Source organism: Brevundimonas sp. (assembly GCF_046295775.1).
Lineage (GTDB): Bacteria > Pseudomonadota > Alphaproteobacteria > Caulobacterales > Caulobacteraceae > Brevundimonas.
In genome coordinates this window covers 111110-167595 of the sequence record NZ_JBKBML010000005.1, presented here as the reverse complement: position 1 = coordinate 167595, position 56486 = coordinate 111110, and the positions used below count along the sequence as shown (strand labels likewise).

52 protein-coding genes (2 of these 52 running past the window's edge) are annotated in these 56486 nt (G+C 67.9%); 37 read left to right on the top strand and 15 right to left on the bottom strand.

All coding sequences use genetic code 11. From position 1 onward, the window contains the following. The 5 genes in view from mgtE to ACK4I0_RS05350 are tightly spaced (at most 53 nt apart) and all read left to right on the top strand, a layout consistent with a single transcriptional unit that may run on beyond the window. Window positions 1-767, top strand: the 3' portion of a protein-coding gene (gene mgtE, locus ACK4I0_RS05370; RefSeq protein WP_409608742.1) for a magnesium transporter. It extends 646 nt beyond the left edge of the window; only the last 767 of its 1413 coding nucleotides appear in the window; the start codon falls outside the window, past its left edge; it ends in the stop codon at window positions 765-767. A gap of 43 nt (window positions 768-810) precedes the next feature. Next, complete coding sequence (locus ACK4I0_RS05365) at window positions 811-1626, top strand: lysozyme (RefSeq protein WP_409608740.1); 816 nt, start codon at window positions 811-813, stop codon at window positions 1624-1626. Between the two features lie 46 nt (window positions 1627-1672). Then, on the top strand, window positions 1673-2833 hold the full coding sequence (locus ACK4I0_RS05360) for an isovaleryl-CoA dehydrogenase (protein ID WP_409608738.1): 1161 nt from the start codon (window positions 1673-1675) through the stop codon (window positions 2831-2833). A 50-nt stretch (window positions 2834-2883) separates the two neighbouring features. After that, window positions 2884-3069, top strand: coding sequence for a DUF3008 family protein (locus tag ACK4I0_RS05355; protein ID WP_409608736.1), 186 nt, complete (start codon window positions 2884-2886; stop codon window positions 3067-3069). Between the two features lie 53 nt (window positions 3070-3122). Then, a complete protein-coding gene (locus ACK4I0_RS05350) occupies window positions 3123-3788 on the top strand; it encodes a hypothetical protein (protein WP_409608734.1) in 666 nt (221 codons plus the stop codon). A gap of 9 nt (window positions 3789-3797) precedes the next feature. On the opposite strand, the gene ACK4I0_RS05345 is transcribed toward ACK4I0_RS05350, so the two are convergent. The 3 genes from ACK4I0_RS05345 to ACK4I0_RS05335 all read right to left on the bottom strand — a co-directional run bounded on the left by ACK4I0_RS05345 (window position 3798) and on the right by ACK4I0_RS05335 (window position 6905). Next, window positions 3798-5066, bottom strand: coding sequence for a DUF6395 domain-containing protein (locus ACK4I0_RS05345; RefSeq protein WP_409608732.1), 1269 nt, complete (start codon window positions 5064-5066; stop codon window positions 3798-3800). Between the two features lie 67 nt (window positions 5067-5133). Continuing rightward, window positions 5134-5973 (bottom strand): ribokinase, encoded by an 840-nt coding sequence (locus ACK4I0_RS05340; RefSeq protein ID WP_409608730.1) that lies wholly within the window; start codon window positions 5971-5973, stop codon window positions 5134-5136. Continuing rightward, on the bottom strand, window positions 5973-6905 hold the full coding sequence (locus ACK4I0_RS05335) for a nucleoside hydrolase (protein WP_409608728.1): 933 nt from the start codon (window positions 6903-6905) through the stop codon (window positions 5973-5975). Before ACK4I0_RS05335 ends, ACK4I0_RS05340 begins: the two co-directional genes overlap by 1 nt. 117 nt (window positions 6906-7022) lie before the next feature. Here ACK4I0_RS05335 and ACK4I0_RS05330 point away from each other — a divergent pair, with 117 nt between their 5' ends. From ACK4I0_RS05330 to ACK4I0_RS05315, 4 genes are all read left to right on the top strand, one after another. Beyond that, window positions 7023-9098 carry a S46 family peptidase gene (locus tag ACK4I0_RS05330; protein ID WP_409608726.1) on the top strand — a complete coding sequence of 692 codons (2076 nt, stop codon included), beginning with the start codon at window positions 7023-7025 and terminating at the stop codon, window positions 9096-9098. Between the two features lie 75 nt (window positions 9099-9173). Beyond that, window positions 9174-9587, top strand: coding sequence for a CBS domain-containing protein (locus ACK4I0_RS05325; RefSeq protein ID WP_409608724.1), 414 nt, complete (start codon window positions 9174-9176; stop codon window positions 9585-9587). A 75-nt stretch (window positions 9588-9662) separates the two neighbouring features. Then, on the top strand, window positions 9663-10229 hold the full coding sequence (locus tag ACK4I0_RS05320) for a hypothetical protein (protein ID WP_409608722.1): 567 nt from the start codon (window positions 9663-9665) through the stop codon (window positions 10227-10229). Between the two features lie 78 nt (window positions 10230-10307). Then, window positions 10308-12788, top strand: a complete 2481-nt coding sequence (locus ACK4I0_RS05315; protein ID WP_409608720.1) for an ATP-binding protein — start codon at window positions 10308-10310, stop codon at window positions 12786-12788. Window positions 12789-12802: 14 nt separating this feature from the next. Here ACK4I0_RS05315 and ACK4I0_RS05310 read toward each other — a convergent pair whose 3' ends face one another. Next, complete coding sequence (locus ACK4I0_RS05310; RefSeq protein ID WP_409608718.1) at window positions 12803-13543, bottom strand: NYN domain-containing protein; 741 nt, start codon at window positions 13541-13543, stop codon at window positions 12803-12805. Between the two features lie 111 nt (window positions 13544-13654). Here ACK4I0_RS05310 and putP point away from each other — a divergent pair, with 111 nt between their 5' ends. After that, a complete protein-coding gene (gene putP, locus ACK4I0_RS05305) occupies window positions 13655-15157 on the top strand; it encodes a sodium/proline symporter PutP (RefSeq protein ID WP_409608716.1) in 1503 nt (500 codons plus the stop codon). 65 nt (window positions 15158-15222) lie between these two features. On the opposite strand, the gene ACK4I0_RS05300 is transcribed toward putP, so the two are convergent. Continuing rightward, the gene (locus ACK4I0_RS05300; RefSeq protein ID WP_409608714.1) at window positions 15223-15795 is read right to left on the bottom strand and encodes an OmpA family protein; all 573 of its coding nucleotides are present in this window, start codon (window positions 15793-15795) and stop codon (window positions 15223-15225) included. Between the two features lie 290 nt (window positions 15796-16085). Between ACK4I0_RS05300 and ACK4I0_RS05295 the strand changes: the two genes are divergently transcribed. Next, a complete protein-coding gene (locus ACK4I0_RS05295; protein WP_409608712.1) occupies window positions 16086-16826 on the top strand; it encodes a hypothetical protein in 741 nt (246 codons plus the stop codon). Here the strand turns inward: ACK4I0_RS05295 and ACK4I0_RS05290 are convergent. From ACK4I0_RS05290 to lepA, 3 genes are all read right to left on the bottom strand, one after another. Then, window positions 16823-18373, bottom strand: a complete 1551-nt coding sequence (locus ACK4I0_RS05290; RefSeq protein ID WP_409608710.1) for a cryptochrome/photolyase family protein — start codon at window positions 18371-18373, stop codon at window positions 16823-16825. The genes ACK4I0_RS05295 and ACK4I0_RS05290 overlap by 4 nt on opposite strands. Next, entirely contained in the window at window positions 18370-19671 is a 1302-nt protein-coding gene (locus ACK4I0_RS05285) for a sensor histidine kinase (protein ID WP_409608708.1), read from the bottom strand. The genes ACK4I0_RS05290 and ACK4I0_RS05285 overlap by 4 nt, the downstream gene beginning before the upstream one ends. A gap of 121 nt (window positions 19672-19792) precedes the next feature. Then, window positions 19793-21601 (bottom strand): translation elongation factor 4, encoded by a 1809-nt coding sequence (gene lepA / locus ACK4I0_RS05280; protein WP_409608706.1) that lies wholly within the window; start codon window positions 21599-21601, stop codon window positions 19793-19795. A gap of 154 nt (window positions 21602-21755) precedes the next feature. On the opposite strand from lepA, the gene ACK4I0_RS05275 reads away from it, so the two are divergent. Continuing rightward, window positions 21756-22895, top strand: a complete 1140-nt coding sequence (locus ACK4I0_RS05275; protein WP_409608704.1) for an efflux RND transporter periplasmic adaptor subunit — start codon at window positions 21756-21758, stop codon at window positions 22893-22895. Then, window positions 22892-26113, top strand: coding sequence for an efflux RND transporter permease subunit (locus ACK4I0_RS05270; protein WP_409608702.1), 3222 nt, complete (start codon window positions 22892-22894; stop codon window positions 26111-26113). The genes ACK4I0_RS05275 and ACK4I0_RS05270 overlap by 4 nt, the downstream gene beginning before the upstream one ends. A gap of 255 nt (window positions 26114-26368) precedes the next feature. Here the strand turns inward: ACK4I0_RS05270 and ACK4I0_RS05265 are convergent, their stop codons facing one another. Both ACK4I0_RS05265 and nhaA read right to left on the bottom strand, forming a co-directional pair. Then, window positions 26369-28960 carry a TonB-dependent receptor gene (locus ACK4I0_RS05265; protein ID WP_409608700.1) on the bottom strand — a complete coding sequence of 864 codons (2592 nt, stop codon included), beginning with the start codon at window positions 28958-28960 and terminating at the stop codon, window positions 26369-26371. Window positions 28961-29174: 214 nt separating this feature from the next. Beyond that, a complete protein-coding gene (gene nhaA / locus ACK4I0_RS05260) occupies window positions 29175-30407 on the bottom strand; it encodes a Na+/H+ antiporter NhaA (RefSeq protein ID WP_409608698.1) in 1233 nt (410 codons plus the stop codon). Window positions 30408-30599: 192 nt separating this feature from the next. Between nhaA and ACK4I0_RS05255 the strand changes: the two genes are divergently transcribed. Both ACK4I0_RS05255 and ACK4I0_RS05250 read left to right on the top strand, forming a co-directional pair. Continuing rightward, complete coding sequence (locus ACK4I0_RS05255; protein ID WP_409608696.1) at window positions 30600-32060, top strand: protein adenylyltransferase SelO; 1461 nt, start codon at window positions 30600-30602, stop codon at window positions 32058-32060. A gap of 114 nt (window positions 32061-32174) precedes the next feature. Further along, window positions 32175-32603 (top strand): DoxX family protein, encoded by a 429-nt coding sequence (locus ACK4I0_RS05250; RefSeq protein WP_409608694.1) that lies wholly within the window; start codon window positions 32175-32177, stop codon window positions 32601-32603. Here the strand turns inward: ACK4I0_RS05250 and ACK4I0_RS05245 are convergent. Next, a complete protein-coding gene (locus tag ACK4I0_RS05245; RefSeq protein WP_409608692.1) occupies window positions 32548-32757 on the bottom strand; it encodes a DUF2256 domain-containing protein in 210 nt (69 codons plus the stop codon). The genes ACK4I0_RS05250 and ACK4I0_RS05245 overlap by 56 nt on opposite strands. 48 nt (window positions 32758-32805) lie before the next feature. Between ACK4I0_RS05245 and ACK4I0_RS05240 the strand changes: the two genes are divergently transcribed. From ACK4I0_RS05240 to ACK4I0_RS05190, 11 genes are all read left to right on the top strand, one after another. Further along, on the top strand, window positions 32806-33291 hold the full coding sequence (locus ACK4I0_RS05240) for a MerR family transcriptional regulator (RefSeq protein WP_409608690.1): 486 nt from the start codon (window positions 32806-32808) through the stop codon (window positions 33289-33291). A gap of 3 nt (window positions 33292-33294) precedes the next feature. Continuing rightward, entirely contained in the window at window positions 33295-35076 is a 1782-nt protein-coding gene (locus ACK4I0_RS05235; RefSeq protein ID WP_409608688.1) for an acyl-CoA dehydrogenase C-terminal domain-containing protein, read from the top strand. A gap of 163 nt (window positions 35077-35239) precedes the next feature. Next, window positions 35240-36403: an acyl-CoA dehydrogenase family protein gene (locus tag ACK4I0_RS05230; protein WP_409608686.1), complete on the top strand. Its 1164-nt coding sequence runs from the start codon at window positions 35240-35242 to the stop codon at window positions 36401-36403. A gap of 20 nt (window positions 36404-36423) precedes the next feature. Continuing rightward, the gene (locus ACK4I0_RS05225) at window positions 36424-37143 is read left to right on the top strand and encodes a 16S rRNA (uracil(1498)-N(3))-methyltransferase (RefSeq protein ID WP_409608684.1); all 720 of its coding nucleotides are present in this window, start codon (window positions 36424-36426) and stop codon (window positions 37141-37143) included. A gap of 106 nt (window positions 37144-37249) precedes the next feature. Further along, entirely contained in the window at window positions 37250-37687 is a 438-nt protein-coding gene (locus ACK4I0_RS05220; RefSeq protein WP_409608682.1) for a DUF2231 domain-containing protein, read from the top strand. Then, window positions 37687-39015, top strand: a complete 1329-nt coding sequence (locus ACK4I0_RS05215) for a PQQ-dependent sugar dehydrogenase (RefSeq protein WP_409608680.1) — start codon at window positions 37687-37689, stop codon at window positions 39013-39015. Before ACK4I0_RS05220 ends, ACK4I0_RS05215 begins: the two co-directional genes overlap by 1 nt. Before the next feature lie 57 nt (window positions 39016-39072). After that, the gene (locus ACK4I0_RS05210) at window positions 39073-39525 is read left to right on the top strand and encodes a potassium channel family protein (RefSeq protein ID WP_409608678.1); all 453 of its coding nucleotides are present in this window, start codon (window positions 39073-39075) and stop codon (window positions 39523-39525) included. Between the two features lie 64 nt (window positions 39526-39589). Further along, window positions 39590-40945: a glutamate--cysteine ligase gene (locus ACK4I0_RS05205; protein WP_409608676.1), complete on the top strand. Its 1356-nt coding sequence runs from the start codon at window positions 39590-39592 to the stop codon at window positions 40943-40945. A 66-nt stretch (window positions 40946-41011) separates the two neighbouring features. Then, window positions 41012-41572 (top strand): hypothetical protein, encoded by a 561-nt coding sequence (locus ACK4I0_RS05200; RefSeq protein ID WP_409608674.1) that lies wholly within the window; start codon window positions 41012-41014, stop codon window positions 41570-41572. Then, on the top strand, window positions 41569-42624 hold the full coding sequence (locus tag ACK4I0_RS05195; protein WP_409608672.1) for an OmpA family protein: 1056 nt from the start codon (window positions 41569-41571) through the stop codon (window positions 42622-42624). Before ACK4I0_RS05200 ends, ACK4I0_RS05195 begins: the two co-directional genes overlap by 4 nt. A gap of 73 nt (window positions 42625-42697) precedes the next feature. Continuing rightward, window positions 42698-44230 (top strand): ATP-binding protein, encoded by a 1533-nt coding sequence (locus tag ACK4I0_RS05190; protein ID WP_409608670.1) that lies wholly within the window; start codon window positions 42698-42700, stop codon window positions 44228-44230. A 6-nt stretch (window positions 44231-44236) separates the two neighbouring features. On the opposite strand, the gene ACK4I0_RS05185 is transcribed toward ACK4I0_RS05190, so the two are convergent. After that, a complete protein-coding gene (locus ACK4I0_RS05185) occupies window positions 44237-45022 on the bottom strand; it encodes a hypothetical protein (RefSeq protein ID WP_409608668.1) in 786 nt (261 codons plus the stop codon). A gap of 177 nt (window positions 45023-45199) precedes the next feature. On the opposite strand from ACK4I0_RS05185, the gene ACK4I0_RS05180 reads away from it, so the two are divergent. The 4 genes from ACK4I0_RS05180 to ACK4I0_RS05165 all read left to right on the top strand — a co-directional run bounded on the left by ACK4I0_RS05180 (window position 45200) and on the right by ACK4I0_RS05165 (window position 48981). Next, a complete protein-coding gene (locus ACK4I0_RS05180) occupies window positions 45200-45952 on the top strand; it encodes a DUF72 domain-containing protein (RefSeq protein ID WP_409608666.1) in 753 nt (250 codons plus the stop codon). A gap of 328 nt (window positions 45953-46280) precedes the next feature. Continuing rightward, complete coding sequence (locus ACK4I0_RS05175) at window positions 46281-47345, top strand: NAD(P)-dependent alcohol dehydrogenase (RefSeq protein ID WP_409608664.1); 1065 nt, start codon at window positions 46281-46283, stop codon at window positions 47343-47345. A gap of 78 nt (window positions 47346-47423) precedes the next feature. Next, window positions 47424-48149 (top strand): acetoacetyl-CoA reductase, encoded by a 726-nt coding sequence (phbB, locus tag ACK4I0_RS05170; protein ID WP_409608662.1) that lies wholly within the window; start codon window positions 47424-47426, stop codon window positions 48147-48149. A gap of 100 nt (window positions 48150-48249) precedes the next feature. Beyond that, window positions 48250-48981 carry a DUF4908 domain-containing protein gene (locus ACK4I0_RS05165; protein WP_409608660.1) on the top strand — a complete coding sequence of 244 codons (732 nt, stop codon included), beginning with the start codon at window positions 48250-48252 and terminating at the stop codon, window positions 48979-48981. On the opposite strand, the gene gloB is transcribed toward ACK4I0_RS05165, so the two are convergent. Further along, window positions 48982-49710, bottom strand: coding sequence for a hydroxyacylglutathione hydrolase (gene gloB / locus ACK4I0_RS05160; protein WP_409608658.1), 729 nt, complete (start codon window positions 49708-49710; stop codon window positions 48982-48984). A 47-nt stretch (window positions 49711-49757) separates the two neighbouring features. On the opposite strand from gloB, the gene ACK4I0_RS05155 reads away from it, so the two are divergent. The 5 genes from ACK4I0_RS05155 (at window position 49758) to ACK4I0_RS05135 (ending at window position 54439) form a co-directional block, all read left to right on the top strand. After that, window positions 49758-50522 (top strand): class I SAM-dependent methyltransferase, encoded by a 765-nt coding sequence (locus tag ACK4I0_RS05155; RefSeq protein WP_409608656.1) that lies wholly within the window; start codon window positions 49758-49760, stop codon window positions 50520-50522. Window positions 50523-50623: 101 nt separating this feature from the next. Continuing rightward, window positions 50624-51130 (top strand): SixA phosphatase family protein, encoded by a 507-nt coding sequence (locus ACK4I0_RS05150; RefSeq protein WP_409608654.1) that lies wholly within the window; start codon window positions 50624-50626, stop codon window positions 51128-51130. Then, on the top strand, window positions 51127-51471 hold the full coding sequence (locus tag ACK4I0_RS05145; protein WP_409608652.1) for a DUF952 domain-containing protein: 345 nt from the start codon (window positions 51127-51129) through the stop codon (window positions 51469-51471). The genes ACK4I0_RS05150 and ACK4I0_RS05145 overlap by 4 nt, the downstream gene beginning before the upstream one ends. After that, window positions 51468-52499 carry a quinone-dependent dihydroorotate dehydrogenase gene (locus tag ACK4I0_RS05140; RefSeq protein ID WP_409608650.1) on the top strand — a complete coding sequence of 344 codons (1032 nt, stop codon included), beginning with the start codon at window positions 51468-51470 and terminating at the stop codon, window positions 52497-52499. Before ACK4I0_RS05145 ends, ACK4I0_RS05140 begins: the two co-directional genes overlap by 4 nt. Before the next feature lie 62 nt (window positions 52500-52561). After that, window positions 52562-54439, top strand: a complete 1878-nt coding sequence (locus ACK4I0_RS05135) for an ATP-binding protein (RefSeq protein WP_409608648.1) — start codon at window positions 52562-52564, stop codon at window positions 54437-54439. Here ACK4I0_RS05135 and ACK4I0_RS05130 read toward each other — a convergent pair. Together ACK4I0_RS05130 and ACK4I0_RS05125 are read right to left on the bottom strand one after the other, a co-directional pair. Continuing rightward, complete coding sequence (locus tag ACK4I0_RS05130) at window positions 54349-54846, bottom strand: very short patch repair endonuclease (protein WP_409608646.1); 498 nt, start codon at window positions 54844-54846, stop codon at window positions 54349-54351. The genes ACK4I0_RS05135 and ACK4I0_RS05130 overlap by 91 nt on opposite strands. 96 nt (window positions 54847-54942) lie before the next feature. After that, the gene (locus ACK4I0_RS05125) at window positions 54943-55431 is read right to left on the bottom strand and encodes a peroxiredoxin (protein WP_135064220.1); all 489 of its coding nucleotides are present in this window, start codon (window positions 55429-55431) and stop codon (window positions 54943-54945) included. A gap of 116 nt (window positions 55432-55547) precedes the next feature. Here ACK4I0_RS05125 and ACK4I0_RS05120 point away from each other — a divergent pair, with 116 nt between their 5' ends. Together ACK4I0_RS05120 and ACK4I0_RS05115 are read left to right on the top strand one after the other, a co-directional pair. Then, window positions 55548-56117 (top strand): YqgE/AlgH family protein, encoded by a 570-nt coding sequence (locus tag ACK4I0_RS05120; protein WP_409608644.1) that lies wholly within the window; start codon window positions 55548-55550, stop codon window positions 56115-56117. A gap of 180 nt (window positions 56118-56297) precedes the next feature. Continuing rightward, a protein-coding gene (locus ACK4I0_RS05115) for a capsular polysaccharide biosynthesis protein (RefSeq protein ID WP_409608642.1) crosses the window boundary here: on the top strand, window positions 56298-56486 show its 5' end (the start). 1881 nt of this gene lie beyond the right edge of the window; the window shows 189 of its 2070 coding nt (coding positions 1-189); the start codon lies at window positions 56298-56300; its stop codon lies beyond the right edge, outside the window.

Below are 56486 nucleotides of genomic sequence, written 5' to 3'. Positions count from 1 at the left end.
GCAGCGCGCGGGCTGTGCCCCTGTCGGAGCTGATGGAGCCGGTCAACGAGATCACCGTCGACCAGGATCAGGAAGAAGTCGCCTACATCTTCGAAAAGTATCACCTGATCTCGGCCCCGGTCGTGGACGCCGCCGGTCGCCTGGTCGGTCAGGTGACCGTCGACGACATCGTCAACATCATCCAGGAAGAGAACCGCGAGGACATCCTGCGTCTGGCCGGCGTCGCCGACGAGGATCGCGGCTCGAGCGTGGTCGAAATCGTGCGCGGCCGCGTGCCTTGGCTGGCGATCAACCTGGGCACGGCGGTGCTGGGCGCGGCGGTCATCTCCTTCTTCGAGGCGACGATCGAGCAGATCGTGGCCTTGGCCGTGCTCATGCCCATCGTCTCGGCGATCGGCGGCAACGCCGGCACCCAGGCCCTGACCGTGACCGTCCGCGCGCTGGCGACGCGCGAGCTGAACAGCTCCAACGCCGTGCGCACCTTCTGGCGCGAACTGATCGTCGGCCTGGCGAACGGCCTGATCCTGGCGCCCCTGATCGGGGTGGCGGCGGGCCTGTGGGCTCAGGATGTCGCCATCGGCCTGGTTATCGGCACGGCCATGGTGCTGAACCTGCTGATCGCGGCGACTGTAGGCGTGCTGACACCCATCACCCTGTCCAAGCTGAAGTTCGACCCGGCTGTGTCGTCCGCCGTGTTCGTGACGGCGACGACGGATTTCTTCGGTTTTCTGATCTTCCTTGGTCTGGCCACGATAGTCCTCCTTTGATCGGTACGCGCCTTGCTGGTTCGCTTGTCAGGCGAGCCCGCCCGTGTCGTTTTGGGTCAATGACGTGTCCGAAGCCGATCAGAACCGTATGAAGGTGTCCCGCGAGGGCCTGTTGCTCATCAAGAGCTTCGAAGGCTTCCGGCCGCGCGCCGTCGCGCGCGCCGCAGGCGGCTTCACCGTCGGTTACGGCCATGTCCGCTCCGCCCGAGCCGATTCGGCCGTGACTGAGCAGGAAGCCGAACTGCTGCTGCAATACGATCTGATCCCCGTCGTGACAGCGATCCGCGAGGCGGTGACCGCGCCGCTGAACCAGCATCAGTTCGACGCCTTGGCCAGCTTTGGCTTTTCGGTCGGCCCCGAGGCCTTCAAGACGTCCGAGGTGATCCGCGAGCTGAACGCCGGCCATGCGACGCAGGCCGCCGAGGCCCTGGCCGCCGCGCCCGAGCCCTCCGCTCCCGACGCCCTGTCGCGCCGCCGCGCCGCCGAGCGTGCCCTGTTCATCGCCGAGCCGGCCCGCGCGCCTGCCCTATCAAACCTGATGACCGCCCCGATCCAGGCCCGCGCCTCGGTCGCCGAGCTGCGCGCCGCGGTCCAGCCGGCCGTCACCGCGCCCGAAGTCAAACCCGCCAAGGCGCCGGCGCCCACGGGCGCTTCGTCCTGGCCCTATCTGGTGATCGGAGCGGTGGGGATGGTCGCTTTCGGCGCCGCCGTCGCCGCCTTTCGCCGGGCGGCGATCCAGGGCGACGCTGGACAGATCGGACTGATCGGCTGGGGCCTGGCGGTGGTCGCCGCCGCCTGCCTGGGCGTAGCCGCCCTGCGGCTGTTCCGCACCGCGCCCGAGGGCGACAAGACCGTCTGACGACTGCCTTTTGCACGGGTCGTGCGGGGATGCTACGCCCGGCGACATGAGCATTCCCAACGCCCCCCAATCCATGGAATTCGGCCTCGGCGAGAGCGCGGACATGATCCGCGAAACCACCGCCCGCTGGGCCGCCGACCGGCTGGCGCCGCGCGCCGCCGAGATCGACGAAAGGAACGAATTCGCCCGCGACCTGTGGCCCGAAATGGGCGAGCTGGGTCTGCACGGAATCACCGTCGAGGAAGAGTTCGGCGGCCTGGGCCTGGGCTACCTCGAACACGTCGTGGCGATGGAAGAGGTGTCGCGCGCCTCCGCTTCGATCGGCCTGTCCTACGGCGCCCACTCCAACCTGTGCGTCAACCAGATCCGCCGCTGGGGCACCGAAGAGCAGAAGCGCAAGTATCTGCCCGGCCTGATCTCGGGCGAGCATGTCGGCTCCCTGGCCATGTCCGAAGCCGGCTCGGGCTCCGACGTCATGTCGATGCGCACCCGCGCCGAGAAGAAGGGCGACCGCTACGTCCTGAACGGCACGAAGTTCTGGATCACCAACGCTCCCTCGGCCGAGACCCTGGTGGTCTATGCCCGCACTGGCGACGGCAACGGCGGCGTCACCGCCTTCCTGGTCGAGCGCGGCATGAAGGGCTTCAGCGTCTCCAAGAAGCTGGACAAGATGGGCATGCGCGGCTCCGACACCGCCGAACTGGTGTTCGAGGACTGCGAGATTCCGGAAGAGAACGTCATGGGCGGCGAAGGCCGCGGCGCGGCCGTGCTGATGAGCGGCCTGGACTATGAGCGGGCCGTCCTGGCCGCCGGTCCGCTGGGCATCATGCAGGCGGCGCTTGACGTGGTCCTGCCCTATGTCCGCGAGCGCAAGCAGTTCGGCAAGGCCATCGGCAGCTTCCAGCTGATGCAGGCCAAGGTCGCGGACATGTACGTCGCCCTGAACAGCGCCCGCACCTATGTCTACGCCGTCGCCAAGGCCTGCGATCAGGGCAAGACCACGCGCTACGACGCCGCCGGCGCCATCCTGCTGGCGTCCGAGAATGCGGTGAAGGTCACGTTGGAAGCCGTCCAGGCTCTGGGCGGCGCCGGTTACACCAAGGAATGGCCCGTCGAGCGGCTGGTCCGCGACGCCAAGCTCTACGACATCGGCGCCGGCACCAATGAAATCCGCCGCTTCCTGATCGGACGCGAGCTGCTGGGCTGACGGAACCGGCCGGCGGGCGCGCCGGTTTTCCGCTCAGTCAGGAGACCGCCATGCCCGCCAAATCCGCCGCTCAGCAAAAAGCCGCTGGCGCTGCGCTCAGCGCCAAACGCGGCGAGACGCCCAAGAGCAGGCTCAAGGGCGCCTCGAAGCAGATGGTCGAGTCGATGAGCGAAAAGCAACTCGAGGACTTTGCCGCGACCAAGCGCAAGGGCAAGCCCGAGCACGTGGACGACTGACGGCGCAATCGCCCCTCTTCTCGCCATGCGCATGCTGGTTCTAGAGTGCCCGCATGAACGCGATGAAGATCCTGCAGTCGGTGGAGGAACTGCTCTACGAGGTCATGTCGTGGCTGCTGTTCTATCCGCGCACCCTGCTGATGACCCTGCGCCATCCGCTCAGGACGATGCGCTATTCGGATCGTGAACAGCAGGACAAGCCCGAGAAGCAGTATCTGGAGACCCTCAGCCCGCCGCTGTTCCTGGTGCTCAGCATCCTGGCGGCGCATGGGCTGGAGCTGCTGTTCGGGATCCCGCTGACCGACGAACCCAACCCCGTCAGCCGCTTCGTCACCGCCAACGATCAGAACCTGCTGGCGTTTCGCGCCCTGATGTTCAGCCTGCACCCCCTGGTGTTCGCCTGGGCGTTTCTGAGGCTGTCGGGCCGCAAGATCGACCGTGAGAGCCTGCGCACGCCCTTCTTCGCCCAGTGCTACCTGGCGGGCGCGACCTCGATCCTGATCAGCCTGGGCTCGCTGGGCGCTCAGGACCCCGCCACCTGGACGACCCTGGCCGGCGTGGCCATCGTGCTCGTCACCACCGTCTGGTACGTGGCCGTCCAGCGGCTTTGGCTGATGGCCGCGCCCGGCATGACAACCCTGCGGGCCTGGGGTTGGGCCATCGTCCTCTATCTGGTGACGACCGGCCTGGTCGTAGCCGCCAACGCCTTGGTGGAATGAGTTCGAGCCTCAGGCCTCCAGCAGCGCCTGCACCTTTTGACCCGCTGTCTGATAAGGCGCTTCGGCCAGGATGCCGTCGAGCGACCAATCGGCCAGACCTTGAGCTTCGGATAGACTCATCGGAGCGGCGAAACGGCTCAGGTTTCGGGCGACTTCATCCCGATGCGAGGCGTGAACATAGTCGAGCCCTCGCGTGTAGAGCCGGTCCAGGTAGTCTAGCCCGTAGGCATCGGCCAGCGGCCGGGTCAGGTCAAACAGGGCGCGATAAAGCGGATGGTCGACCGGGGGCATTCGATGGATCGAGTAGGCCAGCACCGCCTCGTGGTGGATGGGCCGCTCGCCCAACCGGCGCACCACTTCCGGATTGAGGTTGTCGAAATGCGAGGGTGCGACCTTGCGGCCGGTCACCGCGGCGTCCAGCAGCGTCTTGCGAAAGCACTTGAAACAGCGACCGCAGGGGGTGTCGCCCGTTCCGCGAACACAGGACTGGGCCAGCATCTCAGGATAGGCGGCGGCGATGCGGGAAGTCACGACCTCGCTTACGCCGGCGGTCGGCAGCGAGATCGACACGCCCACGGCGTCGAAAACCGGCGCCCAGGACCGGTAGATCGCCCGGGACGCCAGATCCGAATAGTGATGATGGCCCAAATGGAAGGCTGACTCGGCGATCATGCCGAACGATACCGAACGCAGCCCCAGCTCATCCGCCAGAGCCACGGCCGGGGCCGCGTTCGACCAGTCGATGGGGAAGCCGACAGGCGTCCTGACATGCTCAAGATCGGTGTCCGCGACTATCATCTCGCGGCCGGTCGCACGCACGGCTTCGCACGAACGCAGCGCCGCATCGGCGCGATACATGCTCTTGGTCTCGACGTCCGAAACGCGATGTAGAAAGACGGCCACCGTCTCCTTCGGCATCACGGCGAGCGCCGCGACGCTGTCCACCCCGCCCGAAAAGGCGAGGGCGTCACGGCCGCCTGGCTGGCGCGGCGTCACGGCGTCGTCGATTGGTTCGATCTTGCGCTTGAGGTTCGCCGCCACGGCCTCGGCAAACGCGGGCGACACGCCGCGATCCAGTTCAAACGACTTGGCGGTGAAGGGCGCCGCGATCAAAAGGCCTAGCAAGGCCTGAATGTCGGGATGCAGCGTGCCGCATTTGAGAGTGACGCTCCGTCCGCTGAGCTTGCCCTTGCGGTTTTCGCAATAAGCGACGTCCTCATCGTTCGGAGCAAGATCGAACCGGACTCCGTCGGCCGTGCGGGCAGCATTGATTTTCATGACCCGCTTCTCGCACAGGCCGCCGAAGCGACGCCACCCCCGGACGCGACCTTCTTGGGCGACGAGTTCAAAGCAGCGCCTCGACCTCTTCGCGCGTGCCCAGCGAGGGCTGGGCGCCGGGGCGGGTGGCGGCCAGCGCGCCGGCGGCGCAGGCGAAGCGCAGGGCCTGGTCGGGCGCCATTCCATCCAGCAGGGCCACGGTGATGGCGGCCACGAAGGCGTCGCCGGCGCCGGTGGCGTCCACGGCCTCGACCTGGGGCGGCGTGGCCCACGCCATTTCGACGCCGCGCTGATACATGGCCGCGCCCTTGGCCCCGCGCGTGACCACGACCCGTCCGCCGCCGCGATGCAGGGCGTCGCCGTAGAACTCGGCCTCGGTCTCGTTGACCACGATCAGGTCGGCCCTGCGCAGCAGGTGTTCGGAAACCGGGGCGGCCGGCGCCAGGTTGGCGCAGACGAAGTCGGTCGCGCGGCCCACGGCGGCCTCGACGGTGTCGAGCGGCAGCTCCAGCTGGACGATCAGCGGGCCTTCAATGCGCTGGGGCAGTTGCTCGGGCGTGACCAAGTGGTTGGCGCCGGCCGCGACCGTGATCTGGTTCTCGCCGGTCGGATCCACCGTGATCAGGGCCACGCCGGTGGGGGCCGCCACATCGGTCTCGACCCCCGCCAGATCGACGCCGAATTCCTCCATCAACGCCAAGGCCTCGGCGGCCATGCCGTCGGCGCCGACGCGGCCGATCAGGCAGACCTCGGCCCCCAGCTTCTCGGCCGCCAGGGCCTGATTGGCGCCCTTGCCGCCCGGATGGCGGGCCAGGGTCGCGCCGGTCACGGTCTCGCCCGCCCTCGGCAGGCTGGGCGCGTTGGCGACCAGGTCCAGATTGATCGAGCCGACGACGGTGATGCGCATCAGGCCACCCGCTCGGCCAAGAGGTCGAACAGACCATCGGCGTCGGCCGTCACGGCCCAATGGTGGCGCGCCGTCGCGGGATCGACGCCCCTGAACTCGACCGCCGTATGGCCGCGCGTCAGGTCGGACGCGGTCTCGACCTCGATGCGGCAAGTGCGGACCTCGAAAAGGTCGGGCTTCAGGAACCAGGCCACGGTGACCGGGTCATGGACTGGCGGGGCGTCCCAGCCGACGATCTCGCGCTCGACCCGCTGGGAGAAGCGCATCATGGAGGCCGCGGCCTGGGCCTGGGGCGTGTCGATGGCCTCGATGCGGGCGATGCGGGCGTCGGTGGCTCGCACCTGGTGGGTGGCGTCGAGGCCGAAGACCGTCAGGCTCAGGTCCGAGGCGAAGACCTCGGCCGCCGCGTCGGGGTCGGCCCAGATGTTGAACTCGGCCGAGGCGGTGATGTTGCCACCCTCGCTGCGCGCGCCGCCCATGACCGAAACGGGACCAAGGCGGGCCGCCAGCCGGGGCTCGCGGCGCAGAGCCAGCGCAAGGTTCGTCAGCGGCCCCATCATGGCCAGGGCCACCGAGCCTTCCGGGCGCCCCATGACGATGTCGACAATGGCCTCGGCCGCGTGTCCGGGCGTGGCCGGGAACGGCGGCTCGAAGGGGGGCAGGTCGCCCAGGCCCTCGGCGCCGTGGAACTCCCCTGCCCCGGCGGGCTCGCGCACCAGGGGCCGGTCGGCGCCCAGGAAGACCGGCACATCCTCGCGCCCGGCGATCTGGCGCAGGATGCGGGCGTTTCGGCCCGTGCGTGAGACGGGGACGTTGCCCCCCACGGCGGTGACGGCCAACAGATCCAGCTCAGGAGAGCCGAAGGCCAGGAACAGACCCACGGCGTCGTCCACGCCGGGGTCGCAATCGATGATCAGGCTTTGCTTCTTCACCCCGCCGGTTTGGCGGGCGTCGGGCTTCAGGGCAAGTGCGCGCCATTGCCCCGGCGTCGCAAGCGGGTCAAAACGGCGGCCCGCCGCCTGCGGATCGTCCGTTTTCCAGGAGTGCCCATGCGCCCGCTTCTTCTCGCCGGCTCAATCGCCGCCATCGCTTTCGCAGCCTCCTCCGCCTCGGCCGAAGAGGGCATGTGGACCTTCGACAACTTCCCCATCGCGCGCGCCAATCAGACGCTGGGGACCAACATCGACCAAGCCTTCCTGGATCGCGTGCGCCTGTCGTCGGCCAAGTTCGGCGGCTGTTCGGCTGGGATTGTCTCGGGCGAAGGCCTGGTTCTGACCAACAACCACTGCGTCGCCACCTGCGTGGCCAACCTGTCGACCCAGGCGGTGAACTACGCCGAGACCGGCTTCACCCCGCGCAGCCGCGAGGAAGAGCTGAAATGCCCCGGCGGCTCGGCCGAGATCCTGACCGAAATCGTCGATGTCACCGAGCGGATGCACAAGGCCGGTGAGGGCCTGTCGGGCCAGGCCTTCACCCGCGCCCGTGACGCCGAGGCCGCCCGGATCGAGGCCGAGTGCGGCGACGCCGCCGACGCGCGTTGCCAGGTCGTCAGCCTGTACCGCGGCGGACAGTTCAAGCTCTATCGCTACAAGCGCTACACCGACGTGCGCCTGGCCTGGGCGCCCGAGGATCGCGCCGCGACCTTCGGCGGCGACCTGGACAACTTCTCCTTCCCCCGCTTCGCCATCGATGCAGCGTTCATCCGTTTGTACGAGAACGGCGCCCCGGCTGCGACGCCCACCCATTTCCGCTGGAACGCTGACCAGCCGACCGAGGGCGCGCCGGTGTTTCTGTCGGGCAGCCCCGGCGCCACGCAGCGCCTGCTGACGATGCAGCAGCTGGCTTCCATCCGCGACGTCGTCCTGCCGCTGGACCAGCTGATTGCTTCGGAGCTGCGCGGCCGACTGATCCGCTACTCCCAAGAGGGCGAGCGCCAGGCTTTCGAGGCTATGGACCCGATCGTCGGGCTAGAGAACACCTACAAGCGCGGGCGCGGCCGGATGGCGGCCCTGATCGACGCCAACTTCATGACCATGAAGGCCGCCGCCGAGGTCGACTTCATGCAGCGCTATGCTCAGGCGAATCCAGGCCAGGCGGCGGACCCTTGGGGCCAGCTGGAGGCGGTGCAGCCGACGCTGCGTGAGCTCTACCCCGCCATGGCGCTGCTGGAAGGCGGCACGGGTCTGGGCACCACGCCGGTCGCCGGCGGGTCGCAGCTGTTCTCCTATGCCCGCACCCTGGTTCGGGGCGCGCAGGAGCGGGCCAAGCCTTCGGCCGAGCGCTTGCCCGAGTTCGCCGACAGCCGCCTGGCCGGCGTGCAGTCCGGCCTGTTGGCAGAGCGCCCCATCTATCCGGCGCTGGAGCAGGTGCGGCTGGAATGGTGGCTGTCCAAGACCCGCGAGTGGCTGACGGTCGACGACCCGCGCGTCCGCGCCCTGTTGGGCCGCGAAAGCCCCGAGGGACTGTCGGCCAGCCTGGTCGAGGGCACGCGCCTCGCCGATCCGGCGGTGCGCCGCGCCCTGTGGGAAGGCGGGCTTGAGGCGATCCAGGCGTCCGACGACCCGATGATCCGCTATCTGCTGTCGATCCAAGAGCCGACACGCGCCATCCGCGCGGAGTGGGAGGAGAAGGTTCAGGCCCCGACCGACCGCGCGTCCGAAGCCCTGGCGACCGCGCGCTTCGCCGCCTATGGCGACACCGTCTATCCGGACGCGACCGGCACCCTGCGACTGACCTACGGCCAGATCGAAGGCACGGACGTGCCGGGCCAGCGCTTCGGCGCCTTCACCACCTTCGCCGGCCTGTGGGACCGCGCGACCGGCGCCGCGCCGTTCGACGTTGCGCCCAAGCTGCTGGCGGCGCGCGAGCAGATCGACGGCGACACGGTGCTGAACATGGCGGTGTCGACCGACACCATCGGCGGATCGTCCGGCTCGCCGGTTGTCACCCCGGCGGGCGACATCGTGGGGGCCAACTTCGATTCCACCGTCCTGACCCAGCGCAACGCCTATGGCTATGACCGCAACGTCAATCGCAGCGTGATCGTCACCACCGGCGCGGTGACCACCGCCCTGCGCGACGTCTACGGCATGACCGGCCTGCTGGCCGAGTTGGGCGTGCGCTGAGACGCCCAAACGGAACCTGAGCCGTGCGAGGGGGTTCTGGCGACGGAACCCCCTTTCGTCTGTCAGGAGCCTGCCATGAAAGTCCGTGACCTCATGACCCGCGACGTCCACGTCGCCCGTCCCGAAGACACCCTTCAGGAGGTCGCGCGACGCATGGCCGACGGCGATTTCGGCTTCGTGCCGGTGGCCGACGGCGAGCAGCTGGTCGGCACCCTGACCGATCGCGATATCGCGGTCCGCGCCGTGGCCTCCGGCGCCATGCCCACGGCCACGGTTGGCGAGTTCGTCAGCCGCAACGCCCTGACCGTGCGCGACGACGAGGACCTGAAGGCCGCCCTGGACCTGATGGCCTCGCGCCAGATCCGCCGCGTGCCGGTGATCGACAAGAACGGCCGTCTGGTCGGCGTCGTCTCGCTGGGCGACCTGTCGACCCGCGTGAAGGAGAAGTATGCGGGCGAGGCGCTGGAGGACATTTCGCGCTCGCGTTAAGGCGCGGCTAACCCTCTCGCCACACCGGGCCGTAACGCCCTTCGTTCATCCTGATCGTCTCGAGAAGGATGAACCATGGCGCGCGCGCAGTTTCAGAAGGGCCAGAAGGTCTGGGTCGAGTGCGTGGGCGCCTGGGCCCACATAGAGAAGGTCTGTCCGGTTTGGGCGGCCGGCTTCGAAGAACCCGTGCGCGTGACCTACGACGTCGGCCTGGGCCGCGACTTCCTGGCTCACGAGCTCCTATTGCCTACCGATGATCCAGCCGTGTCGGACATGGGTGACTGGCGCCTGCTGCGCGCCCGCAACAAGTGGCAGCCGCTTGAAGACTGCGCTCACCACCCGCAGCCCGGCTCCTATCCCGTGGTGGTGACCGACACCGCCGACTGGGGCGGCTGGCGCGTGCCTGGCGCCGAATACGACCGTGATCCCGCCCGGATCGAAATGCAGGCCCGTGTCATCGCCATCGCGCCGCGCCTGATGACGCTGGCGGCCCAGATGATCGACTTCGTCTCGGATCATCCTGACGATGCGCCGGCTGAATTGCTTGAGCTGGCGAAACGAGCGCGCGCGACCCTGCGTGAGGCGACCGACGTTCTGGCGCCCGCGCCGGAAAGTCTGCCGAGGCCCGCCGACGCGGCTTGATCCGGTTTCGCCCTCGACACGAATCCGCGACGCAGCCTAGATTCAACCTCGACGTCGAATCGTCGGGAGGAGCGTGTTTTGCGGGCTGAACGCCGCACGAGCGGAGGCCGACGCGGCTCCGATCGCGGGATAAAGGGACCGCCCGCCTGGGCGCGCATCCTGATCCTGGCGATCGCGCTGGCTGTCGCCGCTTACGTGCTGCTGTTCGCGCGAGAGCTGGCCCGTCCGGCCAAGGAGGCGGAGACGCTGGGCGCCGCCGTCCTGCATCAGGACGCGCGCCTGGCCGCCGCCCTCACTACAGCCCGTCTTCAGGCCGCGCGCCCCGCCCTTGAGGCTGCGGCCGAAGCCCTTGCCGCCAGTCCGGGCCAGCCTGTCCAGGCCGTCGAACGCGCGCGCGCCCTGGACGGCGCCGCCGCCTTCGCCGTGGTCTCGTCGCAAGGACAGGTCCAGGCCGTCGTCGGCGCTAGGTCGGACGCCTTTGCCGCCTTGGGCGAAGCGCCCGCTGATTTGAGCCCTTCGGCCGATCGAAACGCTGTGCTCGTGCGGCGCGGGCTCGAGGGCGGCGGGGCCGTCTTGGCCCGACTGCCGGCCCTGCCCGCGCCCAGCCGAACCGATGCGACCATCAGCCTGGTGCGCGACGGCCGCGTTCTGGCCGCAACCGAGACCGCCTGGGTCGGCCAAACCACCGACGCTGTCATGGGCCTGGACGCCGAGAGCGCCTCCCGGCTGGGTTCGCCCCAGCTGCGTGACGGGGACAGCCCGGCCACCGTGGCCGGCGCTCGGAGCGCCGAAGGGGTGAGCGCTGTCTCCACGGCGCCGTTGCGGGCGGGGCCAGCGGCCCTGCTCAACGATGTCTGGGTTCTGGCCGCGCCCCTACTGCTCGGTCTGGCCGTGCTCAGTCTCGTGCTGATCCAGAAGCATCGCCAAGCCCAGGCCAGCCAGATGTGGGCAGACGGCGAGCGACGTTTCCGTGTCGCCGTCGAAGGTGCGAAATGCGGCGTGTGGGAATGGGACCTTGAGAGCGGCGAAGTCACCGTCTCGGACTATATGGCCGGTCTATTGGGCTTGCCGCGCGGTGGGGCCTATCCGGCCGAGACCGTCACCGACCTGATCCATCCGAAATATCGCGAGACCGTCGTCCATGCGCTGGACCAGGCCTCGGCCTATGGCGCCTTCGAGGTCAGTTTTCCCGTCAGGGGCGAGGACGGACAGGCCCGCTGGATTGACGCGCGCGGTCAGTCGCGCGGGCCGCGCGGCGAAGAGGGGTTCGACGCCATCCTGGGCATCGCCCTGGACATCACTGAAGCCCGTCGCGCCAAGGCCCAGGCTCAGGCGGCCGAACTGCGGCTGCGCGACGGCATCGAAAGCGTGTCCGACGCCTTCGTCCTGTTCGACCGCAACGGTCGGCTGGTGCTGTGGAACGACGCCTTCATCGACGCCTTCGGTTTCGGCCCCGACGTGGTGCGCAAAGGCGCCCAGAAAGACGAACTGAACCGCATCGCCGCCTTGGCCATCAAGTCGGACGGCAAGGGGGCCGGGGGGCGCGCCGGCGCGCGCGAGGTCGAACTGAACGATGGGCGCTGGCTGCAGATGGTGGAGCGCTTCACCTCCGACGGCGGCTCGGTCGTCACCGCGGCCGACATCACCGCGGTCAAGCGTCAGGAAGCCGAGCGTCGTCAGGCGGCGGACCATCTGCGGCTGATGGTCGATCGCCTGGAGGCCAGCCAGGAGAAGCTGAGCCAGCTGGCGCGGAAATACGAGGTCGCCATGACGCGCGCCGAGGCGGCCAATCAGGCCAAGTCGGAGTTCCTGGCCAACATGAGCCATGAGTTGCGCACGCCGCTGAACGCCATCAACGGCTTCTCCGAGATCATGCAGGCCGAGATGTTCGGGCCGCTGGGCGACGCCCGCTACAAGGGCTACGCCGCAGACATCCACAAGTCGGGCCAGCATCTGCTCAGCCTGATCAACGACATTCTGGACATGGCCAAGATCGAGGCCGGCAAGCATCGGCTGCACTATGAGCCGGTGTCGCTCAAAGCCGTATGCGAGGACGCTATCCGCCTGATGCGCGGCAAGGTTCAGGAGGCCGGCCTGAAGCTGACCCTGGACCCCGCGCACGGCCACGGCGACCTGCCCGAGATCGAGGCTGATCAGCGCGGATGCAAGCAGGTGATGCTGAACCTGATTTCAAACGCGGTGAAGTTCACGCCCGAGGGCGGCGCCATCGTCGTGCGCCTGTCGCGGCGCGACGGCGACTTCGTGCGCATTCAGGTGATCGACACCGGCATCGGCATCGCGCCTGGCGATCTGGCTAGACTAGCCCGTCCGTTCGAACAGGTCGAGGGCCAGCATTCGAAGACCACCCAGGGCACCGGACTGGGTCTGGCCCTGACGCGATCGCTAATCGAGATGCACGGGGGAGCCTTCGCCATGGCCAGCGAACCGGGCCAAGGCACTGTCGTGACCGTCGACCTGCCGATACGGCGCCCGGTTCAGCAATCAGAACCCGCGGCAGAATCGCCGATCGAGCCTGCCGCCACCGCCCGCGCCGCCTGACGCACCTTGGGCGGTCAGCCCTTGACCCGCACCATGGGCGCGCGGCCTTCGTGGGTGCGTATCTCAAGCGCCCGCGGCACGGCCCGGATCAGGTCTGACAGCTTGGCGCAGCCGTAGGTGCGTGTGTCGAAGTCTGGATAGGCGTTCCTGAGGCGGCTGCCGACGCCGCCCAAAGTGACCCATCCGTCGCCGTCCTCGTCCATGTCGGCGATCGCCGCCGAGATCAACTTGACCGCCTCGGAGGGCTTTCGTCTCTGGTTCTGCGTCGAGGGTTCCGCCCCGGTCTCGGCCGTGGGGGTCATCAGGTTGTCGATGTAGATGAAGCGCGTGCAGGCCTGACGAAAGCTCTCGGGCGTCTTGCGCTCGCCGAAGCCGTAAACCGGCAGACCCTGCTCGCGGATTCGCGCCGCCAGGCGGGTGAAGTCGCTGTCGGAAGACACCAGGCAGAAGCCGTCGAACCGGCCGGAATGCATCAGGTCCATGGCGTCGATCGCCAAGGCTATGTCACCCGAGTTCTTGCCCTTGGTGTTCTGGAAGTTCTGCTGCCACTGGATCGCCCAGCGCGGCAGAACCTCGACCCAGCCCTTCAGCGCCGGGCTGGCCGAGTCGCCGTAGATACGCCTGGCCGAGGCCTCGCCCATAGTGGCGATTTCGGTGAACAGAACCTCGGCGATCCGAGCGGATGCGTTCTCGCCATCGATCAGCACGGCTAGACGCGGCACCCGTGTCGTGGCGGAGGGCAGGTCGGCGGGCATGGGCGTCTCCGAGGCTGATGGGGCAGACTCGCCACCTGGACCAGGCGGGTCAATGGCCGATTGCGGCGAAGGGGTGGCCAGCGCGGCCGCCGTCCTGCTACGCCATGCCGCATGGAAACTGGAACGATCATCTCGCTCGCCCTGTATTTCGCGCTGATGCTCGGCATCGGCGTCTATGCCTGGCGCCAGTCCACCAGCGACGTCTCGGGCTATATGCTCGGCGGCCGCAAGCTGGGGCCGTGGGTCACGTCCCTGTCGGCCGGCGCCTCGGACATGAGCGGCTGGATGCTGCTGGGTCTGCCGGGCGCCATGTTCCTGACCGGCCTGTCGTCGGCCTGGATTGCGGTCGGCCTGGTGATCGGCGCCTTCGCCAACTACCTGATCGTCGCGCCCCGACTGCGCGTCTATACGGCTCGAGCCGACGACGCGATCACCCTGCCAGACTACTTCGACAAGCGGTTCAACGACCGGTCACGGCTGCTGCGGATCATTTCGGCGCTGGTGATCGTGGTCTTCTTCACCCTCTACACCTCGTCCGGCCTGGTGGCGGGCGGCAAGCTGTTCCAGACCTCGTTCGGCCTCGACTACAACCTGGGCCTCTGGATCACCGCCGGCGTCGTCCTGGCCTACACCATGATCGGCGGCTTCATGGCCGTCAGCCTGACCGACTTCGTCCAGGGCTGCATCATGTTTGTGGCTCTGCTGATTGTGCCGATTGTGGCGCTGACCCACGTCGGCGGGGTCGAGGGCATGACCGAGACCGTGCGCTCGGTCGATCCGCAGTTGCTGAACGTGTTCCGCGACTTCACTCTGATCGGCCTGATTTCGGCCCTGGCCTGGGGCCTGGGCTATTTCGGCCAGCCGCACATCATCGTGCGCTTCATGGCCATTCGGTCGGTCAAGGACGTTCCGGCCGCGCGAAACGTCGGCATGAGCTGGATGCTGCTGTGCCTCCTCGGCGCGCTGGGCACCGGCCTGGCCGGTCTGGCCTACGCCACGCGCACGGGCCTGCCGGTTTCGGACCCGGAGACCATCTTCATCATCCTGTCGGACGTGCTGTTCAATCCGCTGGTGACCGGCTTCCTGCTGGCGGCCATCCTGGCGGCGATCATGAGCACCATCTCGTCGCAGCTCCTGGTGTCGTCCAGCTCGCTGGTGGAGGACTTCTACGCCATCTTCCTGCGCCGCGGCGCCAGTCAGACCGAGCTGGTCAATGTCGGGCGCGGCGCGGTGCTGGCCGTGGCGCTGGTGGCGATCCTGATGGCCAACAACCCCGACAGCAATGTGCTGTCGCTGGTGTCCCAAGCCTGGGCCGGGTTCGGCGCGGCGTTCGGTCCGCTGGTCATCCTGTCGCTGACCTGGCGTCGCATGACGCGCAACGGCGCCCTGGCCGGCATGATCGTAGGCGCTGTGACGGTGCTGTTCTGGATCTATGCGCCTGTGCTGCCCGGCGGCGAAACCCTGTCCAGCGTCATCTATGAGATGGTGCCCGGCTTCGTCCTCAGCTTCCTGGCGATCCTGCTGGTCAGCCGCCTGGACGCCGCGCCGGGCGAGGCCGTCGTGCGCACCTTCGACGCGGTCGAGGACGAGCTGAAGGAAGCGCGCGCGAAGTAGGCCCAACCACGAAAAAGGGGCGGTCCTGACAGACCGCCCCTCTTCAACGCTTTACTGACAGTCGATCAGCTCAGGACGACGATCGCCACGCGGCGGTTCTGAGCGCGGCCGTCGCGGGTGTTGTTCGGCGCAACCGGAGCCTCGGCGCCGTACGAGATGGTGGCCATGCGGTTCAGGGCGATGCCCTGCTGGCTCATGAAGCGACGCACCGCTTCGGCGCGTTGCTCGCCGAGCTGACGGTTCACCTGATCCGGGCCGGTCGCATCGGTGTGGCCCTGGATTTCCAGATAGACGTTGCGGTTTTCGCTCTTCAGACGCTGAGCGAATTCCGTCAGGCGCTGCTCGGCTTCCGGCGACAGCGAGTCGCCCGAGACCGGGAACTTGACCGAGTCGTCCGACAGCACGACCTCATAGAGGAACTTGCCCTCGGCCAGCTTGTGGGCGGCGTTGGCGCGTTGCAGCGCCTCGCCGGCCGTGCCTTCGACGCGCGCCACATTGGCGTCCGTCTGGTCGACGCGCGCGTCCACCACGGCGATGTTGTCACGCACGAACCGATGGCTGGCGCAGCCGGACGCGGTCACGCCGAAAGCCAGCACAACACCCGTCAGGGCAGCAGCCCGGATTGTCGATCGCTTCAAGGTAGTCACTCCTTCGTTATCGGGGCGCAAATCCATGTCATCGCGCTTGCATTACAGGTGCCGAGGGACTCGGGGCCGCGTCATGACCGGCTTGTGACCTGATCAGGGCAGCTTGACCGTTAGCTTGACCGCACGGCGTTCTTGCACGCTTCGCCATTTTGCTGACGCGGAGGGCTGGTCCTGCTGTGGGCTGCATGGATGATCTGTCGGACCATTCAAGGACTTCTGTTCGCCGGAGCCGTCGCTCGCGCGCGCTCGCGATCGCGTTCAGCGCGGGTCTGCACCTGGGCGTGGCCGGACTGATCCTGCTGTATCCGCGCCCCGAAGAAATTTCGCCGATCGCGCCCGAACCCATTCTGATTCAGCTGGAGAAGCCGTTTCAGCCGCCCGCGCCGGACCTGGGGGACGGCGGCGGCTCGGAAGCCGGGGCGGTGGAGGCCGAGACGCCCGCACCGGAGCCTCAGCCCGAGCCGGAACCGCCGCCCCAGACGCCGACCCGGCCCGTCCCGGTCACCGCCAGCCTGAACGCCGAGCCATCGCCCCGCCCCTCGCCGCCTGCCTCGGTCAGCGCGGCCGAGCTGGCTGGCGCGGCCGTCGCCGGTTCAGGGTCCGGCATGGGTTCCGGCGGCTCGGGCACGGGATCGGGCGCCGGCGTCGGCTCGGGTTCCGGCGGCGGATCGGGCGGAGGCGGGGAATGCGACATGATCGCCCGTCTGCAGGACAAGATGCGCCAGTCCGCGCGCGTCCGCGCCGAGGTCGCCCGCGTCCAGGCCCAGGTCTCGCCCGGCCGCGCGCCCCTGCTGTGGAATGGCGCCTGGCTGCGCAGCGACGGTCAGGACGGCGAGGGCCTGGCGGCCGTGCGTCAGGCCATAGCGGTCGAGGTCGCCTTCGCTCCGGCCGCCTGCCGCGCCCCGCCCATGCGCGGCCTAGTGGTCCTGACCATGGCCGATCAGCCGGGCAGTCCCCGCATTGCCCTGGGCTCGGCCAACTGGCGCTGGTCCGACCTTCTGGAGGCGCGGCGGCGCAACTAGTCCGCGTCGGTCAGGCGCGTCGCGCCCAGATGCAGACGCGCCGCCTCGGCCTCGTCCATCAAGGCCTGACGCCGCGCCTCGCCGAAGCCATCAAGGGTGCGATACGGCATGGCCAGCCGCGGCAGGCCCGACAGCCGCGCGCGATTGCGCTCCAGGAAGCCCCAGTACAGCCGGTTGAACGGACAGGCCCCGTCACCAGCCTTGGCCTTCACGTCGTAGCGACAGCCGGCGCAATAATCGCTCATCCGGTTGATGTAGGCGCCGGAGGCGGCATAGGGCTTCGACCCGACGACGCCCCCGTCGGCGAAGGTCGCCATGCCGCGCGTATTGGGCATCTCAACCCATTCGTAAGCGTCGGCGTAGACGACCATGTACCACTCGTCGACGGCGTCGGGATGCACGCCCAGCAGCATGGCCAGATTGCCCGTCACCATCAGCCGCTGGATGTGGTGGGCATAGGCGTGGGCGCGGGTCTGTCCCACCGCATCGGCCACGCAGGCCATGTCGGTCTCGCCCGACCAGTAGAACCACGGCAGCGCCCGATCCGCGTCCAGCGCGTTGCGTCGGCCGTACTCCGGCGACTTCAGCCAATAGACGCCGCGCACATACTCTCGCCAGCCCAGGATCTGGCGGATGAACCCTTCGACGGCGTTCAGCGGCGCGCGGCCGTCGCGATAGGCCGCCTCGGCGCGCCGGCAGCCCTCCAGCGGGTCCAGCAGACCCAGGTTGATCGAGGTCGAGATCAGGCCATGCCACATCCAGGGCTCGCCCTGGGCCATCGCGTCCTGCCAGTCCCCGAAGCCGGGCAGGATGTCGGCGATGAAGGCCTCCAGCACGGCCTGCGCCTCGGCCTTGGTGGTCGGCCAGCCGAAGTCGTGCAGATCCCCGAAGTGATCCGGGAACAGGCGCGCCACGTCCTCTATCGCCTGGCGCGTGATGTCGGACGGCGGGGTGCGCAGGCGGTTCGGCGGACGAACGCCGCGCGGCAGTTTCTTGCGGTTCTCGGCGTCGAAGTTCCAGCGCCCGCCCTCGGGCTGGTCACCGTCCATCAGCAGGCCGGTCTCGCGCCGCATCTCGCGATAGAAAAACTCCATCCGCAGTTCGCGCTTGCCCGACGCCCAACGTCGAAAGCGGTCGTGCGAACAGATGAAGCGGTCGTCCTCGCGGATCTCCACCGGCGCCTGCGCGACCCCGGCAAAGGCGCTCAGGGCCTGCGCCAGCCGCCATTCGCCGCATTCGGTGAGAACCACGCGCCCGAAGCCGCCCTCGTCCAGCGCGCGGTGCAACTCGCCGACGATCGAATGGGTGTTGGCTGGATCCTCATAGCCGACGTAGCGCACCGTCACGCCGCGCTGGCGCAGGTTCTCGGCGAAGGCGCGCATGGCGGCGAAGATCAGCGCGATCTTCTGCTTGTGGTGCCGGACATAGGTGGTCTCGTCGCGCACCTCGGCCATCAGCACCACGTCGCCGTCCGCTAGATCGCTCAGCCCCGCCAGATTGGCGGACAACTGGTCGCCCAGGACGAGGCGGAGGGCGGGAGCTGTCACTGCGCCAGGGCGGTCGGCGCTTCCAGCACCAGACGCGCGCCGCGACCTTCGGGCCGGTTGACCAGCGTGCCGCCGATCTGGCGCACCAGGCTGTCGATCACGCGCATGCCCAGGCTGCGGTCGCTGCGCGCGGCTTCCAGATCGAAGCCCCGGCCCTCGTCGGCGACCACCACCGTCAGCCGCCCGGCCTCGACGCGGCCGGAGACGTGAACCAGGCCCCCGTCCGAACCATAGGCGTATTTGATCGCGTTCGTGACCAGCTCGTTGACGATCAGGCCCAGCGGAATGGCGACGTCGGCCGCCACGCCCGCGTGGTCGGCCTCGCAGGTCACCGCGTGCAGGGTGCTGCCGGTGTCGACGGCCTCGCACAGCTGGCACAGGAAGTCCGACAGGATCACGCTCTGCACATCCGTGCCGCGCCACAGCTGGTCGTGCACTTGGCCGATGGCCTGGATGCGGGCGCCGGCGTCGTTCAGGGCCGCCTTGACCTCGTCGCTGGCGGCGCCGCGCGACTGCATGGTCAGAAGGCTCGAGACCAAAGCCAGGCTGTTCTTGACCCGGTGGCTAACCTCGCGCGTCAGCAGCGCCTGATGCTCGATAGCGGCGACCAGGCGAACCTCGGTCTCCTGGCGTGCGATGGCGGCGCCCACGACGGCGGCGAAGGCGTCCAGGAACAGGGCGTCGCGCGTGTCGAACTGCCCCTCTTCGGGGCTGTCGACCTCCAGCACGCCCCAGGGCTCGCCGTCGATCTCGGGGCGGATCAGCACATTGATGGCGCGGCGCACGCCGTGGTCGGCCAGCAGCCGAGGGGTCGAGAACCGCTCTTCATTGTCCAGATGGTTGGACACTAGGGGCTTGCCGGTCTGGAAGGCGTAGCCGGCCGGGGAATCCAGCTCGACGCTCAGCGAAGTCACGCCCTCGACGGCCGTGCGCCAGCCCACGCCGGCCGCCAGCACCAGTCGGTCGCTGACCGCGTCGTGGGTCAGTACCTTGGAATAGGGGGTGGCCAGACCTTCCGAGCAAAAGCGGCAGGCCGCGTCCAACAGGGCCTCGCGGTCGCGCTCTCGCAGCGCCACTTCGCCGAAGCGCGCTAGGAGGGACTGCTGGTTCAGCCGATAGGTCAGCTCTTCGGCCAGGCCGCGATGCGGCGCCGGTTCGGGCGGCGCCTCGACCACGGGCCGGGTTGCCTCATCCATCTGGATTTCGGTGTCGCCGGCCGCATCCTCGCGGACTTCGGCGATCAGTTCGGCGATCTCGGGCGTCAGGCAGACGGTCGAGGGCGAAGGGCGATTGGCCAAGGGCGTCACTGACTGCAAGTTGAGATCGAGGCCGAGCATATAGGACCGACCGGGCCGCGCGACAGTGGCGCGAACGCATCAGCCCCGGATCAGGTTCACAGCGCGCGGCGCCCGCCCCGGATCAGTCGTCGTCCATCTTTAGCGCCGCGATGAACGCCTCCTGCGGGATCTCGACCTTGCCGAACTGGCGCATGCGCTTCTTGCCGGCCTTCTGCTTCTCCAGCAGCTTCTTCTTGCGGGTCGCGTCGCCGCCGTAGCATTTCGACGTCACGTCCTTGCGCAGGGCGCGTACGGTCTCGCGGGCAATGATCTTGCCGCCGATGGCCGCCTGGATCGGGATGACGAACATATGGGGCGGGATCAGCTCCTTCATCTTCTCGACCATGCCGCGCCCGCGCGTCTCGGCGCGGCCGCGGTGGACCAGCATCGACAGGGCGTCCACAGGCTCGGAGTTGACCAGGATGTTCATCTTGACCAGGTCGCCGACCTTGTAGTCCGTCAGCTCGTAGTCGAACGAGGCATAGCCCTTCGAGATCGACTTCAGCCGGTCGTAGAAGTCGAACACCACCTCGTTCAGCGGCAGCTCATACACCACCAGGGCGCGCGCCCCGACGTAGCTCAGCTCGATCTGCGAGCCGCGGCGGTCCTGACACAGCTTGATGACCCCGCCCAGATATTCGTCGGGCGTCAGGATGGTGGCCTTGATCCAGGGTTCGCTGATGGTCTCGATCTGCATCACGTCGGGCAGGTCGGCCGGATTGTGCAGGTCGATCTCGGTCCCGTCGCGCTGCTGGATCTTGTAGACGACCGAGGGGGCCGTCGCGATCAGGTCCAGATTGAACTCGCGGCTCAGGCGCTCCTGGATGATCTCCAGGTGCAGCAGGCCCAGGAAGCCGCAGCGGAAGCCGAAGCCCAGGGCGGCCGAGCTTTCCATCTCGTAGGTGAAGGAGGCGTCGTTTAGGCGCAGCTTGCCAATGGCGGCGCGCAGGTCCTCGAAATCGGCGGCGTCGACCGGGAACAGGCCGCAGAACACCACCGACTGGACTTCCTTGAAGCCCTTCAGCGGCTCGGCGGTCGGCTTCTTCTCGTCGGTGATGGTGTCGCCGACGGCGGCGTGGGCGACTTCCTTGATCTGGGCGGTGATGAAGCCGACCTCGCCCGGCCCCAGCTGATCCACAGGCGTGTTCTTGGGCAGGAAGACGCCCACGCGGTCGACCAGATGGGTCGTGCCGTGCTGCATCATCTTGACCCGCATGCCGGTCTTCAGCACGCCGTCGAACACCCGAACCAGCAGCACCACGCCCAGGTAGGGGTCGTACCAGGCGTCCACCAGCATGGCCTTGAGCGGCGCGGCCGCATCGCCCTGAGGCGCCGGCAGGCGGGTGACGATGGCCTCCAGCACGTCCTCGATGCCGATGCCCGACTTGGCCGAGCACATCACGGCGTCCGAGGCGTCCAGACCGATGACGTCCTCGATCTGGGCCCGCACCCGGTCGGGCTCGGCCGCCGGCAGGTCGATCTTGTTCAGGACCGGGACGATCTCGTGGTTGTTGTCGATGGCTTGATAGACGTTGGCCAGAGTCTGGGCTTCGACGCCCTGCGACGCATCCACGACCAGAAGCGAACCCTCGCAGGCGGCCAGCGAGCGCGAGACCTCATAGGCGAAGTCCACGTGGCCGGGCGTGTCCATCAGGTTCAGGACGTAGTCCTCGCCGTCCTTGGCCTTGTAGTGCAGGCGCACGGTCTGCGCCTTGATGGTGATGCCGCGCTCCTTCTCGATATCCATGTTGTCGAGAACCTGCGCCGACATCTCGCGCGCGGTCAGGCCGCCGGTAACCTGGATCAGGCGATCCGACAGGGTCGACTTGCCGTGGTCGATGTGCGCGACCACGCTGAAATTCCGAATGCGCGAAATGGGGGGAGTAGACATGGGCGGCGGGTAGCATGACGCCCGCTGAACGCCAATGGCGGCGGGAATCCGCGCGGCGCATTACTTCCCGGTAATGGAGCGATCACGCGTTTGAGAGCGTTGCGCGAAAGGCGTAATGAGGCGTCTCCAGCTTGTTCACGACAGGGGATACGGCGTGACGGTGCGAAACGGACTTCTGATCCTGGCGCTCGGCGCTGCGCTCGCGGCCTGCAGCGCGGGCGGCAACGACGCCGAGGCGGAAAAGGCCCAGGCCGGCGCCCCGGCCTCGGTGACGGCGGTGACCGTGGTCGAAATGGCCCTGCCGCGCGTCATCTCCGCCTCGGGCAGCGTGTCCGCCTGGGAGGAAGTGCCGGTTGGCGCCGAGACCGGCGGGCTGACGGCCGTGTCCGTGCTGGCCGACGAAGGCAGCTATGTCCGTCAGGACCAACCGCTGGTGCAGATGAACGACGCCCTGCTGCGCGCCCAGCTGGCCCAGCAGCAAGCCCAGGTGCAGACCGCCGAAGCCAACGCCTCGCGCGATGATGCGGCCCTGGCGCGGGCTCAGGAGCTCAAGGAGCGCGGCTTCCTGTCCCAGGCGGCTCTGGACACGGCCCTGGCCAACCAACGCTCGTCCCAGGCGGGACTGGCGGCGGCCCGTGCGTCCCTGTCCGAAACCCGCACCCGCCTGTCGCAGGCCACCATCCGCGCGCCCGTCGCCGGCCTGGTCATTCGCCGCAGCGTGACGCGCGGCCAGATTATCCAGCCGGGCGCCGAACTGTTCCGCATCGTGCGCGACGGGCGTCTGGAGCTGGACGCTCAAATCCCGGAATCCGACCTCTATCTGGTCCGCGCCGGCATGGGCGCGACCGTGGCCTCGGATCAGGCCGGGCAGACCCCCGGCCGCGTGCGCATCGTCACCTCCGAGGTCGACCCCCAAACCCGGCTGGGCATTGCGCGCATCGCCCTGACCTCGCCCGGCGCGCTGCGCCCCGGGATGTTCGCGCGCGCCAGCATCGACGCTGGCGCCCAACCCGCCCTGGTCGCGCCGGTCGAGGCCGTGGTCTTCCGCGAAGGCAAGCCCGGCGTCTATGTCATCGCCGCCGACAACACGGCCCGCTTCACGCCCGTGACCACGGGTTCACGCCAGGAGGGGCTGGTGGCCCTGACCGGCGGCGTCCAGGCCGGACAGCGGATCGTGGTGCGCGGCGCGGGCTTCCTGGGCGACGGTGATCCGGTGCGGGTCCAAGCCCCGGCCGCCGCCGCGGCTCAAGCGCCAGCCGCCCCTGCTCCCGCCGCCGGGACCGCCGCGCGATGAACTTCAACAACATCTCGTCCTGGTCGATCCGGAATCCCATTCCGATCGTCCTGATGTTCATCGTGCTGACGATCGCGGGCATCGGCAGCTACTTCAACCTGCGGACCAATCAGTTCCCCGACGTGGACCTGCCGGTGGTGGCCGTCTCGGTGGTTCAGTCCGGCGCGTCGCCCACCGAGATGGAGACCCAGGTCACCCGCCTGATCGAGGACTCCGTCGCGGGCCTGGGCCAGGTCCGCAACATCACCTCGACCGTCAACGAGAGCGTCTCGACCACTTCCATCGAGTTCCGCCTGGGCGTCGACCTGGAGAAGGCGACCAACGACGTGCGTAACGCCGTCGCTGGCATCCGCCAGACCCTGCCCGCCGACGTGCAGGAACCGATCGTCCAGCGCATCGAGTTCACCGCCATCCCCTTCGCCAACTATGTGGTGCGGGCGCCGGGCATGACGCCCGAGGAGCTGAGCTGGTTCGTCGACAACACCTTAGCCAAGCGACTGCTGTCGGTTCAGGGCGTCAGCCAGGTCAGCCGCGACGGCGGCGTCAGCCGCGAGATCCGCATCAAGCTGGACCCGTCGCGGCTCGAGGCTTTCGGCGTCACCGCAGCCCAGGTGTCGAACCAGCTGCGCGCCTCCAACATCAACCTGCCAGGCGGCCGCGGCGAGATCGGCGCTCAGGAGCAGGCCATCCGCACCGTCGGCTCGGCGCAGTCCATCGAGCAGCTGCGCGAAACCCTGATCCCCGTCGCCGGCCGCACCGTGCGCCTGGGCGATCTGGGCGAGATCACCGACGAATGGTCCGAACCGCGCGGCCGCGCCCGTCTGAACGGCCAGGAGGTCGTCGGCTTCGGCATCTCGCGCGCCATCGGCTCGTCCGAGGTCGACGTCTATGACGCCACCAAGGCCTCGCTGGAGGCCCTGGACGCCGAACTTCCCGACGTGACCATCGAAGAGGTCGCCAACACCACAGTCGACGTCGTGAACAACTTCCACGCCTCGGTCGAGGCGCTGGTGCTGGGCGCGCTATTGGCCGTTGCCGTTGTTTTCATCTTCCTGAGGGACTGGCGCGCCACCTTCATCGCGGCGGTCGCCATGCCGCTGAGCCTGATCCCGACCTTCTGGGTGATGGACATCACCGGCCAGTCACTGAACGTGGTCTCGCTGCTGGCCCTGTCGCTGACCATCGGCATCCTGGTCGATGACGCCATCGTCGAGATCGAGAACATCGTCCGGCACATACGCGACGGCAAGGCGCCCTACCCCGCCGCCATCGAGGCCGCCGACGAAATCGGCTTGGCGGTCATGGCCACCACGGCGACCCTGGTGGCGGTGTTCGCCCCGACCGGCTTCATGCCCGGCATCGTCGGCCAGTTCTTCCGCACCTTCGCCATCGCCACCTGCACCAGCGTGGTCTTCTCGCTGCTGGTCGCGCGCACGCTGACGCCGCTGATGGGCGCCTACCTGCTCAAGCGCGATCAGGGCAAGGAGCACGGCGAGCCCTTCTGGATGCCCGCCTATCTGCGCGCCGTGCACTGGGTTCTGAGCGATTCCGCGCCGGCCGAGGTGCGACGCGCCCGCGCCGAGCGCAAGGGCGGCTGGGTCAAGCGCAAGGTGGTCTTCCACCTGTTCGACCACCGCGTCTGGGTGCTGATGATGGGCACCCTGTTCTTCGTCTTCTCGATCTTCCTGGCGACCCGCCTGCCCGGCGACTTCATCCCGGTGGAAGACCAGGCGCGCTCGTCCATGACGGTGCAGCTGCCGCCCGGCGCGACCCTGGCCGAGACCGACGCCGTGGTTCAGGAGATCACCACCCGTCTGCTGGCGCGCGAGGAAGTGCGCTCGGTCTACACCTCGGTCGGCTCCGCCACGGTCAGCTTCGGCCCCGGCGGCGGCGGATCGGGCGAAGTGCGCAAGGCCAATCTGACCGTCAATCTCACGCAGAAGGGCAATCTGCTGCACCCCGGCGGCCGCGCCCTGAGCCAACAGGAGTTCGAGCGCGAGATGGGACAGGCCCTGGCCGACATCCCCGGCGCGCGGATTCAGTTCGGCGTCCAGGGCGGCGGCTCGGGCCTGCTGACCATCGCCCTGGTCAGCGACGATCCCGAGGCGCTGGAGCCGGCGGCGGCACGCGTTGAACGCGAGATGCGCGGCATGCCGGGCCTGGCCAATGTCATCTCAAGCTCGTCGCTGGTCAGGCCCGAGATCCTGATCACGCCAAAGGCCGACGTGGCCGCGCTCCAGGGCGTCTCGGCCCAGGATATCAGCCAGGTCGCACGCGTCGCCACCCTGGGCGACGCCGATCAGCTGCTGCCCAAGTTCAACCTGGGCGACCGGCAGGTGCCGATCCGTGTCATGCTGCGCGAGGACGCCCGGTCGGACCTGGCGATCATCCAGAACCTGAAGGTGCCGACCGCATCGGGCGCCGTCGTGCCCCTCAACGCCGTGGCCGACATCGACTTCGGCGCCGGCCCCAACCAGATCGAGCGTCGCAACCGGCTGCGGGTGTCCAACATCACCGCCGAGCTGGTGGGCACGACCATCGGTCAGGCCACCCAGGATATCAATCAGCTGCCGTCCATGCGGGATCTGCCGGCCGGCGTATCGCAACAGCCCTCGGGCGACGCCGAGAGCTTCCAGGAGCTGGGCCAGGGCTTCGCCTTCGCCATCATCACCGGCATTCTGCTGATGTATGTGGTGCTGGTCCTGCTGTTCAAAAGCTTCTTCCACCCCATCACCATCCTGGCGGCGCTTCCGGTGTCGTTCGGCGGCGCCTTCCTGGCCCTGCTGATCACGGGCAAGTCCATGTCCATGCCGGCGCTGATCGGCATCATCATGCTGACCGGGATTGCGGCGAAGAACTCGATCCTGCTGGTGGACTACGCCATCATGGCCATGGAGAAGGGCATGAACCGGCACGAGGCGATGGTCGACGCCGCCCACAAGCGCGCCCGACCCATCATCATGACCACCATGGCCATGGGCCTGGGCATGTTCCCCATCGCCCTAGCCTTCTTCCCCGGCACCGAGTTCCGCAGCCCCATGGCCATCGCCGTGATCGGCGGCCTGATCACTTCGACCGCCCTGTCGCTGCTGTTCGTGCCGGTGGTGTTCAGCCTGATCGACGGGGTCAAGACTCGCCTCGAGCGCCGCCTGGCCCGCATCTTCCACGCCCAGCGCGGCCACGAAGACGAGGCGACGCCCGAGCGGCCGGTGGAGTAGTTGCTGCGCCGGACGCCCTGGCGCGTTCGGAGAGCGACGGGCATCCGGCCCGTTTCAAAGTGCGCAAACGCCTAGCCGGTCTTCGCCTCGGCAGAGGCACGACGGCCGAGGCGAAGACCGGCTGGCCGCAGCGGCTGTGTGACCCGTCGCCCGCGCTCGTCAGTCTGTCGCCGTTGAGATGGGCGTAGTCAGCGCCAAAACAAAACCGGCCGGGGTCGCCCCCGGCCGGTTCTTCGTTTCAGGCTCTGCCCGCGATCAGTAGCGCAGGCGCAGCGTCACGCCGTAGGTCCGGGGCTGACCCAGGTAGGCGTCGTAGGTCTGGGTATCCAGCGCCGGGTTGTAGAAGGTGCCGTTCGGCTGAACGGTCGTCTGGAACGCATTGCCTTGCAGCGGCGCGTTGTAGGCGACCTGGACGTACTTCTCGTCCGTGATGTTCTGACCCCACAGATCGATGGTCCAGCGCTCATCCTCGGCGCCGAACGAGATGCGTCCGTTCACCAAGGTCATGGCGTCTTGCATCTTCCAGGGGAGCAGGTCCGAGCCGGTGTTGTATTCGGTCGAATATTTGGCCGACAGGCTGGCCCCGGCGCGCAGGCCGTTGCCGACCGAACGCTCGAAGTTGATCTGCCCAGTAGCCGACCACTTGGGAGCGAACGCGGCGCGAGCGCCCGGCAGCAGCGACAGCTGCGGGAAGTTGCCGGGGTTGGTCAGGTCGTTGGCGGTGAAGTCGCCGTATTTGGTGTCGGTGTAGGTGACGCCGCCGCCAAGGCTCAGGCCCTCGATCGGGGTGAACCACAGGAAGTCGGCATCCACGCCGCGCGTTTTCAGCTCTGGGATGGATTCCACCACGAAGGCGGTGCCCAAAAAGGTGTTGAGCTGGAAGTCGTTGAACGTCTGATCGAAGACCGTGGCGTTCAGCAGGACCGTGCGGTTCGCCAGGGTGGTCTTCACGCCCAGTTCGAAGCTGTCCACCATTTCGGAGGGGAACAGCAGCGAGGGGACCGGGGTGATGCCGTTCTGCACGCGATCGAGGTTGTAGCCGAAGCTCTTGTAGCCGCGCGCATACGAGGCGTAGGTCATCACGCTGTCGTTGAAGCGGTAGGCGCCCTTGATCGTGCCCGACAGTTCGCCGTTCGATTCTTCCTCGCTGATCGACCGGTTGGCGTACAGCGGATTGGCCCAGGGCAGACAGAAGTTGCCGATGATGGTCGGGGCGTTGGCTGCACCCAGCGCGCCGCCGATGGCCGCTTGGTTGGCGATCGCCGCGGCGCAGGTGCCGCCGTTGCCGTTCAGATTGGTCTGAAGCGCGTCCAGCGACTTGCTGTCGTAGGTGTAGCGCAGGCCCAGGGTGACATCGAACTGGTCCGTCACGCGCCAGGTGTTGTTGGTGAACAGGGCGATCGAGTCCGAACGCTGCTCATAGTTGTCCGCCACGCCTTGGCCGACGATGAAGCCCGGACCAGTGGCCCCGACGCCTGCGACCAAGCATGCGCCCAGGCCTGCAGCGGTCTGACCAGGCGCGGTGAAGCAAGGAATGCGGCCCGGATTGATCGGAATGGCGGGGTTGGCAGCGTTCAGGCGTGCGGTAAGCAGGAAGGACAGGAACGGCGTGTAGTCGGCGCCGAAGAAGTAGCTGTCGCCGCGATCGATGTCCTCGCGCGTGGCGAACAGGCCCACAAGCCAGTCCAGACGATCGGTCTGGCCAGCCAGGCGGAATTCCTGCGTGTAGTTCTTGACGTTGAAACCGTACTGACCGTCCTGATTGCGATACAGGATGTCGGCGCCGGTGTAGTCGATGTCCATGCCGATGTCGGCGGACCAGTCGCGGACCGAGGTCAGCGAGGTGAGCGTCATGTTACGCTCGGGCATGTCGAAGTTGACTTCCAGCGACAGGCCCTTGTCCTCGACCTCCTGGCCGGTGCCGCGGTTGGCGAAGGCCTGGCGCGAGAACGGCAGGGCGCCGAAGCCGGTGACCGGCGGACGCTGGCCCGTGCCGTTCGACAGTCCATCCACGAACGGGTAGGTCGGGCCGGTGCGGATCTGGACGCCGGTGCAGCAGTATTCGTCACGCTTGGTGTAATCGCCGATCAGACGCACCGAGGTGTTGTCGTTCGGCAGCCACAGCAGTTGGCCACGCGTGGTGAACATGTCCTGGTTCTGATCGTCGGTGTTGGTGCGCGGACCATCGCCGGTATCGACCGTGTAGAAGCCGTCACGCACCCGACGCGCGGCGAACAGGCGCATGGCCAGGGTCTCGGTGATCGGGCCAGTGACCGAGCCGGCCGCGCCCAGGGCGTCATAGTTTCCGGCCGTGAGCTCCAGCGAATAACCCGGCGTGAACGACGGGGCCTCGGTGATGATGTTGATGACGCCGGCCGAGGTGTTCTTGCCGAACAGGGTGCCTTGCGGCCCTTTCAGCACTTCGATGCGCTGCAGCTCGCCGAGGTCGCCGAAGCCCACGCCGTTGCGCGAGCGATAGACGCCGTCGATGACCACGCCGACCGAGCTCTCCAGACCAGGGTTGTCGCCAACGGTGCCGACGCCGCGAATACGGGCGGTGGTCGAGGTTTCCGACTGGGTCGAGGTGACCGTCATGCCCGGCGTCAGGATCTGAAGATCCTTGATGTCGCGCACGCCGGCGTTGTCCAGCGTCTGCTGGTTCAGGGACGTCACCACGATCGGCACGTCCTGCAGGTTCTGTTCGCGCTTCTGGGCGGTGACGATGATGTCGTCGACTGTGGTCGGCGCGTCCTGCGACTGCGCCGAGGCGACCCCTGCAAAGCCGAAGGCGACGGCGCCGACGACGGCGGCCGAGGCGGTGTGGCGAAGAATTGTGGTGCGACGCATAGGCGGTCCCCGACTCCTGAAGCCGGCGCAGCGAGGATCGCGGCGGCGCGGCGTTTCCTGATCCCAGCTCCCCGCTCTTGAGGGCGGGGATACTCAAGCCTTGGCGTAATCCAGACGCGAGTCAGCGACAAGAAGTCGCCCGATCACGGCTGCGTTTCCGCCGTTCGATCCGCCAAACTGTGACCCTAAAGCGACAAAAAACCGTTACGCTGCGTCAATATTTTCCGGAAATCGGCTCGATATTGGGGTCTTTCGCCGCGTCGTCGATCGGATCGCGCCTGCGACTCGCCATGGACAGCACGATCACCGCCGTGACAATCGACAGCAGCGATCCGCCCAGCACGCCCAGCTTGACCTCGACCTGCTCAGGTGAGTCGATCGCGCCGGGGAAGGCGAGCACGCCGATGAACAGGCTCATGGTGAAGCCGATGCCGCACAGCAGGCTGACGCCATAGACCTGCAGCCAGGTCGACCCCGAAGGCCGTGCGCCGATCTTGAGCGTCGAGGCCAGCCAGGCGGCGCCGAAGACGCCGATCTGCTTGCCCACGAACAGACCCAGGGCGATGGCGATGACCAGGGGTGCAAGCGCCGCCTCCAGAGATAGACCAGCAAACGACACCCCCGCCTTGGCGAACGCGAACAGCGGCAGGACCAGGAAGGCGACATAGGGGTGCAGGTCGTGCATCGCCTCCTTGAGCGGACTCTGGCCGTCCTCGCGACGCGGCTTGACCGGCACGATGGCGGCGAACGCCACAGCGGTCAGCGAGGTCGACAGGCCGGCCTGCACCGTGAAGTACCAGACCGCCGCAAAGCCCAGCACCCAGAAGGGCGCCGGCACCTTGCCGATCCGGCCCAAGACGGCGCCGCCGATCAGCAGGCCGCCCGCGATCAGCAGCGGCGTCACCGCCACGCCTTCGCTGAACAGGATGGCGATCAGGGCGATCGCGCCCAGGTCGTCGACAATGGCGAGCGTCAGGAGGAAAATGCGCAGCGACGGCGGCAGACCGCGACCGGCCAGGGCGAACACCGCCAGGGCGAAAGCGATGTCTGTGGCCAGCGGGATCGGCCATCCCCCGGCCGGTCCGCCCAGCAGCCCCGAGATCGCCAGATAGACTGCGGCCGGCCCGATCATGCCGCCTGCCGCCGCGATCACGGGCATGGCCAGCTTTCGCGGATCGCTCAGCTCGCCGCGAAGAATTTCGTATTTGATCTCAAGACCCACGACCAGGAAGAAGACCGCCATCAGGCCTTCCTTGATCCAGTCGGAGATATTCTGCTCGATCACGATCGGACCCAGCTGGGCCACGTGATAGCTCTTGAGCCAGGCGAAATAGTCACCGGCCAGCGGCGAGTTCGCCACCACCAGAGCGGCCACGGCCGCCAGGGCCAGCACCATGCCGGAGGCGGCCTCGGTCTTGAGGAAGTCGAGTGTCAGTTTGCGCGCCACGGCGGCCTCCGAAAGTCAGGATGCAGGACGTGACGCCCGGTTATCGACGGACGTCGGACCGGATTCGCCCGTTTCCGGGCGCCGGCCTGACCCGCACTGACGCTCGGGCCTGATCTCTGCGGTGCAAAATACTCAAGACCGATCACGGTTCAACCGCTTGCGCACAAAGCTTCGCACCCGCATGTGGCCGGGATGCCCGTTTCCCCCGCCTACCGCCCCGATCCGCGCTTCTTCGACCTGGGGCCGGACTACGCCGATGCGGTGAAGGCGGCGGAGTTTCCCAAACACATCCTGCGTCATCGCAACGACCGCGCCGCCGCCGAGGTCGGGCTCGAGACCCTGAGCGACGCCGAATGGATCGCCCACCTCGGCCGGTTCGAGCCCCTGCCCGGCCAGCCCGGCCCGATCGCCATGCGCTATCACGGCCACCAGTTCCGCACCTACAACCCCGACCTGGGCGACGGCCGCGGCTTCCTCGCAGCCCAGATGCGACAGGTCGATGCCAGCGTTGATCGGCCTCAAGCAACGAGCGCCCGCGGCGCCAGTGATAGGCTCAGACTAATGGATCTCGGCACCAAGGGCTCGGGCACGACGCCGTGGTCACGCATGGGCGACGGCCGGCTGACGCTGAAGGGCGGGGTGCGCGAGGTGCTGGCCGCCGCCATGCTGGAGGCGCAGGGCGTGCCCACCAGCCGCGCGCTCAGCCTGGTCGAGACGGGCGAGGCGCTGGAGCGTGGCGATGAACCCTCCCCCACCCGTTCGGCCGTTCTGGTGCGCCTGTCGCACAGCCATGTACGGTTCGGGACGTTTCAGCGGGCCGCCTATCATCAACGCGCCGACCAGATCGAAACCCTGGTCGAGCACGTCCGCGCCCTCTACCACCCGCAGGTCCAGCCCGGCGACGCGCCCGGCCTTCTGGCCGCCATCGTCGAGGCTTCGGCCCGTCTGACCGCCCGCTGGATCGCCGCCGGCTTCGTGCATGGCGTGCTGAACACCGACAATCTCAATGTGACGGGCGAGAGCTTCGACTACGGCCCGTGGCGCTTCCTGCCCCACTATGAGCCGGGCTTCACCGCCGCCTATTTCGACCAGTTCGGCCTCTACGCCTTCGCGCGCCAGCCCGAGGCCGTGTTCTGGAATCTGACGCAGCTGGCCGGTTGCCTGAAACTGGTCGCCGACGCCGGGCCTTTGACCGATGCGCTGAACGGCTTTGGCCCCGCCTACATCCGCCACCTGCGCACCGCCTTCCTGGACCGGTTGGGCGTCAAGTCGCTGGGCGAGGCGGCGGATCAGCGCCTGGTCGACACGACACTCGCCCTGCTGCGCGACAAGGGCGAGGCGGTACGGTGGGAGCCGCTGTTCTTCGACTGGTTCGGCGGCTTCTCGTCTTCGGCTCGTGCGCTTTCCGGGCCGCGCGGCAAGGTCTGGCAGGGTGAGGCCTTTGACGCCTTCCGCTTCGCCCTGTTCGAGCACGAACCCGAGTGCCCTGAGCGGCTGGAAAACCCCGTTTTCGCCCGTCCCGACCCAGAGGAGATGCTGATCGATGAGGTCGAGGCCATCTGGGCGGCGATCGACGCGGATGACGACTGGTCGATCTTCAAATCCAAGCTTGCGCGTATAGAGGCGGCGCGGACGGGTTACGGGCTGGGCTGACCCCTCGCCGCCGCATTCCGATCACAATCGGTTACAGTCAAGCTGGGAGCCTTGCGGCGCCGTATTTGGACGCTAAGTCAACAGCCGCTGACTTCCTTCCGCCGATCGATCGACATGACCCCTTCATCCTCCGCCGCCCGCCCGCTCACGCCCGCTCAACTGCGCCTGTGCGCCAACTACAAGAACCTGGCGCTCTGGACCTTCCAGGGGTGGCTGGCGATGTTCTTCCTGGCGGCCGGCTACGCCAAGATGACGGAGTCGATGACCAATCTGGTCACGCTGATGCACTGGCCCGCCGAAGTCGGAGAGACCGTCGTGCGGATGCTGGGCGGGGTCGAGGTCGGCCTGGCGATCGGCCTGCTGGCGCCGCTGATCTCGTGGCGTCTGGGCCGCCCGGTGCTGCTGATCGCGGCGGCGGGCCTGCTGGGGCTGACGGTCTTCATGCTGGGCCTGCACGCCCTGCGGATGGATTGGGGACTGGCGGCGGTCAATCTGATCCTGGCCGGCCTGACGGCGGCGGTGCTGTGGGGCCGTCGCGCCTGAGGGCGGCCCGGCACCGGTCCGAACACACCTTCACCGCCTCCCAGTCGCGCGCCCACTTGCGCCGCCAGACGAACGGCCGGCCGCACGCCTGACAGAGCTTGGACGGCAGATCGCCCTTGGCGGTCCCCTGTCCGTTGACGTGCTTGCGAGCCATGGCGCGTGAAAGCTTCCCTTTACGTGCGCGTCAAGTTATGACGGACGCATGGCGACCGCCGACGATCATCGCACCTACTCCATCCGCCAGCTGTGCCGCGAGTTCGGGGCCACGGCGCGGGCGCTGCGCTTCTATGAGGACAAGGGGCTTCTGACCCCCGCCCGCAAGGGCCAGACGCGGGTCTATGACGCGCGAGACCGGGCGCGGCTGAAGCTGATCCTGCGCGGCCGGCGCATCGGCTTCTCCCTGCAGGAGATCCAGGAGATGCTGGATCTCTACGACCACGACAATCACAACACCCATCAGATGGCGGTCGCCCTGCGTCGTCATCGCGCCCAGATCGCCGCCCTCAAGCAGCAGCGCGAAGACCTGGACGCCGCCATCGAAACCGCCGAGGAGGCTTGCGCCGTGATGGAGCGCAAGCTGGGCGAGCACCGCCCCGACCTGCTGCCCGGCGCCGACGAATACGCCATTCTGCTGCACGAGCGGCTGAACAGCGACACCCCCTTCCAGCCCTTCAAAGCGAGAGCCTGAGCCATGGCCTACAAGTCGCCCGTCCGGGACCTGACCTTCATCCTGAACGACGTGCTGGAGGTCGAGCGCTACGCCAACCACCTGGAGGGCGCCGATCTGTCGCGCGACCTGATCGACCAGGTGCTGGAGGAAGGCGGCAAGTTCGCCGACGAGGTCATCGCTCCGATCAACCGCACCGGCGACCAGGAAGGCTGCAAGATCGACGGCGACGTCGTCACCACGCCCAAGGGCTGGAAAGAGGCTTATCATCAGATGGTCGAGGCGGGCTGGACCAGCCTGGCCTTCGATCCGAAATACGGCGGCCAGGGCCTGCCGGCCATCGTCTCCATGGCGGTCGGCCAGTTCACCGCGGGCGCCTCGGCGGCGTTTTCGATGTACCCCGGCCTGACGGCCGGCGCCTTCCACGGCATTGAGGCCTCGGCGTCCGACGAGATCAAGGACAAGTACCTGCCCAAGATGGCGACCGGCGAATGGACCGGCACCATGAACCTGACCGAACCCCAGTGCGGCACCGACCTGGGCATGGTGCGCACCAAGGCTGTGCCGAACGGCGACGGCAGCTATTCGATCACCGGCCAGAAGATCTGGATTTCGGCCGGCGAGCACGACTTCGCCGACAACATCATTCACACCGTGCTGGCCCGCGTCGAAGGCGCCGTTCCGGGCATCAAGGGCCTGTCGCTGTTCGTGGTGCCGAAGTTCCTGGTCAACGAGGACGGTTCGATCGGCGAGCGCAACGGCGTCCAGTGCGCCGGGCTCGAGCACAAGATGGGCATCCACGGCAACGCCACCTGCGTCATGGCCTACGAGGGCGCCAAGGGCTGGCTGATCGGCGAGGAAGGTCGGGGCATGAACAACATGTTCGTGGTCATGAACGAGGCCCGCCTGGGCACCGGCCTGCAGGGCCTGGCCATCGGCGACGCCGCCTATCAGGCCGCAGTCGAGTTCGCCAATGACCGCCTGCAGGGCCGCGCCCTGACCGGTCCGAAGAACCCGGAAGGTCCGGCCGACCCGATCATGGTCCACCCTGACGTGCGCCGCATGCTGCTGGAGGCCAAGGCCTTCGTCGAAGGCGGCCGCGCCTTCATACTGTGGACCGCGCTGCAGGCCGATCTGCAGAAGTCCTCTGACGAGGCCACCGCTGCGAAGGCCCAGGACTACATGGGTCTGATCACCCCGGTGCTGAAGGCCTATCTGACCGACAAGGGCTTCCACGCCGCGTCGCTGGCGATGCAGGTGCACGGCGGCTCGGGCTACACCGAACACTTCCCGGCCTCGCAGTATCTGCGCGATGCGCGCATCACCATGATCTACGAAGGCACCAACGGCATCCAGGCGCTGGACCTGGTGGGGCGCAAGCTGCCGGCCAAGGGCGGCCGGGCCATCATGAGCTGGTTTGCCGACATCGGCGCCTTTGTGTCCGAGAACGGCGGAAACGAAACCACCCAGCCCTTCGTCGACGGCCTGGCCGACGCCAAGAAGAAGCTGCAGGAGGCCACCATGTGGCTGATGCAGAACGGAATGCAGAACCCCGACAACGCCGGCGCCGCCTCCACCGACTACCTCAACATCTTCGGCCTGACCGGCCTGGCCTATCTGTGGGCCCAGATGGCCGTGACGGCGCAAAAGGCCGTCGACGGCGGCTCGACCGATCCCTTCTACAGCGCCAAGCTGCAGACCGGCCGCTACTTCGTCGAGCGCATCCTGCCCGACGCCGAGGCCCACCTGAAGAAGCTGAAGACCGGGGCCGACGTGCTGATGCAGATGCCGGCGGAAGCGTTCTGAAACCTCCCTCTCCCGGTGGGAGAGGGCTTGAGCCTCCGATCGCCGCAGGCGATCGGCTCAGGCGAAAGGGTGAGGGTCGGCGCTTCATAGCCCGCCCGCCGCCCCCCATCCGACCCGCTTCGCGGGCCACCTTCTCCCAACGGGAGAAGGACAGGAGATCAGTATGAACGTCCTCAACACCCCCGACCCCGACTTCATGCAGGAAGAAGAGATCACCCTCTTCTCCGACTCCGTCGCCAAATGGATCGACGAGCACGCGCCGCTGGAGAAGGTCCAACAGTGGATCGCCGACTCCTCCGTCCCCCGCCAGCTTTGGAACGACGCGGGCGAGGCGGGCCTTTTGGGCCTGTCCCAGCCGGAGGAAGACGGCGGCTTCGGCGGCGACTATCGCCACGAGGTCGTACTGATGCGTCAGCTGGGCTGGAAAGGCGCGGACCACTTCGGCATCTCGCTGCACAATGCGATCGTGATGCCCTACATCTGGCACTATGGCACCGAGGAGCAGAAGCAGCGCTGGCTGCCGCGCCTGCAGTCGGGCGAACTGGTCGGCGCAATCGCCATGACCGAGCCGGGCGCGGGCTCGGACCTGCAAGGGGTCAAGACCACCGCCATCAAGACCGGCAACCAGTATGTGGTGAATGGGTCGAAGACCTTCATCACCAACGGCCAGCTGGCCAACTTCATCATCGTGGTGGCCAAGACCGACCCGGCCGAAGGCGCTAAGGGCACTTCGCTGATCGTGGTCGAGACCGATGGGGCCGAAGGGTTTGAGCGCGGCCGCAACCTGCACAAGATCGGCATGGAGGCCAACGACACCTCCGAGCTGTTCTTTAATGACGTGAAGGTCCCCGGCGAGAACATCATCGGGGGGACCGAGGGTCAGGGCTTCATCCAGCTGATGCAGCAACTGCCCCAGGAGCGCCTGAACATCGCCGTTCAGGGCGTCGCCGCCGCCGAGCGCGGCCTTGAGCAGACCCTGGCCTATGTCAAGGAGCGCAAGGCCTTCGGCAAGCGCGTCCTCGACTTCCAGAACACCCAGTTCAAGCTGGCCGAGGTCAAGACCAAGCTGACCGTGGCCAAGGTCTTCGTCGACCATTGCATCGGCCTGCACCTCAAGGGTCAGCTCGACGCCGTCACCGCCTCGATGGCCAAATACTGGGTCACCGACATCCAGGGCGAGACCATCGACGAGATGCTGCAGCTGCACGGCGGCTACGGCTACATGAACGAGTATCCGATCGCCCAGCTCTACAAGGACGCCCGCGTCCAGCGCATCTACGGCGGCACCAACGAGATCATGAAGCTGCTGATCGCGCGCTCGCTTTAGGTCCGCTACCATTACGACCGATGATCCGCCTTCACGTCCCTCAGCCCCTGTCGCCGGGCGCCGCGCTGGCGCCGACGCTCGATCAGTCGCGCTATCTGACCCAGGTCATGCGCCTGAAGGCTGGCGACGACCTGCTGGTCTTCAACGGCAAGGACGGCGAATGGCGCGCCTCGGTGGCCGAGGTCCTCAAGAAGGGCGTCATCCTGCGCGCCGAGGAACAGGCGCGACCGCAGACGTTCGGTCCTGACCTCGACCTGATCGTCGCCGTCGTGAAAAAGGCCCGCGTCGAGACCATCGTCGAAAAGGCGGCCGAGCTGGGCGCGCGCCGCGTGCGCCTTGTCGTCACCCAGCGCACCAACGCCGACCGTCTGCGGCTGGACCGGCTGGACGCCATCGCCGAGGAGGCCGCCGAACAGACCGGGCGTCTGGACGTGCCCGAAATCCACGAACCGGTGAAGCTGGACGCGCTGCTGTCCGCCTGGGAACCCGGCCGCCGGTTGATGTTCTGCGACGAGACCGGCGGCGCGCCGGCTATCCGCGCCCTGCCGGACGCGCCCCGTGAACCCTGGTCCATCCTCATCGGTCCCGAAGGCGGCTTCTCGCCTGAAGAAGGCGAGCGCCTGCGCGCCCTGCCCTACGCCACCGCCATCTCGCTGGGTCCGCGCATCCTGCGGGCCGACACCGCCGCCATCGCCGCCATGACTTTGTGGCAGGCCTCCGCCGGCGACTGGGCGCGCTGATCCGCCAACTGCGACGCTGACGCACGCCGATCAATGAAACCGAACCGGGCCTTGGGGATTGGTCCAGGGTCGCCGGGCTGGCGAGGTTTCAGGGGAGGCGTGCGCAATGCCGACGCGAGGATATTACAGATCAGCGGGGCTGACGCCCTTGCACGGGCTTTTGCTGGCCTTTCCCGTGGCGCTGTTCACCGGCACGGTCGCCACCGACATCACCTATCTGAACACCGGTGAGATGCAGTGGACGAACTTCTCGGCCTGGCTGAACGCCGCCGGTCTGGTGTTCGGCGGACTGGTCATTCTGTGGGCCATCGTCGACGCATTTCTGGCGCGCCGTCGCGGGGGCCTGACCGGAGCTCTGGTCTATCTCGGCGTGGTCGTCGCCATGTTGATCGTCGGTCTGATCAACGCCTTCCAGCACAGCGGCGACGCCTGGAGCTCGGTGGGCACGCTAGGCCTGGTCCTGTCGATCATCACCGCCCTGCTCGCTCTTGTCGCCGGCTGGATGCTCTATGCCCGCCCGGCCGTTCGTTCGGAGGTGCTGTGATGAAGCGTCTGATCACCGTCGCCTCGCTGGCCGCCCTGCTTTCCGCCTGCGGAGTCCAGAGCGACCCCAATCTGACCGAAACCGGCGCCCAGCCCCAGTTGCCGAGCGTCAGCCAAGGCCTGCTGCCGGCCATGAAGATTTCGCTGCCCGCCGCCTGGGACGGTGAGATGCCGACGGCGCCGGCAGGCTTCACGGTCACCGCCATCGCCAGCGACCTTTTGATCCCGCGCCAGATGCTGATGCTGCCCAACGGAGATCTTCTAGTCGCCGAAGGCCGCGGCGGCGGCGCGCCGGCGCTTCGGCCCAAGGACGTCATCGCCGGCTTCATCAAGAAGCAGGGCAACACTCAGGTGGACAGCGGTGACCGCATCACCCTGTTGCGCGACGCCGACGGCGACGGCCAGTTCGAGAGCCGATCGGTCCTGATCGACGATCTGAACGCGCCCTACGGCCTGGCCTTCGTGGACGGCAATCTCTACGTCGCCGCCCAGGACGCCGTGCTGCGCTTCCCCTATCAGGAAGGCCAGACCCAGATCACGGCGCCGGGCGAAGAGCTGACCAAGCTGCCGTCGCAGCTGAACCACCATTGGACCAAGGCGATGACGGCCAGCGCCGACGGCCGGTTCCTGTATGTCGGCATCGGGTCCAACTCCAACGTCGGCGAACGCGGCATGGCCGTGGAGGAAGAACGCGCCGTCGTGTGGGAGATCGACCGCCAGACCGGCGCTCGGCGCACCATCGCCACCGGCATCCGCAACCCGACCGCGCTCGCCATCGAGCCGACGACCAGCCAGCTGTGGTCGGTCGTCAACGAACGCGACGAACTGGGCCCGCAGTTGGTGCCGGACTATCTGACGGCGGTTCAGGACGGCGGCTTCTACGGTTGGCCCTACAGCTATTGGGGCAAGAACCCTGATCCGCATATCGCACCGCAGAAGCAGAAGCCCGAACTCGTCGAGCGCGCGCTGACGCCGGACTACGCCCTGGGCAATCACGTCGCGGCGCTGGGGCTGCACTTTGCGGTGGACGGTGGTTTCGGCGGCCAGTTCAGCCAGGGCGCCTTCATCGGCGAGCACGGCAGCTGGAATCGGCAGGATCCGTCGGGCTTCAAGGTCGCCTTCGTGGCTTTCCAGAACGGCCGTCCGGTCGGGCAACCGATCGATTTCCTGACCGGCTTCTGGAAGGACGGCAACGCGCGCGGCCGGCCGGTCGGCGTCCTGTTCGATCCGCGCAGCCGTGCGCTGTTCGTGGCCGACGACCTTTCCAACACCATCTGGCGGGTTGCGCCTAACGCAGCCGCGCCCGCTCCAGCCCAGCCACAGCCTTGATCGGTTCGCCGGCCGCTCCCGATTGCGGCGCGGCCGGCGGCGGCGCAGTGTCTCGCCATGGGTCTAGAGCTTCTGATCGCCACCGTCATGGTGCTCGCCACCGTCAGCGTGCACGGGGCCGGTCTGCTGGTGCTCGCCCGGCTGCTGGCGCATCGCGAACGGAGACGGAGCGAGCAGCGCATAAATCCCCTCAGCTTCGAAGGCGCCCTGACCGCCAGCGCCCTGGCTCTGGGCCTCATGGCTCTGCACGCTGTCGAAATCTGGCTGTACGCCGCGGTCTTCATGATGGTGGGCGCCATCGCGGAGCTGCGCGACGCGGTCTATTTCTCGACCATCAGCTACGCCACCATCGGCTACACCGATACGGCGGTCGATCCGGACTGGCGGCTGTTCGGCGCGATCGAGGGGGTCAACGGCACGCTTTTGATGGGGTGGTCGGTCGCCTTCTTCGTCACGGTCATGACCCGCTTCCTGCCCACACCGCACCCGCGCCGGCACGATCCCACTTGAGCGGCGCCGCATTCCCGCCCATCTAGCCGCCACGGGATCCCGCCGGGATCGACAGGACCGCCCCATGACCGCGCCGCTTACCCGCTCCGACCTGATCGGCGCTCTGTCCAAGGGGATCAAGCCCAAGGACCAGTGGCGCATCGGCGCCGAGCACGAGAAGTTCGGCTTCGACCGCTCGACCCTGCGCCGCCCGGCCTATGAGGGCGAGAACGGCATCCGCGCCATGCTGGACGGCCTGACCCGTTTCGGCTGGACGCCCGTCGAGGAGGCCGGCCACGTCATCGCCCTGGAGCGGCCCAACGCCGAGGGCTATTCGGCCTCGATCAGCCTGGAGCCTGGCGGTCAGTTCGAACTGTCCGGCGCGCCGCTGAGGGACATTCACGACATCTGCAACGAGACCGGCCAGCATCTGATGGAGGTCAAGCAGGTGGCCGATCAGCTGGGCCTGGGCTTCCTGGGCGCCGGCTTCGACCCGATGTGGCGGCGCGAGGACATCCCCGTCATGCCCAAGGGCCGCTATGACATCATGCGCGCCTACATGCCCAAGGTCGGGTCGCTGGGCCTGGACATGATGCTGCGCACCTGCACCATCCAGGCCAACCTCGACTTCGACAGCGAGGCCGACATGGTGGCCAAGTTCCGCACCTCGCTGGCGCTGCAGCCGATCGCCACCGCCCTGTTCGCCTGCTCGCCCTTCACCGAGGGCCGGCCCAACGGCTTCCTGTCGGCGCGCGCCAACGTCTGGACCGACACCGACCCCGACCGCACCGGCATGATCGACTTCGTCTTCCAGGACGGCTTCGGCTTCGAGCGCTACGTCGACTATGCGCTGGACACGCCCATGTATTTCGCCAAGCGAGAGGGCCGCTACGTCGACGCCTCGGGCCAGTCGTTCCGCGACTTCATGGACGGCCGCCTGCCGGCCCTGCCTGGCGACCGCCCAACCAAGAAGGACTGGGAGGACCACCTCACCACCCTGTTCCCCGAGGTGCGGCTGAAATCCTATCTGGAGATGCGCGGCGCCGACGGTGGTCCGTGGAGCCGAATCTGCGCGCTTCCCGCCCTGTGGGCCGGCGTGCTGTACGACGCGCCCTCGCTCGCCGCGGCCTGGGACCTCTGCAAAAACTGGGACATCGCCGATCACGAACGCCTGCGCCGCGACGTGACCCGCCTGGGCCTGAAGGCCGAGGTCGCCGGCCGTTCGGTGCGAGACATCGCCGTCGACATGGTCGCCATCGCCCGCCAGGGCCTGAAGAATCGCGCGCGCTTCTCGGGCGGCATGGTCGACGAGCGCGGCTATCTGTCGGAATTGGAAGACATCGCCGATTCCGGCGTCACGCCCGCCGAGCGTCTGCTGGACCTTTATCACGGTGACTGGGGCGGCGACGTGGAGCGGATGTACCGCGACTTCGCCTACTGAAGATTGAACGGGATCGCCGGTCCGGCGTTCGAAAGCGATCAACCGTCACGGTTCCGCGAGGTCCAGATGCTCAAGGCTCGTCCGTTCGCCCTTTTGTCCGTCGCCTCATTGGCGCTCGCCGCCTGCGGCCAGGATCCCGCCCCCGCCGAAACCACCGCAGCACCGACCAACGCGCCCGGCGTCGCGACCCCCGCGACGCCCGCGGCCAACACCGCAAACCTCTGGAACGGCGGCCAATCCTCGTCGCTGGACATTCAGGTGGCTCACCCGAACGGCGTCGTGCTGCAACTGACCTCGCTGCAGTCCCGGCCGACGGAGACGGTCGTCGGCGTACGCGTGATCAACGGGCGCGACCGCGAAGTCCAGCTGAACCGCTTCAACAACAATCGCGACGGCTACATCGTCGTCGACAGCGGCGAGCGCATCTATCTGTCGCCGCCCGCCAATAATGCACGCCTCGCCATCCAGGCCGGCCAGACGCTGGAGGGCGAACTGGTGTTCCTGGGGCGGCTGCCCGCGGGCCAGAGCGCGATTCTCGTGCTGAACGAGAACGCCCAGACCGACAATCAGCACACCAACCAGCCCGGCTTCCGCATCGACCTGCCGCTACAGGCGACAGGCCAATGATCCGCCTCGCCCCTCTGACAGCCGCAGGCGCCCTGGCCCTTGCGGCCTGCGGCAGTGGCGGCGGCGCTAGCGATGGCGCCCCGCAGGACATCCAGATCGCTCATCCCGGCGGGGTGGTGCTCCAAATTCAGTCGGTGGCTGCCGGCGGAGAGGCGACCTTGGTGAGGGCTCGCGTGATGAACGGCCGCACACGCGACATTCAGCTAAACGGCGGACGAGAGAACACCTATCTGCTGACCGACGCTGGCGAAAAGCTGTTTCTGGCCGCGCCGCCCGCCAACAACGCCCTGGAGGTTCCGGCCGGCCGCACCATAGACGCCGCCCTGCTGTTTTCGGGCGCCCTGCCGCGCGGAGAACGCGCCACTCTGGTCGTGAACCAGCATTCCGGCGCGGACAACGTCTACACCAGCGCCCCCCGCTTCGAGACGGTGCTGTCGCTGGACGGCGCGCGGGGTGCGCGCGGCCTGCCCGACACCAGCGGCCTGTCGGGAATGCGGCCCAATACAGCCTCTCGGCTTGCGCCCGCGACAGGCGGCGGCTCACAGCTGGGAGCCGGCGGTCAGGCGTCCAGCAACCTTCAGGTCGTGGAGGCGCTCAAGACCGAACTCGGCGCAGTTCAGACGGACCGCGGCTCGGTCGTCTCCCTGCCGTCGGACGTGACCTTCGATTTCGACCAGTCGACCATTCGGGCCGAGGGCCGCGGCGCGCTCGACACTTTGGCGCGCCTGATTCAGGCGGATGGGGGCACGGGGACGATCACTATCGAGGGCCACACGGACTCGCGCGGTGATGACGCCTACAATCTGCGTTTGTCGCGCGCTCGCGCCGACGCGGTGAAGGCTTATCTGGTCGAACAAGGCGCGCCCGAGGGCCGCTTGCGCACCATCGGTCTGGGCGAACAGCGCCCGGTGGCCCCGAACGCCGCCGCCGATGGCTCGGACGACGAAGCCGGCCGCCAGCGCAACCGCCGCGTCGAAGTCGTGCTGCCTACCGCCGCGCCGGCGACGCAAGACGCGCCCGGCGCGACATCCAGCCTGACGCCTGCGAACTAACGTCGCAGATCGGCGGTGAAAATCGGACCTTAACGGTCGCGCGGTATCGGCTTGGGTTCCTCCGAGGATCCCCATGAACGCCTGCGTCGCCCCAGCGCCCGTCGATGACATCGATCGCTTTTTCGAGGTCTCGCTGGACCTGCTGATCATCCGCGACATGGAGGGCCGCATCGTCAAGGCCAGCGAGTCCTGGCGCAATCTTGGCTGGAGTCCGGAGGAGCTGGTCGGCCAGCGCATCCTGTCATTCGTCCATCCCGAAGACATGCCCCACACCCTGCTTTCGGTGGTCGAGGTCGAGGAGCGCGGGCTTGGCCTGCCGGTGCCCGGCTGCATCAACCGCTACCGACGCCGCGACGGCGGCTATGTCACGGTGGAGTGGCGAGCCCAGCGGACCGGCGACCGCATCTACGCCGTGGCGCGCGACGTGACCCAGCGGCTGGCCGACGAACAGGCCCTGATCGAGGCCAAGCGCGAGGCCGAGGCCGCCAACCGCGCCAAGTCCGACTTCCTGGCCAATATGAGCCACGAGATCCGCACGCCTCTGAACGGCGTCATCGGCATCGTCGACGCCCTGTCACGCACGACCCTGTCGCCCGACCAGGCCGAGATGGTCGATCTGGTGCGCAGCTCGGGCGAGATGCTGGAACGTCTGGTCTCGGACATTCTGGACGTCTCAAAGATCGAGGCGGGTCGGCTGGACATCGAAGCCCGCGCCTTCGACCTGGACGAGGCGCTGCTGGCGCCGCTGGACCTCGCGCGCCTTCGCGCCGAGGACAAGGCGGTGGCCTTCCACATCCGACGTGACGCCTCGGCGCACGGCCGCTTCGTCGGCGACAGCACCCGCATGCGCCAGGTGTTCGGAAATCTGCTGTCCAATGCGGTGAAGTTCACGGCCCAGGGCTCGGTCAGCGTCGAGATCGCGGTGGCCGAGGCCGCCGACGGTCAGGCGCTGCTGACATTCGAGGTGGCCGACACCGGCGTCGGCTTTGACGCAGAACACGCCGCGCGCCTGTTCCAGCGCTTCAGTCAGGCCGACGCCAGCATCACGCGCCGGTTCGGCGGCACGGGCCTGGGCTTGTCGATCTGCCACGCCCTGACCAGCTTGATGGGCGGGGTGATCTCGGCGGAGTCCACGCCCGGCCAGGGCAGCCGCTTCCGGGTCGAACTGCCCCTGGCGCGCGCCGAGGCCGCCCCCGAGCGGCCCGCGCGCGTGCGCGAACCGTCGCTGGCCCCGCTGCGCGTGCTGCTGGCCGAGGACCACCCCACCAACCAGCGCGTGGTCCAGCTGATCCTGGCCACCCAGCAGGCCGAGGTGGTCACCGTCGCGGACGGCGCCCAGGCGCTGGAGGCGTTCGCAGCCGCTCGCTTCGACGTAGTGCTGATGGACATGCAGATGCCCGTCATGGACGGCCTGAGCGCCACCCGCGCCCTGCGCGCGCTTGAAGCCCGCAACGGCGCTCAGCCGACGCCGATCATCATGCTCAGCGCCAACGCCATGACGGCCCACCGCATCCAGGCTCACGAAGCCGGCGCCGACCTCCACCTGCCCAAGCCCATCACCGCCGCCACCCTCCTGGCCGGCATCGAGGCCGCTCTGAGCGGGTGAGCGTTCTCAGTCGGCCTCGAACCTGCAGACCAGGTCTCCTGATCTGGCGCCGCCCGCGCGCTGGAATGATTGAAAGCGATCCCGATTGTTGATGAACGTCGCCTCCAACCCATCCTGGTAAGGATCGATCTGAATATGCGGCAGGCAACTGCGCATCAGCGCTTCTTCGACCAGCACATAGTCGGGGTTCCGATTGCGCAGTCTGCCGGCGACATGTCTGCCTAGGCCTCGGTCGCGCGGCTCTCGGTAGAACAGCCACCCCCTCGGAATGCGATTGCGCTCGGTGAACGCGTTCATTCGCTCCATGAGGGCGACGTTCTTGGCCGTCTCCGCGTCGTAGTTTCTCTCGAGAACGGCCCTGTCCAAGTGGGGATTGTCGCGCAGGCCCTGCGCTATGATGCGATCTCTTGGCGCGACAGCTTCTCTCTGAATCTGCTGCGGATCGAGCGTGCCATGGAGGGCGACATAGGAACCGGGCTCGACCACCACGCGCTTGGCAAGCGGCAGAAACAGATTCGCGCATCCGCTGCTGCACCGGCCTCGAACCCTCAAGGTGAACTGCTCACCTGCTAGCCGCTCAGCGATCAGCAGGGCTTCGTCGGCATTGCCTCCGGGACTGTCGACGATGATCTCCGAAACGCCCTGGCCGAAGTTGGCCTGAACACAGGTGTTCAACTCTGCATCGATACGCCCGGAAAGGTGGAAGGTGTCAGCCACCTTTTCACAGCGCACCGAACTTTCCTGCGGCCCGGAAACGACCAGAAGAATCATGGACGCAAGCATCGCCAGCATTGTGGCCAATCGCATAATGGCGCCGTGCGAGAGTTCTCCCGCTTCGGCTCTGGAGGATGGACGCTAGCCCACCTCGGTCCGATGGCCAACCGATCCACGCCTGGACAATCCCCTTCTGCATAGGGTCCGTTGTCAGACCTTCCCGTTTCCTGCGATTGACGAACGGAGGAGTTCAACATGACCCACCCCATTCACATCGGCGTCGGTGGCTGGACGTTCGAACCCTGGCGCAGGGTCTTCTATCCCGAGGGCCTGGTGCAGAAGCGCGAACTGGAGTTCGCCAGCCGGGCCCTGACCTCCATCGAAATCAACGGCACCTACTATTCCACCTTCAAGCCCGACAGCTGGATGAAGTGGCGTGACGAGACGCCCGACGGCTTCGTCTTTTCGGTCAAGGCCAGCCGCTACTGCACCAACCGCAAGGTGCTGAGCGAGGGCAAGGATAGCTTTGACCGCTTCCTGGACCAGGGGCTGACGGCGCTGGGCGACAAGCTGGGGCCGATCAACTGGCAGTTCATGGCGACGAAGACGTTCGACGCCGAGGATTTTGAGGGCTTCCTGAAGCTGTTGCCGACAGAGAAGGACGGTCTGCGGCTGCGCCATGCCCTGGAGGTGCGCAACGCCTCTTTCGACACCCAGCAGTTCTATGATCTGGCGGCGAAATACGGCTGCGCCATCGTCTATGCCGAGGACGACGAGGCCCCGGAATGGCCGCGCATCGATCAGAAGACGTCTGACTTTAGATATGCCCGCCTGATGTCCAGCCGGGAGGACGAGCCCGCCGGCCTGACGGACCCCGAACTGAACGCCGTCGCCACGCGCGCCCGCGACTGGGCCAGGCGCGGCGAGGTGTTCGCCTACTTCATCTCGGGCGCCAAAGTGCGCAATCCCGCCGCCGCCCAGGCGTTGATCGAGCGGCTGTCGAAGTAGCCTTCTCCCAATGGGAGAAGGTGGCCCCGAAGGGGTCGGATGAGGGGCGGCGATCACCGTCGGCCGACGGCCGCCCCCTCACCCTTTCGCGCCAGGACGACGGCTGCGCCGCCGTGCGCTCAAGCCCTCTCCCATCGGGAGAGGGATGAAACCTTTGCCCGGCGCTTGCGCTTGGCCCGTTACATGCCAACCTGACCAAAGGACCGCTCGCGACATCGGGCGGGATCAGGATCAGCGTCCGGCGCATCCGATTTCACACTATTCAGACTTGTCAGACCCTGATTTTTCCGGCTGACAGTCTGAAACGACACCTTCGAAAGGCTCGTTCATGCCCATCGCCACCCGCGCCTTCGCCGCCACCGCCGCCGACAAGCCGCTGACGCCGTACAGCTTCGACCGGCGTGATCCGGGCGCGGACGACGTGGCGATCGAGATTCAGTTCGCCGGCATCTGCCATTCAGACCTTCACATCGTGAAGAACGACCTGGGCGGCACCCGCTATCCCATCGTGCCGGGTCACGAGATCGCGGGTGTGGTCACCGCGGTCGGAGAGAACGTCAGCCGCTTCAAGGTCGGCGACCGCGTCGGCGTCGGCTGCATGGTCGACAGCTGCCGCCAGTGCCGCCCCTGCCAGGAAGGCGAAGAGCAATACTGCGTTCCGGGCATGACGCAGACCTATGGGTCGGCCGACCCCAAGGGCGCGGCCGTCGGCCAGACCATCACCCAGGGCGGCTATTCCAGCGCCATCGTGGTGGATCAAAACTATGTGCTGCGCATCCCCGACAGCCTGCCGCTGGACGCCGCCGCGCCCCTGCTGTGCGCGGGCATCACCACCTATTCGCCACTGCGTCACTGGAAGGTGCGGCCGGGCTCCAAGGTCGCCGTGGTCGGCCTGGGCGGGCTGGGCCACATGGCGGTCAAACAGGCCGCGGCCATGGGCGCCGAGGTCACCGTGCTGTCGACCTCGGACCGCAAGAAGGCCGACGCCGAGCGCATGGGCGCCAAGCATTTCCTGATCAACTCCGACAAGGCGGCCATGCAGGCGGCGGCCGAGAAGTTCGACCTGATCATCAACACCGTCTCGGCCACCCACGAGATCGCCGGCCATCTGAACCTGCTGGCCAAGGACGGGACCATGGTCATGCTGGGACTGACCACCGAGGGCCTGCCGGTGTTCGCCATGCCCCTGTTGTGGCGTCGCCGCAGCGTCGCCGGCAGCCTGATCGGCGGCATCCGCGAAACCCAGGAGATGCTGGACTTCTGCGCCGCCAACGACATCGCCTGCGACATCGAGGTCATCGCGCCCGATCAGATCAACGAAGCCTATGCGCGGCTGGAGAAGTCCGACGTCCGCTATCGCTTCGTCATTGACATGTCGCGCCTGGACGGTTGAGGCCGAACCCTTCCCCGGTCTAAGTCTTAAGACGAAGGCCGCGCGTCAGACGCGGCTCTAGCGGGAAAAGGAAGCACCATGGCACGAGTGGCCCTCGTCACCGGCGGAACGCGCGGCATCGGCAAGGCGATCGTTCAGCGCCTCAAGGAGGACGGCATGGCGGTCGCCGCCGGCTATTCCGGCAACGCCGAGGCGGCCGAGGCCACGGCCCGGGAACTGGGCGTCATGGTGGTCAAAGGCAACGTCGGCTCGTTCGAGGACTGCGAGCGCGCCGTGCGCGAGGTCGAGGCTCAGCTCGGCCCCATCGACGTGCTGATCAACAACGCCGGCATCACCCGCGACGGCTTCTTTCACAAGATGACCCACGACCAGTGGTCCGACGTCATCCGCGTGAACATGGACTCGGTCTTCAACATGACCCGCCAGGTCATCGGCGGCATGCGTGACCGCGGCTTCGGCCGCATCGTCAACATCTCCTCGATCAACGGCCAGAAGGGTCAGATCGGCCAGACCAACTATTCCGCCGCCAAGGCCGGCATGATCGGCTTCACCAAGGCGCTGGCGTTGGAGAACGCGCGCAAGGGCGTGACCGTAAACTGCATCGCGCCCGGCTACATCGACACCGAAATGGTGGGGGCCATGGATGAGAAGGTCCTGGCCGGCATCATCGCTCAGATCCCTGTCGGAAGGCTCGGGAAAGGCGAGGAAATCGCCGACATGGTGTCCTGGCTGTCGGGCGAGCGTGCCGGATATGTCACAGGCTGCACCCTGTCATTGAACGGTGGTCAATACCTGGTCGGTTAAGCTCGCTCCCGCCCAAAATCCGCCGCGCGGGAGTTTCACCAAGTCGATCATGATTATCCGGGGCTTGCACAGGTCGGCGTCGACGTCGTTCTGGGCCGCGATGGCGTTCGTCGTCATCGTCGGCGGGCTGGCGCTCGCCCCGGCTCCGGCCCATGCGCAACAGGAATCGAACGCCCAGGCCCAGCAGAGCCGCTCGCTGCGGGACCGGTTCTTCAGCCGCAACCTGCCTCCGGTCGGACGGTACACGGCCGAGAACGGCCAGACTTTCATCCTCGATCGCTCGGGCTCGACGTCGCTGCTGCGGTTCGACCGCAGCCTCGAGACGTGGGCGCTGCGTTCCTCGGCCGCGCCGCGCGGCGACGTGCTGTATCGCAACGACGCCGGACAGCTGGTTCTGCGGGTAACGCCCGACGGCGGCATGACCCTGTACGGGCCACGCGCGCCCCAAGGCTCGCCGGTGTCCATGGTCGGTCCAGGCGAGAGCCTTGAACCGCCAGCGCTCGGCCCGTTCCAGCTGCACAGCCTGATGCTGCGTCGGTCCGCCATGCTCAACGAGGCGCTGGGACATCTGGTGCAGGTGAACCTGTCGGGCGATCGCTCGGAGGCCCTGGCCGTCGATGCGCTGATGGTGACCACGGACGCCGTGCTGCGCATGGCGCGCTCGGTCACGGCGCGGAGCCGGCTGTCGCGGCTGCGGGTCATCACCATCGTCGAGGGCAATCGCGCGAACGTGACCTACAGCAACGGCGAACTGCGCGTGACGACCGACCCCTCGCGCGGCGCGGCGGGCAAGCCGTCGTCGGCGCGGATCATCGAAGCCTTCGCCGACTGATCAGCGCCTGAACGCATCCTTGGCGGCGCGCCGGGCGGCGAACTCTTGCACATCGCGAGCCCTGAGGAAGGGGTTGAGGCGCTTCTCCACCGCGATCGTCGTCGGCACCGTCGGCTGGCCCCGCTCCCGCGCCGCGAAGATGGCCTCGGCGTGTGCTTGCATCGCCGCGCTGTCGTCCAAGCTCAGGGCGAACCGGGCGTTCGACGCGGTGTATTCGTGTGCACACCACACCACCGTCTCGTCCGGCCAGGCCGCGAGGATCTGCAGGCTGGTCCACATCTGCTCGGGCGTGCCTTCGAACAGTCGGCCGCATCCCAGGGCGAACAGCACGTCGCCCACGAAGGCGGCCCGATCCGCCTGAGAGCGATAGACCACATGGCCCAGGGTGTGGCCGGGCGCGTCGGTCACCTCAAAGCGCGTCGCGCCCAATTCGACAACGTCCCCGCCCGCCACGACGCGATCCAGCGGCGCGGCGCGACGGACCTCCTCGGGACCGACGATCTCGCAGCCGGTTTCGGCCTTCAGCCGTTCGTTGCCGGCTGTGTGGTCGGGGTGCCAGTGGGTGTTCAGAATCATGTCCAGCCGGCCCCAGCCGCTAGCCTCCAGATCGGCCAGGATCGCGTCTGGGTCCGGCGCGTCGACCGCCGCCACCCGACCTGTGTCGGCGTCGCGGATCAGAAAGCCGTAGTTGTCCGACAGGCAGGGAAACAGGCGCACATCCAGAGTCATGCGCGCATCCTAGCAGGCCGGGTCGCATCGGGCCTATACTGACGGCCATGCGGCGCTCCATCGACGAGTTGCGGGCCTTCTACGGCGAGCCGGCCGGCGCGCTGGCGCGACGCATGCTGGCGCGACGCCTGGCCGAGGCCTGGGGCGAGGCGCCGAGCTGTGACGTGCTGGGCATAGGCTACGCCACCCCATGGCTAGACGCTTTCGTCGGCGCGCGCCGCATCGTCGCCGCCATGCCCTCGGGCCAGGGGGTCGAGGCCTGGCCGGGCGTCGGGCGAAACCGCACCCTGCTGGTCGACGACCGCCGCCTGCCCTTCCCGGCCGGGTCCTTCGACCGCATCCTCCTGATCCACGCTCTGGAAGAGGCCGACGACGCCACGGCTCTGCTGAACGAGGCCGTCCGCGCCCTGGCCCCTGCGGGGCGGATCATACTGGCGGCGGCGGCGCGCGGCGGCTTCTGGGCGCGGTCGGAGAACACGCCCTTCGGCCACGGCCGGCCCTTCACACGCGGGCAGCTGGAAAAGCTGGTGCGCGCCGCCGGGCTGGAGCCGACCGCCTGGTCCCAAACCCTGTACGCCCCGCCCTGGTCGCCGCTGTTGCGGTTCGCCGAGACCTTCGAGCAGGTGGGACGCCGCGTCGCGCCCGGCGCGTCGGGCGTGATCCTGCTGGAGGCGACGCGTCAGGCCTACGCCCGCATTCGGCCTTCCGCCCAGGCCAGGCCTGCCCTGTCGGCGCCGGTCCTGTCGCCCGCGACCAGAGGGGCGCTGGATAGCGCGCGCGAACGGCATTCGACCATTATCGCTTCGGATTGAATCGATCCGAAGCCAGATCAATGGTCCGGAATCATGAGTGGAGCGAATATCTGGCTTCAGATGCGATCGCATCTGAAGCGATTTCGCTCTAAGCGGGGCCCATGCACCGACTGATCCTGATGCGTCACGCCCACGCCGAAGCCTCCGGCGGAGACGGCGGCGACCGCGCCCGCCCCCTGTCGCCTCAAGGCCTGGCCGACGCCGCCCTGATGGGCCGCGCCCTGGCCGAACGCGGTCTGAAGCCGGACCTGGCCATCGTCTCCTCGGCCGTGCGCACGCGCCAGAGTTGGGACGCCGCGCACGAGGCGCTGGGCGATGTCGAGGTGCGGATCGAGCCGGCCCTGTACAACGCCGAGAGCGAGACCCTGCGCCGCCACGTCGAGGCCGCGGAGGAAGAGGCCGGCTGCCTGCTGATCCTGGCGCACAATCCGGGGGTGCATCTGCTGGCGCACGAGTATCTGATCGAGGGCGCGGCCTCGCCGGCCATGATCGAGCGGCTGGCCGGATTCCCGACCGGCGCGGCGGCCATCTTCTCGGTCGACGCGGCGGGACGGCCGACCTGCGAGGGCTTCCTGACCCCGCGCGACCTGGGCGGAGGCGCGGCGTGAGCGAGACCGAGGCCTTCAAGATCATGGGCCGTGAAGACTGGGCGGCTTTTAAGGCCGCCGGCGCCTATGGCGGGTCCGAGGTCGATCGGGCCGACGGCTACATCCATATGTCGACCGCCGACCAACTGGCCGAGACCGCACGACGCCATTACGCCGGCCGACGCGACCTGGTGATCCTGACCGTGGATCTGACGCTGCTGGGCGAGGCGCTGAAGTGGGAGGCGTCGCGCGGCGGCGCCCTGTTCCCGCATCTGTTCGCCGACCTGCCGCTGACGGCAGTGACGCAGGCGCGGGCGGCCGAGGTCGTGGACGGCGAGATCATCTGGGGCGAACCGGCGTGAGCCTGCTGGACCTGGGAACCGACCTGCTGCGTCGGGTCGACCCCGAGACGGCGCACCGCGCCGCCGTGCGGGGTCTGGCGCTGCTGCCGGGGGCGTCAAGCGCCAAGCCGGACCCGATCTTGGCGACCGGCCTGGCGGGGCTGCAGCTGCCCTCGCCCGTCGGGCTGGCTGCTGGCCTGGACAAGGACGGTGAGGCCATCGGCGGCCTGGGCCGGCTGGGGTTCGGCTTCGTGGAGTGCGGCTCGGTCACGCCCCGGCCGCAGGAGGGCAATCCCAAGCCCCGGCTGTTCCGGCTGAGCGAGGACGGCGCGGTCATCAACCGCATGGGCTTCAACAACCGCGGCCTGGAGGCCTTCGCCGCACGGCTGAGCCGCCGGCCGCTGGGCGTGATCGTCGGCGCCAATCTGGGGGCCAACAAAGACACCGAGGACAAGGCGGCCGACTACGTCGCCGGCCTAAAGCGTCTGGCGGGCCTGGCCGACTATTTCACGGTCAACGTCTCTTCGCCCAACACGCCCGGCCTGCGCGCCCTGCAAGGGCGCGAGGCGCTGGACGATCTGCTGGGCCGGGTGGCGGAGGCGCGGGGACCGCAGCCGGTTTTCCTTAAGATCGCGCCGGACCTGACCGCCGACGAGATCGGCCTAATCGTCGAGGCGGCCCTGGCCTGGGGCATCGACGGCCTGATCGTGTCGAACACGACGCTGGAGCGGCCGGCTGAGCTGACCTCGCCCCAGCGCGCGGAGAGCGGGGGCCTGTCGGGCGCGCCGCTGAAACCGATCGCACGTCGCGCCCTGGCCGCCGCCGTCGAGGCCGCGCAGGGCCGACTGCCGCTGATCTCGGCCGGCGGGATCGACAGCGGGCAGGAGGCGCTGACGCGCCTGGGCATGGGGGCCTCGGCCGTGCAGTTATATTCCGCCCTTGTCTACGCCGGCCCGGGACTGGTGCGGCGGATCAACGCGGACCTCGCCAAACGCCTGCGCGCCGAGGGTTTCGCCAGCGTGGCCGAGGCCGTCGGCACGGCGTGTTGACGGAGCATTAGGGCAGGTTGGGCATGCTGGCCGCGGGCGAACAACGCCTGCCGGAACGACGAATGCCGCAGACCTACGCCCCGGACCAGAAAGGGTGGGCCCCCGCCATACGCCAGCGCCGCAAGGCCCTGGTTCAGCGCGTGTGCATGGGCGCCGCCAGCGCCCTGGTGTTCAGCCCGTTGATCGGCTGGCCCTACGCGGCGGTCTGGGCCGCCCTGTACTTCCTGATCCAGGCGCTGGACCTATGGGTGTTCGCCCCGATCACGAGCGGAAGAACTGATCACATGGGGCCTTTGCGGTCCATGATCGGTGGGGGCATGCTGTCGCTCAACTCGATATTCTTCGGCAGCCTGGCGATACCGCTATGGCTGGCGGGCGGCGCGATGGGCGGCATCTGCGCGGCGATCCTGCTGTGCGCGGGCTCGATCTATTCGATGATCAACGCCCCTGCATCGACCAAGGTTCTGGTGCTGACCACCGCACCGCACTTCCTCTATCTCGGCAGCCTGCCGGTGATGATGGGACTGTATGCCGCTCCGCCCGGGTTCATCACCGCCGTCGCAGTGGCGGTCGGCGTCTATGCGATGTTCTGCATCTCCACATGGCGCAAGCTCAACAAGGCGCACGAGGCCGAGGCCAGCGCCCGCCTGGACGCCGAGCGCCGCAGGCTGGAGGCCGAACGCATCCTGGCCGGCCGCAACGCCTTTCTGGCCGCTGTCGGTCACGACCTTCGCACCCCTATCGGAGCCATCCTGACGGGCGCCAGCGAGCTGAACCACGGTGACGCCCAGGCCCGCGCCAACGCCGCCCTGATCACTGACGCCGGTCTGATGATGAAGGCCTTGCTGGACGATCTGCTGGACCACGCCAAGCTGGATGCGGGCCGCATGCAGGTCGAGGCGGCGGATTTCGACCTGCGCCAGCTTCTGGCGCAGACGATCAGGCTGTGGACAGGCCTGGCTCGCGACAAGGGTCTGCGTCTGCGCATCGAGGGCGCGCGGGACGTTCCACGACTGGTCCGTGGCGACGCCATGCGGCTGCGCCAGGTGCTGAACAATCTGATCTCCAACGCGATGAAGTTCACCACCGAGGGCTCGATCACACTTCGTCTTCGCGCCTGGGCCGAAGAGCCGTCGGGAACTGCCCTGGTGATAGAGGTCCGCGACACGGGACCAGGCATGAACACCGCCCAGCTGGGCCGCCTGTTCCAGCCGTTCGACCAGACTGCCGACGGCGTCAGCGCCCAGTTCGGCGGCACCGGCCTCGGCCTGGCCATCAGCCGGGACCTGGTGGAGCTGATGGGCGGCCGGCTGACCGCGCGAAGCCGTCCCGGTCGAGGCGCCAGCTTCACCGTCGCCGTGACCTTGGCCCGCGCCGAAAGCGACGTCATTGCACCCCCGGCCGAGGATGACAGCCGGGCAACCGTCTCCAGGGCGCTGTCTGTCCGCACGCCTCCCTCCCCTCTCCAGCCGCCGCCTGCGGAAGACGTTACAGAGCCGCTCGAAAGCTTGGCCGAGATGATCGACGAGAGTGAGGACGACAGCGAACGTCCATTGCGGGTGCTGGTCGTGGACGATCACGACATCAACCGGCGCGCCGTCCAGCTGATCCTGCAGCCGCTGGGCTGCGACATTGCGACAGCTGTAGACGGGCTGAAGGCCCTGGAGATTTCGGCGACGGAGCCGTTCGACGTCATCTTCATGGACGTGCGGATGCCCGAGTTGGATGGCCGGGAGACTACGCGGCGACTGCGCGCCGGCGGCGGGATCAATGCCGCCACGCCGGTGATCGCCGTCACCGCGGACACCGCGCCCGAGGACGTGGCGGCCTGCACGGCCGCCGGGATGAATTATTTCGTCTCCAAGCCCCTGACGCCCGCCGCCTTGATCGGGGCGCTGAATGAAGTGCTGTCCGACGGGGCTGAAGCCGAAGCGGCCTGATCCACGCTCGCCGAGGCCAGCAGCCTCTGCGCCGTCTCCGGGGCCTTGAGTTCGCACTCCCAGATCACCTCGACCCGCCATCCGCCCTCGACCAGGGCGGTGACGGAGGCGGCGTCGCGCGCACGATTCCGATCGATCTTGGCGGACCAGTAGTCCGCATTGGCCTTGGGTTTTCTGGAACCACGGGGGCAGTCATGGCCGTGCCAGAAGCAACCGTGCACAAATACCGCCAGTCTGCGCCCCTTCATCACCAGATCCGGCCGGCCGGGCAGGCCGCATCCGCCCAATCGATAGCCTACGCCCGCCGCCCGCAGGAGGCGACGGACGTGAAGCTCGGGTGACGTATCCCGCCCCTTGACGCGCCGCATGACGGCGCTGCGCTTCTCGGGGCTGAACACGTCAGTCATTTCAAGCGCTCAAGCCGCGGGCGACCGCATCGCCAGCGTAGCGCGAGAAAAGGCCGCTCAAGCCGCGAGGCTCCGCGAGCCGAGCGTAGCGCCAGTTTAAAGCTGCCCCAGCAGGTGTTCGGCCGACGAGACCTTGAACTCGCCGCCCTGCTCGACATTGAGCTGCTCGACCACGCCGTCCTTGACCAGCATCGAATAGCGCTGCGAGCGCTCGCCCATGCCGAAGCCCTTGGCGTCCAGCGTCAGGCCCAGGGCGCGGGTGAAGTCGGCGTTGCCGTCGGCCAGCATGACGATGTCCTTCTCGCCATCCAGCTCGTTCTCCCGGGCCCAGGCGCCCATGACGAAGGCGTCATTGACCGAGACGCAGGCCACCGTGTCCACGCCCTTGCCGGCGAAGTCGTCTCGGTGATCCTTGAAGCCCGGCAGGTGGCGCGCCGAGCAGGTCGGGGTGAAGGCGCCCGGCACGGCGAACACCGCCACGGTCTTGCCCTTGAACAGCTCGTCGGTGGTGATCGGCTTCGGGCCTTCGCCGGTCATGGTCGTCAGGGTGGCCGAGGGGATGCGGTCGCCGGTCTTGATCGTCATGGGATGTCTCCGTTGCAGGTCGACAGCGGAGATAGGCGTGTCCGGTTCCGTCGCCAAGCACCCGCGAGACGTCGCGTCGCCTTGCGGAACGGCGGGCGTGACCCGATGATAGGAACATGGTTGAATTCCAATCTCTGACGGGCCGGGTCCTGGTGGCCATGCCCGGTATCGGCGATCCCCGTTTCGAACATGCGGTCATACTGATCTGCGCCCATGGGCCGGACCACGCCATGGGCCTGCGCCTGGATCGGCCAGCGCCCGGCGTGACCTTGAAGACCGTTCTCGACAAGCTGGAGACGCCGGCGCTTGGCGACGCAGCCGCGCGGCCGGTTCTGATCGGCGGGCCGGTCGAGAAGGAGCGCGGCTTCGTGCTGCACACCGACGACTGGATGAACGACGAGGCCAGCCTGCCCTTCGGCGAGGGGCTGGCCATGACGGGCTCGCGCGACGCCCTGATCGCCATGACCGACGCCGTGGCCGGCCCGCGCCGTTCGGTGCTGCTGCTGGGCTACGCCGGGTGGGGCGAAGGTCAGTTGGAGGAAGAGCTGGGCGAGAATGTCTGGCTGACCGCCGACGCCGACGTCGGCCTGATCTTCGACGACGACCACGACGCCAAATGGAGCCGCGCCCTGGCCGGACTGGGCGTCGACGCGGCCATGCTGTCGGGCCAGGCCGGGCGGGCCTGAGCGCTCCTTTTCCGCTCATCCCGGCGAAAGCCGGGACCCAGCGAGAAAGCCGCACTCGCCCTTGGATAGCTTCGCGGGCTTGGCCAAAGGTCTGGGTCCCGGCTTCCGCCGGGATGAGCGGTTGTGTGGAAGCCGCACCGTCCCCTAAACGGGACGAACGAAGCCGGACACGCCCAAACTTTGACCTATCGAGACCTCCTCCAAACCGACCGGCCCATTCCGGCCTGGGTGTGCGCGCCTGGGGTGCTGAAGGTCCCGTTCCTGGCGCGGTTCCTGCCGGAATACGAGCTGCGCGCCACGCCGGGACCGGACGTGCGGGCCGTCGTCGGCTGGGGGCTGAAGCCGACGGCGGCGGCGGGGCGGCGCTGG

Excerpts from the sequence above, each read along its gene's own strand:
- ACK4I0_RS05360 (WP_409608738.1), top strand. The coding sequence starts at position 1,673 with ATGAGCATTCCCAACGCCCCCCAATCCATGGAATTCGGCCTCGGCGAG.
- ACK4I0_RS05355 (WP_409608736.1), top strand. The coding sequence starts at position 2,884 with ATGCCCGCCAAATCCGCCGCTCAGCAAAAAGCCGCTGGCGCTGCGCTC.
- ACK4I0_RS05350 (WP_409608734.1), top strand. The coding sequence starts at position 3,123 with ATGAACGCGATGAAGATCCTGCAGTCGGTGGAGGAACTGCTCTACGAG.
- ACK4I0_RS05345 (WP_409608732.1), bottom strand. The coding sequence starts at position 5,066 with ATGAAAATCAATGCTGCCCGCACGGCCGACGGAGTCCGGTTCGATCTT.
- ACK4I0_RS05340 (WP_409608730.1), bottom strand. The coding sequence starts at position 5,973 with ATGCGCATCACCGTCGTCGGCTCGATCAATCTGGACCTGGTCGCCAAC.
- ACK4I0_RS05330 (WP_409608726.1), top strand. The coding sequence starts at position 7,023 with ATGCGCCCGCTTCTTCTCGCCGGCTCAATCGCCGCCATCGCTTTCGCA.
- ACK4I0_RS05325 (WP_409608724.1), top strand. The coding sequence starts at position 9,174 with ATGAAAGTCCGTGACCTCATGACCCGCGACGTCCACGTCGCCCGTCCC.
- ACK4I0_RS05320 (WP_409608722.1), top strand. The coding sequence starts at position 9,663 with ATGGCGCGCGCGCAGTTTCAGAAGGGCCAGAAGGTCTGGGTCGAGTGC.
- ACK4I0_RS05310 (WP_409608718.1), bottom strand. The coding sequence starts at position 13,543 with ATGCCCGCCGACCTGCCCTCCGCCACGACACGGGTGCCGCGTCTAGCC.
- putP (WP_409608716.1), top strand. The coding sequence starts at position 13,655 with ATGGAAACTGGAACGATCATCTCGCTCGCCCTGTATTTCGCGCTGATG.
- lepA (WP_409608706.1), bottom strand. The coding sequence starts at position 21,601 with ATGTCTACTCCCCCCATTTCGCGCATTCGGAATTTCAGCGTGGTCGCG.
- ACK4I0_RS05270 (WP_409608702.1), top strand. The coding sequence starts at position 22,892 with ATGAACTTCAACAACATCTCGTCCTGGTCGATCCGGAATCCCATTCCG.
- ACK4I0_RS05265 (WP_409608700.1), bottom strand. The coding sequence starts at position 28,960 with ATGCGTCGCACCACAATTCTTCGCCACACCGCCTCGGCCGCCGTCGTC.
- ACK4I0_RS05255 (WP_409608696.1), top strand. The coding sequence starts at position 30,600 with ATGCCCGTTTCCCCCGCCTACCGCCCCGATCCGCGCTTCTTCGACCTG.
- ACK4I0_RS05250 (WP_409608694.1), top strand. The coding sequence starts at position 32,175 with ATGACCCCTTCATCCTCCGCCGCCCGCCCGCTCACGCCCGCTCAACTG.
- ACK4I0_RS05245 (WP_409608692.1), bottom strand. The coding sequence starts at position 32,757 with ATGGCTCGCAAGCACGTCAACGGACAGGGGACCGCCAAGGGCGATCTG.
- ACK4I0_RS05240 (WP_409608690.1), top strand. The coding sequence starts at position 32,806 with ATGGCGACCGCCGACGATCATCGCACCTACTCCATCCGCCAGCTGTGC.
- ACK4I0_RS05235 (WP_409608688.1), top strand. The coding sequence starts at position 33,295 with ATGGCCTACAAGTCGCCCGTCCGGGACCTGACCTTCATCCTGAACGAC.
- ACK4I0_RS05230 (WP_409608686.1), top strand. The coding sequence starts at position 35,240 with ATGAACGTCCTCAACACCCCCGACCCCGACTTCATGCAGGAAGAAGAG.
- ACK4I0_RS05225 (WP_409608684.1), top strand. The coding sequence starts at position 36,424 with ATGATCCGCCTTCACGTCCCTCAGCCCCTGTCGCCGGGCGCCGCGCTG.
- ACK4I0_RS05220 (WP_409608682.1), top strand. The coding sequence starts at position 37,250 with ATGCCGACGCGAGGATATTACAGATCAGCGGGGCTGACGCCCTTGCAC.
- ACK4I0_RS05215 (WP_409608680.1), top strand. The coding sequence starts at position 37,687 with ATGAAGCGTCTGATCACCGTCGCCTCGCTGGCCGCCCTGCTTTCCGCC.
- ACK4I0_RS05210 (WP_409608678.1), top strand. The coding sequence starts at position 39,073 with ATGGGTCTAGAGCTTCTGATCGCCACCGTCATGGTGCTCGCCACCGTC.
- ACK4I0_RS05205 (WP_409608676.1), top strand. The coding sequence starts at position 39,590 with ATGACCGCGCCGCTTACCCGCTCCGACCTGATCGGCGCTCTGTCCAAG.
- ACK4I0_RS05200 (WP_409608674.1), top strand. The coding sequence starts at position 41,012 with ATGCTCAAGGCTCGTCCGTTCGCCCTTTTGTCCGTCGCCTCATTGGCG.
- ACK4I0_RS05195 (WP_409608672.1), top strand. The coding sequence starts at position 41,569 with ATGATCCGCCTCGCCCCTCTGACAGCCGCAGGCGCCCTGGCCCTTGCG.
- ACK4I0_RS05190 (WP_409608670.1), top strand. The coding sequence starts at position 42,698 with ATGAACGCCTGCGTCGCCCCAGCGCCCGTCGATGACATCGATCGCTTT.
- ACK4I0_RS05185 (WP_409608668.1), bottom strand. The coding sequence starts at position 45,022 with ATGCTGGCGATGCTTGCGTCCATGATTCTTCTGGTCGTTTCCGGGCCG.
- ACK4I0_RS05180 (WP_409608666.1), top strand. The coding sequence starts at position 45,200 with ATGACCCACCCCATTCACATCGGCGTCGGTGGCTGGACGTTCGAACCC.
- ACK4I0_RS05175 (WP_409608664.1), top strand. The coding sequence starts at position 46,281 with ATGCCCATCGCCACCCGCGCCTTCGCCGCCACCGCCGCCGACAAGCCG.
- phbB (WP_409608662.1), top strand. The coding sequence starts at position 47,424 with ATGGCACGAGTGGCCCTCGTCACCGGCGGAACGCGCGGCATCGGCAAG.
- ACK4I0_RS05165 (WP_409608660.1), top strand. The coding sequence starts at position 48,250 with ATGGCGTTCGTCGTCATCGTCGGCGGGCTGGCGCTCGCCCCGGCTCCG.
- gloB (WP_409608658.1), bottom strand. The coding sequence starts at position 49,710 with ATGACTCTGGATGTGCGCCTGTTTCCCTGCCTGTCGGACAACTACGGC.
- ACK4I0_RS05155 (WP_409608656.1), top strand. The coding sequence starts at position 49,758 with ATGCGGCGCTCCATCGACGAGTTGCGGGCCTTCTACGGCGAGCCGGCC.
- ACK4I0_RS05150 (WP_409608654.1), top strand. The coding sequence starts at position 50,624 with ATGCACCGACTGATCCTGATGCGTCACGCCCACGCCGAAGCCTCCGGC.
- ACK4I0_RS05135 (WP_409608648.1), top strand. The coding sequence starts at position 52,562 with ATGCCGCAGACCTACGCCCCGGACCAGAAAGGGTGGGCCCCCGCCATA.
- ACK4I0_RS05130 (WP_409608646.1), bottom strand. The coding sequence starts at position 54,846 with ATGACTGACGTGTTCAGCCCCGAGAAGCGCAGCGCCGTCATGCGGCGC.
- ACK4I0_RS05125 (WP_135064220.1), bottom strand. The coding sequence starts at position 55,431 with ATGACGATCAAGACCGGCGACCGCATCCCCTCGGCCACCCTGACGACC.
- ACK4I0_RS05120 (WP_409608644.1), top strand. The coding sequence starts at position 55,548 with ATGGTTGAATTCCAATCTCTGACGGGCCGGGTCCTGGTGGCCATGCCC.